44 protein-coding genes and 1 tRNA gene (1 of these 45 running past the window's edge) are annotated in these 57671 nt (G+C 51.8%); 31 read left to right on the plus strand and 14 right to left on the minus strand.

Annotation, left to right across the window (positions count from 1 at the left end; translation table 11 throughout):
* From H8K47_RS14885 to H8K47_RS14945, 13 genes are all read left to right on the plus strand, one after another.
* The coding region (locus tag H8K47_RS14885) for an EF-Tu C-terminal domain-related protein (RefSeq protein ID WP_456243333.1) at positions 1 to 121 on the plus strand (121 nt) is incomplete at its 5' end.
* Positions 122 to 189: 68 nt separating this feature from the next.
* Positions 190 to 265, plus strand: a tRNA-Trp gene (locus H8K47_RS14890).
* Positions 266 to 301: 36 nt separating this feature from the next.
* Complete coding sequence (gene secE, locus H8K47_RS14895) at positions 302 to 685, plus strand: preprotein translocase subunit SecE (protein WP_186882196.1); 384 nt, start codon at positions 302 to 304, stop codon at positions 683 to 685.
* Positions 685 to 1278, plus strand: coding sequence for a transcription termination/antitermination protein NusG (nusG, locus tag H8K47_RS14900; RefSeq protein WP_186882197.1), 594 nt, complete (start codon positions 685 to 687; stop codon positions 1276 to 1278). The genes secE and nusG overlap by 1 nt, the downstream gene beginning before the upstream one ends.
* A gap of 128 nt (positions 1279 to 1406) precedes the next feature.
* Entirely contained in the window at positions 1407 to 1838 is a 432-nt protein-coding gene (gene rplK, locus H8K47_RS14905; protein WP_162021608.1) for a 50S ribosomal protein L11, read from the plus strand.
* Positions 1838 to 2530 carry a 50S ribosomal protein L1 gene (rplA, locus tag H8K47_RS14910; protein WP_186882198.1) on the plus strand — a complete coding sequence of 231 codons (693 nt, stop codon included), beginning with the start codon at positions 1838 to 1840 and terminating at the stop codon, positions 2528 to 2530. The genes rplK and rplA overlap by 1 nt, the downstream gene beginning before the upstream one ends.
* Positions 2531 to 2821: 291 nt before the next feature.
* Positions 2822 to 3319: a 50S ribosomal protein L10 gene (gene rplJ / locus H8K47_RS14915; protein WP_186882199.1), complete on the plus strand. Its 498-nt coding sequence runs from the start codon at positions 2822 to 2824 to the stop codon at positions 3317 to 3319.
* 59 nt (positions 3320 to 3378) lie between these two features.
* The gene (rplL, locus tag H8K47_RS14920; RefSeq protein WP_186882200.1) at positions 3379 to 3750 is read left to right on the plus strand and encodes a 50S ribosomal protein L7/L12; all 372 of its coding nucleotides are present in this window, start codon (positions 3379 to 3381) and stop codon (positions 3748 to 3750) included.
* Positions 3751 to 3965: 215 nt separating this feature from the next.
* Complete coding sequence (rpoB, locus tag H8K47_RS14925; RefSeq protein WP_186882201.1) at positions 3966 to 8072, plus strand: DNA-directed RNA polymerase subunit beta; 4107 nt, start codon at positions 3966 to 3968, stop codon at positions 8070 to 8072.
* Between the two features lie 282 nt (positions 8073 to 8354).
* On the plus strand, positions 8355 to 12584 hold the full coding sequence (gene rpoC / locus H8K47_RS14930) for a DNA-directed RNA polymerase subunit beta' (RefSeq protein ID WP_186882202.1): 4230 nt from the start codon (positions 8355 to 8357) through the stop codon (positions 12582 to 12584).
* A 120-nt stretch (positions 12585 to 12704) separates the two neighbouring features.
* Positions 12705 to 13508 carry a biotin--[acetyl-CoA-carboxylase] ligase gene (locus H8K47_RS14935; RefSeq protein WP_186882203.1) on the plus strand — a complete coding sequence of 268 codons (804 nt, stop codon included), beginning with the start codon at positions 12705 to 12707 and terminating at the stop codon, positions 13506 to 13508.
* A 12-nt stretch (positions 13509 to 13520) separates the two neighbouring features.
* Positions 13521 to 14324, plus strand: a complete 804-nt coding sequence (locus H8K47_RS14940) for a type III pantothenate kinase (RefSeq protein WP_186882204.1) — start codon at positions 13521 to 13523, stop codon at positions 14322 to 14324.
* A 15-nt stretch (positions 14325 to 14339) separates the two neighbouring features.
* Entirely contained in the window at positions 14340 to 15017 is a 678-nt protein-coding gene (locus H8K47_RS14945) for an SPOR domain-containing protein (RefSeq protein WP_186882205.1), read from the plus strand.
* Between the two features lie 95 nt (positions 15018 to 15112).
* On the opposite strand, the gene H8K47_RS14950 is transcribed toward H8K47_RS14945, so the two are convergent.
* From H8K47_RS14950 to H8K47_RS14965, 4 genes are all read right to left on the minus strand, one after another.
* Positions 15113 to 17278 carry a S9 family peptidase gene (locus tag H8K47_RS14950; protein WP_186882206.1) on the minus strand — a complete coding sequence of 722 codons (2166 nt, stop codon included), beginning with the start codon at positions 17276 to 17278 and terminating at the stop codon, positions 15113 to 15115.
* Between the two features lie 83 nt (positions 17279 to 17361).
* The gene (locus H8K47_RS14955) at positions 17362 to 18333 is read right to left on the minus strand and encodes a hypothetical protein (RefSeq protein WP_186882207.1); all 972 of its coding nucleotides are present in this window, start codon (positions 18331 to 18333) and stop codon (positions 17362 to 17364) included.
* Between the two features lie 237 nt (positions 18334 to 18570).
* Positions 18571 to 21060 carry a zinc-dependent metalloprotease gene (locus H8K47_RS14960; RefSeq protein ID WP_186882208.1) on the minus strand — a complete coding sequence of 830 codons (2490 nt, stop codon included), beginning with the start codon at positions 21058 to 21060 and terminating at the stop codon, positions 18571 to 18573.
* A 196-nt stretch (positions 21061 to 21256) separates the two neighbouring features.
* A complete protein-coding gene (locus H8K47_RS14965; RefSeq protein WP_186882209.1) occupies positions 21257 to 21685 on the minus strand; it encodes a GNAT family N-acetyltransferase in 429 nt (142 codons plus the stop codon).
* A gap of 279 nt (positions 21686 to 21964) precedes the next feature.
* Here H8K47_RS14965 and H8K47_RS14970 point away from each other — a divergent pair, with 279 nt between their 5' ends.
* The 4 genes from H8K47_RS14970 (at position 21965) to H8K47_RS14985 (ending at position 28126) form a co-directional block, all read left to right on the plus strand.
* Positions 21965 to 22750 (plus strand): IclR family transcriptional regulator, encoded by a 786-nt coding sequence (locus H8K47_RS14970; RefSeq protein WP_230410221.1) that lies wholly within the window; start codon positions 21965 to 21967, stop codon positions 22748 to 22750.
* Positions 22751 to 22790: 40 nt separating this feature from the next.
* The gene (gene hutG / locus H8K47_RS14975) at positions 22791 to 23600 is read left to right on the plus strand and encodes an N-formylglutamate deformylase (RefSeq protein ID WP_186882210.1); all 810 of its coding nucleotides are present in this window, start codon (positions 22791 to 22793) and stop codon (positions 23598 to 23600) included.
* The gene (locus H8K47_RS14980) at positions 23597 to 24967 is read left to right on the plus strand and encodes a formimidoylglutamate deiminase (protein WP_329604178.1); all 1371 of its coding nucleotides are present in this window, start codon (positions 23597 to 23599) and stop codon (positions 24965 to 24967) included. Before hutG ends, H8K47_RS14980 begins: the two co-directional genes overlap by 4 nt.
* 396 nt (positions 24968 to 25363) lie before the next feature.
* Complete coding sequence (locus H8K47_RS14985) at positions 25364 to 28126, plus strand: M16 family metallopeptidase (protein ID WP_186882211.1); 2763 nt, start codon at positions 25364 to 25366, stop codon at positions 28124 to 28126.
* 80 nt (positions 28127 to 28206) lie between these two features.
* Here H8K47_RS14985 and H8K47_RS14990 read toward each other — a convergent pair whose 3' ends face one another.
* On the minus strand, positions 28207 to 29271 hold the full coding sequence (locus H8K47_RS14990; RefSeq protein WP_186882212.1) for a 3-deoxy-7-phosphoheptulonate synthase: 1065 nt from the start codon (positions 29269 to 29271) through the stop codon (positions 28207 to 28209).
* A 411-nt stretch (positions 29272 to 29682) separates the two neighbouring features.
* Between H8K47_RS14990 and H8K47_RS14995 the strand changes: the two genes are divergently transcribed.
* The 3 genes from H8K47_RS14995 to H8K47_RS15005 all read left to right on the plus strand — a co-directional run bounded on the left by H8K47_RS14995 (position 29683) and on the right by H8K47_RS15005 (position 32410).
* Positions 29683 to 30438, plus strand: a complete 756-nt coding sequence (locus H8K47_RS14995) for a phytanoyl-CoA dioxygenase family protein (RefSeq protein ID WP_186882213.1) — start codon at positions 29683 to 29685, stop codon at positions 30436 to 30438.
* A gap of 38 nt (positions 30439 to 30476) precedes the next feature.
* On the plus strand, positions 30477 to 31406 hold the full coding sequence (locus H8K47_RS15000) for an alpha/beta hydrolase family protein (protein ID WP_186882214.1): 930 nt from the start codon (positions 30477 to 30479) through the stop codon (positions 31404 to 31406).
* A 257-nt stretch (positions 31407 to 31663) separates the two neighbouring features.
* Positions 31664 to 32410 carry a substrate-binding periplasmic protein gene (locus H8K47_RS15005; protein WP_186882215.1) on the plus strand — a complete coding sequence of 249 codons (747 nt, stop codon included), beginning with the start codon at positions 31664 to 31666 and terminating at the stop codon, positions 32408 to 32410.
* A 23-nt stretch (positions 32411 to 32433) separates the two neighbouring features.
* Here H8K47_RS15005 and lysA read toward each other — a convergent pair whose 3' ends face one another.
* On the minus strand, positions 32434 to 33681 hold the full coding sequence (gene lysA / locus H8K47_RS15010) for a diaminopimelate decarboxylase (RefSeq protein ID WP_186882216.1): 1248 nt from the start codon (positions 33679 to 33681) through the stop codon (positions 32434 to 32436).
* A 127-nt stretch (positions 33682 to 33808) separates the two neighbouring features.
* Here lysA and H8K47_RS15015 point away from each other — a divergent pair, with 127 nt between their 5' ends.
* The 3 genes from H8K47_RS15015 (at position 33809) to H8K47_RS15025 (ending at position 35657) form a co-directional block, all read left to right on the plus strand.
* Positions 33809 to 34264, plus strand: coding sequence for an Lrp/AsnC family transcriptional regulator (locus H8K47_RS15015; RefSeq protein WP_186882217.1), 456 nt, complete (start codon positions 33809 to 33811; stop codon positions 34262 to 34264).
* 72 nt (positions 34265 to 34336) lie between these two features.
* Positions 34337 to 35062, plus strand: a complete 726-nt coding sequence (locus tag H8K47_RS15020; RefSeq protein WP_230410222.1) for a transporter family protein — start codon at positions 34337 to 34339, stop codon at positions 35060 to 35062.
* 73 nt (positions 35063 to 35135) lie between these two features.
* Entirely contained in the window at positions 35136 to 35657 is a 522-nt protein-coding gene (locus H8K47_RS15025) for a peroxiredoxin family protein (protein ID WP_186882218.1), read from the plus strand.
* A gap of 82 nt (positions 35658 to 35739) precedes the next feature.
* Here H8K47_RS15025 and H8K47_RS15030 read toward each other — a convergent pair whose 3' ends face one another.
* The 3 genes from H8K47_RS15030 to H8K47_RS15040 all read right to left on the minus strand — a co-directional run bounded on the left by H8K47_RS15030 (position 35740) and on the right by H8K47_RS15040 (position 40121).
* Complete coding sequence (locus tag H8K47_RS15030) at positions 35740 to 36861, minus strand: beta-ketoacyl-ACP synthase III (RefSeq protein WP_186882239.1); 1122 nt, start codon at positions 36859 to 36861, stop codon at positions 35740 to 35742.
* Between the two features lie 273 nt (positions 36862 to 37134).
* A complete protein-coding gene (locus H8K47_RS15035) occupies positions 37135 to 37764 on the minus strand; it encodes a YitT family protein (protein ID WP_186882219.1) in 630 nt (209 codons plus the stop codon).
* 155 nt (positions 37765 to 37919) lie between these two features.
* Entirely contained in the window at positions 37920 to 40121 is a 2202-nt protein-coding gene (locus H8K47_RS15040) for a site-specific recombinase (protein ID WP_186882220.1), read from the minus strand.
* Between the two features lie 338 nt (positions 40122 to 40459).
* Here H8K47_RS15040 and H8K47_RS15045 point away from each other — a divergent pair, with 338 nt between their 5' ends.
* Both H8K47_RS15045 and H8K47_RS15050 read left to right on the plus strand, forming a co-directional pair.
* Positions 40460 to 41773, plus strand: a complete 1314-nt coding sequence (locus tag H8K47_RS15045; RefSeq protein WP_186882240.1) for a hemolysin family protein — start codon at positions 40460 to 40462, stop codon at positions 41771 to 41773.
* 352 nt (positions 41774 to 42125) lie between these two features.
* Positions 42126 to 45782, plus strand: coding sequence for a bifunctional diguanylate cyclase/phosphodiesterase (locus H8K47_RS15050; protein WP_186882221.1), 3657 nt, complete (start codon positions 42126 to 42128; stop codon positions 45780 to 45782).
* A 39-nt stretch (positions 45783 to 45821) separates the two neighbouring features.
* Here the strand turns inward: H8K47_RS15050 and H8K47_RS15055 are convergent, their stop codons facing one another.
* Positions 45822 to 46931, minus strand: a complete 1110-nt coding sequence (locus H8K47_RS15055; RefSeq protein ID WP_186882222.1) for a 6-phosphofructokinase — start codon at positions 46929 to 46931, stop codon at positions 45822 to 45824.
* 39 nt (positions 46932 to 46970) lie between these two features.
* The gene (locus tag H8K47_RS15060; protein ID WP_186882223.1) at positions 46971 to 47831 is read right to left on the minus strand and encodes an MBL fold metallo-hydrolase; all 861 of its coding nucleotides are present in this window, start codon (positions 47829 to 47831) and stop codon (positions 46971 to 46973) included.
* Between the two features lie 103 nt (positions 47832 to 47934).
* Here H8K47_RS15060 and H8K47_RS15065 point away from each other — a divergent pair, with 103 nt between their 5' ends.
* Positions 47935 to 48756: a sulfite exporter TauE/SafE family protein gene (locus H8K47_RS15065; protein WP_268977684.1), complete on the plus strand. Its 822-nt coding sequence runs from the start codon at positions 47935 to 47937 to the stop codon at positions 48754 to 48756.
* 82 nt (positions 48757 to 48838) lie between these two features.
* On the opposite strand, the gene H8K47_RS15070 is transcribed toward H8K47_RS15065, so the two are convergent.
* Positions 48839 to 49111 (minus strand): hypothetical protein, encoded by a 273-nt coding sequence (locus H8K47_RS15070; protein WP_186882224.1) that lies wholly within the window; start codon positions 49109 to 49111, stop codon positions 48839 to 48841.
* A gap of 249 nt (positions 49112 to 49360) precedes the next feature.
* Between H8K47_RS15070 and H8K47_RS15075 the strand changes: the two genes are divergently transcribed.
* Genes H8K47_RS15075 through mdcG form a run of 3 tightly spaced genes read left to right on the plus strand, consistent with a single transcriptional unit; the run spans position 49361 to position 52908 of the window.
* A complete protein-coding gene (locus H8K47_RS15075) occupies positions 49361 to 50647 on the plus strand; it encodes an HD-GYP domain-containing protein (RefSeq protein ID WP_186882225.1) in 1287 nt (428 codons plus the stop codon).
* 9 nt (positions 50648 to 50656) lie between these two features.
* The gene (locus H8K47_RS15080) at positions 50657 to 52210 is read left to right on the plus strand and encodes a biotin-independent malonate decarboxylase subunit beta (protein ID WP_186882226.1); all 1554 of its coding nucleotides are present in this window, start codon (positions 50657 to 50659) and stop codon (positions 52208 to 52210) included.
* Positions 52207 to 52908 (plus strand): malonate decarboxylase holo-[acyl-carrier-protein] synthase, encoded by a 702-nt coding sequence (mdcG, locus tag H8K47_RS15085; protein WP_186882227.1) that lies wholly within the window; start codon positions 52207 to 52209, stop codon positions 52906 to 52908. The genes H8K47_RS15080 and mdcG overlap by 4 nt, the downstream gene beginning before the upstream one ends.
* A 5-nt stretch (positions 52909 to 52913) precedes the next feature.
* On the opposite strand, the gene infA is transcribed toward mdcG, so the two are convergent.
* On the minus strand, positions 52914 to 53174 hold the full coding sequence (infA, locus tag H8K47_RS15090; RefSeq protein WP_186882228.1) for a translation initiation factor IF-1: 261 nt from the start codon (positions 53172 to 53174) through the stop codon (positions 52914 to 52916).
* Between the two features lie 357 nt (positions 53175 to 53531).
* Positions 53532 to 55583, minus strand: a complete 2052-nt coding sequence (locus H8K47_RS15095; RefSeq protein ID WP_186882229.1) for a hypothetical protein — start codon at positions 55581 to 55583, stop codon at positions 53532 to 53534.
* Positions 55584 to 56096: 513 nt separating this feature from the next.
* On the opposite strand from H8K47_RS15095, the gene H8K47_RS18515 reads away from it, so the two are divergent.
* Positions 56097 to 56222 carry a hypothetical protein gene (locus tag H8K47_RS18515; protein WP_268977685.1) on the plus strand — a complete coding sequence of 42 codons (126 nt, stop codon included), beginning with the start codon at positions 56097 to 56099 and terminating at the stop codon, positions 56220 to 56222.
* Between the two features lie 670 nt (positions 56223 to 56892).
* Positions 56893 to 57671: the start of a hypothetical protein gene (locus tag H8K47_RS15100; RefSeq protein ID WP_186882230.1), read on the plus strand. The gene runs 1693 nt beyond the window's last position; only the first 779 of its 2472 coding nucleotides appear in the window; it begins with the start codon at positions 56893 to 56895; its stop codon lies beyond the right edge, outside the window.

The raw sequence follows: 57671 nt of genomic DNA on the forward strand, positions 1-57671 counted from the left end.
CAACGTATCGATCACAGTAAAACTGATCAACCCAATCGCGATGGAAGAAGGCTTGCGCTTCGCTATCCGTGAAGGTGGTCGTACAGTCGGTGCAGGCGTTGTTGCTAAAATCATCGAGTAATTTGTAGTAATGAATCAAGCGCGGCAACCTGTTCTGGTTGCCGCTCAAATTCAGCCAGTATCAAACGTAGGGGTGTAGCTCAATTGGCAGAGCGACGGTCTCCAAAACCGTAGGCTGGGGGTTCGATTCCCTCCGCCCCTGCCACCATCTAAGCCGCAGGGCACCGAAAGTAAATACAGTATGTCTAATCATTCCGTCCAGACAGTCAGTACCTCCAATGACAAATATAAAGTCATTCTGGCGGTTTTTGCTGTAGTTGCTGGAATTGCTGCATTTTATGTTCTTGCTGGTCAGTCTACCTGGGTGCGCGCCGCAGCACTGGTGGTCGGTCTGGTGATTGCTGGTGGTTTGTTGGTAGTCTCAGACTTGGGACGCAATTTTGTTGAATTTGCTAAAGAATCTGTTCGTGAAACTAAGAAAGTAGTTTGGCCTACCCGTAAGGAAGCAGGTCAGATTACCGCTGTTGTTTTTGGTTTTGTGCTGGTGATGGCAATTTTCCTTTGGGGAACAGATAAATTCCTCGAGTTTATGTTGTATGACGTAATCCTTGGATGGAAAAAATAATGAGCGATAACATTCAGGAAAACGAACAAGGTACAGCGCCAGTGGTGTCTGTGCCTAAAAGTGCTAAAAGATGGTACGCGGTGCATGCGTATTCCGGTATGGAAAAAAGTGTTCAGCGTGCTCTGGTAGAGCGTATTGAACGCGCAGAAATGCAGGATAAATTTGGTCGCATTCTGGTTCCTACGGAAGAAGTCATCGAAGTGCGTAACGGCCGTAAGGCAGTGACTGAGCGCAGGCTGTTCCCGAGCTATGTATTCGTCGAAATGGAAATGACTGACGATACTTGGCATTTGGTTAAAAATACCAGCAAAGTAACTGGCTTTATTGGTGGTAAATCGAATAAGCCTTCTCCTATCCCTCAGCATGAAGTGGATAAGATCTTGCAGCAAATGCAGGATGGTGTAGAAAAACCAAGACCAAAAGTCTTGTATGAAGTGGGTGAAGTGGTTCGTATTAAAGAAGGCCCATTCACAGACTTTAACGGCAGCGTGGAAGAAGTTAATTACGAGAAATCGAAAGTCCGCGTCACCGTGACTATTTTTGGCCGTGCGACACCAGTAGAACTGGAATTCGCTCAGGTAGAAAAAGTCTGATCAGAATAAAAGAATAAATCGTTAATCAGTACGATGAAGGCAGTAATTCAGAAACTGATGCAAGCCGAGGAGCCTGGCAGTAGCAGTATCAAGTCAGGCGCTAATACTCATTTTATTTAGGAGCCAACATGGCAAAGAAAATTATTGGTTTTATCAAGCTGCAAGTGCCAGCTGGTAAAGCAAATCCATCCCCACCTATCGGTCCAGCTCTGGGTCAACGTGGTTTGAATATCATGGAATTCTGCAAAGCATTCAATGCGCAGACCCAAGGTATGGAACCAGGCATGCCAATTCCTGTTGTGATCACCGCATTTGCTGACAAGTCTTTCACATTCGTGATGAAGACGCCTCCAGCAACATACATGATCAAAAAAGCAGCTGGCATCACTAAAGGTTCTGCTAAGCCACATACCGACAAAGTTGGTAAGATCACTCGTGCTCAAGCTGAAGAAATCGCTAAAGTTAAAGCAAAAGATCTGACAGCAGCTGATATGGACGCAGCAGTCCGTACTATCGCTGGTTCTGCCCGTTCTATGGGTATCACGGTGGAGGGTCTGTAATGGCTAAGTTATCTAAAAAAGCAAAGTTGCTCGCAACTAAAGTCGATCGTCTGAAAGTTTACTCTTTCGATAACGCAGTTGCTCTGATCAAAGAATGCGCAACAGCGAAATTCAACGAATCCATCGACGTTTCCGTACAACTGGGTGTAGATCCTAAGAAATCTGACCAGGTAGTTCGTGGCGCAGTTGTATTGCCAGCTGGTACAGGTAAAACTGTACGTGTAGCGGTATTCGCGCAAGGTGCAAAAGCTGAAGAGGCGAAAGCAGCCGGTGCTGATATCGTTGGTATGGAAGATCTGGCAGAACGTGTTAAAGCTGGCGACATGCCATTTGATATCGTGATCGCTTCCCCAGACACTATGCGTATCGTTGGTACACTGGGTCAGGTACTGGGTCCACGTGGCCTGATGCCAAATCCAAAAGTTGGTACAGTAACTCCAGACGTTGCGACTGCAGTTAAAAATGCAAAAGCAGGTCAGGTGCAGTACCGTACAGATAAAGCTGGTATCATTCACACTACTATCGGTCGTAAGTCTTTTGCAGATGCAGATCTGAAAGCCAACCTGGTAGCGCTGATCGATGCTTTGAACAAAGCAAAACCAGCTTCTTCCAAAGGTGTTTACCTGCGTAAAGTATCCATCTCTTCCACGATGGGTGCTGGCGTACGTGTTGACCACGGAAATCTGGCTTAAGTAAGTAATTAAGTCCTCATGGCTCATGCCATGGGGCGAATCTTTGGGCTGAACAGTCAGTAATGGCTGTTCAGAGTGTCAAAGACCGTTGGGCTGATGTCCGTCAGGAATCAGTTAAACACCAAAGACGCAAGTCTGAAGAACCCAACGCAGATGGTGTACCCGAACAAGTTTTGTAGTGATTACTGGTCCGCCAGTGAAACTCCTAACTTCGGACGCCGTGTTCGAAACGATACGAAGGAAGCATGTCATCCTGATGTGCCTACTGACTATCATTAATGGAGGTTGACCGTGAGTCTCAATCTGAATGACAAAAAGGCCGTCGTCGCTGAAGTCTCTGCAAAAGTAGCAACTGCACAGACTATCGTCGTGGCTGAATATCGTGGCATCCAGGTCGGTCATTTGACGCAATTGCGTGCTTCTGCACGCGCTCAAGGCGTATACATGCGCGTGTTGAAAAACACACTGGCACGTCGCGCTGTTGAGGGAACTGCATTTGCCAGCCTCGCTTCTGAAATGACTGGTCCGTTGATTTATGCAATCTCGGAAGATGCCGTTGCAGCTGCTAAAGTCGTACAAGACTTTGCAAAAACCAACGACAAACTGGTTATCAAAGCAGGTAACTATGCAGGCAAATCGCTGGATAAAGCTGGCGTTGTTGCATTGGCAAGCATTCCTAGCCGTGAAGTACTGTTGGCGCAAGTTGTGGGCATGATGCAGGCACCTGTATCTGCATTTGCACGCGCTCTGGCAGCTGTGGCAGCGAAGAAAGAAGCAGAAGCTGCTTAATTGCAGTGTTTGTTTCCGTCAAATACCGTATCAATGTAATTAATTAATTGGAGTTTCAAATGGCAATTAGCAAAGACGATATCCTGGAAGCCGTAGGCGCGATGTCCGTAATGGATCTGAACGACCTGGTAAAAGCTTTCGAAGAAAAATTCGGCGTATCCGCAGCAGCAGTTGCAGCTGGTCCTGCAGCAGCTGGTCCTGCAGCAGCAGCTGAAGAACAAACAGAATTCACTGTTGTTCTGGCTGAAGCTGGCGCAAACAAAGTTAGCGTTATTAAAGCAGTTCGCGAAATCACCGGTCTGGGCTTGAAAGAAGCTAAAGATCTGGTTGACGGCGCACCTAAAGCAGTTAAAGAAGGTGTTGCTAAAGCTGACGCTGAAGCCGCTAAGAAAAAGCTGGAAGAAGCTGGCGCGAAAGTCGAAGTTAAGTAATTTCGCATTAAGGCAAATCTTCGGATTTGCCGAAGTCAAAGGCAGGAATCCTCTTGTAAGAGAGGGTTCCTCTTTGGCTTCTTTGTCGTTCAGGGTTGTTTAGCTGTTCATTAAGACCGAGGGCTGAGACTTGAGGTTTTTTGTCGCAGAGTTACTTGAATTTTGTGCCAGGAATCCTGAATTCTCCATCCTTCCTTGTCACTCACGGAGTGTCCATGCACTACTCATTTACTGAGAAGAAGCGTATTCGTAAATCTTTTGCGAAGCGCGCCAACGTCCACAACGTTCCGTTCTTGCTGGCGACTCAAATCGAGTCGTATAAAAGTTTTTTGCAAGAAGACAGAACGCCGGTAAACCGTAAAAATGAGGGCTTGCAGTCTGCCTTCACTTCGATTTTTCCTATCGTTTCACACAACGGGTTCGCTCGTCTCGAATTCTTGTCCTATGTTTTAGGTGATCCGGCATTTGACGTCAAGGAATGTCAACTGCGTGGTCTGACCTTTGCATCGCCATTACGTGCGAAAGTGCGTCTGGTCATTCTGGATAAAGAATCCCCGACTAAGCCAGTCGTCAAGGAAATGAAGGAACAGGAAGTCTACATGGGCGAACTGCCTTTGATGACGACCACAGGTTCTTTTGTTATTAACGGTACTGAGCGTGTGATCGTGTCTCAGTTGCACCGTTCCCCGGGTGTGTTCTTTGAACATGACCGCGGTAAGACGCACTCCTCCGGTAAGTTGCTGTTCTCCGCACGTATCATTCCTTACCGTGGTTCGTGGCTGGATTTCGAATTCGATCCAAAAGATATACTGTTCTTCCGTATTGACCGTCGTCGTAAGATGCCAGTCACTATTTTGTTGCGTGCTATTGGCATGAACAACGAGCAGATCCTGGCGAATTTCTTCGTATTCGACAATTTCAATCTGCACAGCGATGGCGCAGAGATGGAATTCGTTGCAGAGCGTCTGCGCGGTGAAGTCGCACGTTTCGATATTACCGACAAATCCGGTAAAGTGATCGTTGCCAAAGACAAGCGTATCAACGCAAAGCATGTCCGTGAAATCGAAGCCGGTGGTGTTAAACACATCTCCGTGCCTGAAGATTACCTGTTAGGTCGTGTGCTGGCGAAGAACATCATTGATGCGGATACCGGCGAAGTGATCGCTAACGCCAATGATGAATTGACCGAAGAATTGCTGGGTCGTCTGCGCGATGCGCGCGTGACTGATATCCAGACGCTGTACACCAATGATCTGGATCAGGGTGCCTACATTTCCCAGACGCTGCGTACTGACGACACCGCTGACCAGATGGCAGCCCGTGTAGCGATCTACCGCATGATGCGTCCTGGCGAACCGCCAACAGAAGAGTCCGTAGAAGCACTGTTCAATGGCTTGTTCTACAGCGAAGAACGTTACGATCTGTCCGCTGTCGGTCGCATGAAGTTCAACCGCCGTATTGGCCGTGATGAACTGACTGGCGCCATGACTTTGTCTAACGAAGACATTCTGGCAGTGATTAAGATCCTGGTTGAGCTGCGCAATGGCCGTGGCGAAGTGGATGATATCGATCACTTGGGTAACCGTCGCGTACGTTGCGTTGGTGAGTTGGCTGAGAATCAGTTCCGTGCCGGTCTGGTGCGTGTAGAACGTGCAGTGAAAGAACGTCTGGGTCAGGCAGAAGCCGATAACCTGATGCCTCACGATCTGATCAACTCCAAGCCGATTTCTGCTGCGATCCGCGAATTCTTCGGTTCGTCTCAGTTGTCCCAGTTTATGGATCAGACTAACCCGCTGTCCGAAATCACGCATAAGCGTCGTATTTCCGCATTGGGACCTGGTGGTCTGACCCGTGAACGTGCCGGCTTTGAAGTCCGCGACGTGCATCCGACCCACTACGGCCGTGTATGCCCGATTGAGACTCCTGAAGGTCCGAACATTGGTCTGATCAACTCGCTGGCTCTGTATGCGCGTCTGAACGAATACGGCTTCCTGGAAACACCATACCGTAAAGTTATCGACAGCAAGATCACTAACCAGATCGATTATCTGTCTGCAATCGAAGAAGGTCGTTACATCATCGCTCAGGCGAATGCGTCCATCGACAAAGATGGCACGCTGGTCGATGAGTTGGTATCTTCCCGTCAGGCTGGCGAAACGATACTGGTTTCTCCTGAGCGCGTTCAGTACATGGACGTGGCTACCGGTCAGGTGGTTTCCGTTGCGGCTTCGCTGATTCCGTTCCTCGAACACGATGATGCGAACCGTGCGTTGATGGGTGCCAACATGCAACGTCAGGCAGTTCCTTGCTTACGTCCAGAAAAAGCATTTGTCGGTACCGGTATCGAACGTACTGTGGCAGTTGACTCCGGTACGACGGTTCAGGCACTGCGTGGCGGTAAAGTCGATTACATCGATGCGGGCCGTATCGTTATTCGTGTGAACGATGACGAAGCGCAGGCAGGCGAAGTCGGTGTTGATATTTACAACCTGATTAAATACACACGTTCCAACCAGAACACCAATATCAACCAGCGTCCTATCGTGAAGGTCGGCGACGTGGTTGCGCGCGGTGACGTTCTGGCTGACGGTGCTTCGACCGATCTGGGCGAGCTGGCACTGGGTCAGAACATGCTGGTCGCGTTTATGCCTTGGAACGGCTATAACTTCGAAGATTCGATCCTGATCTCCGAAAAAGTGGTTGCTGACGACCGTTACACCTCGATTCATATCGAAGAGTTATCGGTTGTTGCACGTGACACCAAGCTGGGTGCAGAAGAAATTACCCGCGATATCTCCAACCTGGCTGAAAATCAGCTGGCGCGTCTGGATGAATCCGGTATCGTCTACATCGGTGCTGAAGTCACTGCTGGCGACACACTGGTCGGTAAAGTGACACCAAAAGGTGAAACTCAGCTGACACCGGAAGAAAAACTGCTGCGTGCGATTTTCGGTGAAAAAGCTTCTGACGTAAAAGATACTTCCCTGCGCGTGCCTTCCGGCATGGTAGGTACGGTCATCGACGTACAGGTCTTCACCCGCGAAGGTATCCAACGCGACAAACGTGCACAACAGATTATCGATGACGAACTGAAACGCTACCGCCTCGATCTGAACGATCAGCTGCGTATCGTGGAAGGCGATGCATTCGAGCGTCTGGAACGTATGCTGGAAGGTAAGATCGCTGACGGCGGCCCGAACAAACTGGCCAAAGGCACCAAGATCACTAAAGAATACCTGGCAAGCATAGACAAATATCACTGGTTCGATATTCGTCTGGCTGCTGATGATGCTGCCAATGCGCTGGTTGCGATGAAAGATTCCATCGCTGAAAAACGTCATCAGTTCGATCTGGCATTTGAAGAAAAACGTACCAAACTGACACAGGGCGATGAATTGCCACCTGGCGTACAGAAGATGGTCAAAGTCTATCTGGCCGTTAAACGTCGCCTGCAGCCTGGTGACAAGATGGCGGGTCGTCACGGTAATAAGGGTGTGGTTTCCCGTATCGTGCCTATCGAAGATATGCCTTACATGGCTGACGGTACACCGGCAGACATCGTACTGAACCCATTGGGTGTTCCATCCCGTATGAACGTGGGTCAGGTGTTGGAAGTGCATCTGGGCTGGGCAGCAAAAGGTCTGGGCTTGCGTATCGGCGAAATGCTGAAAGCAAAAGCTAAGGTAGAAGAACTGCGTGAATTCCTGAAGAAGATTTATAACGAATCTGGTAAACAGGAAGACATCGACAGCCTGTCCGAAGTTGAGATTCTGGAATTGACGAACAACCTGAAACATGGTGTTCCGTTTGCAACGCCGGTGTTTGACGGTGCCCACGAATCTGAAATTCGTCGCATGCTGGATCTGGCTTTCCCTGACCACATCGCACAACAACTAGGTATGACACCGTCTAAAAACCAGGTCACCCTGTTTGATGGACGTACCGGTGAAGCGTTTGAGCGTAAAGTCACCCTGGGTTATATGCATGTTCTCAAGCTGCATCATCTGGTTGATGATAAAATGCATGCCCGCTCGACTGGACCTTACTCTTTGGTGACGCAACAACCGCTGGGTGGTAAAGCTCAGTTCGGTGGTCAGCGTTTCGGTGAGATGGAGGTTTGGGCACTGGAAGCATACGGCGCGTCTTACGTCTTGCAAGAGATGTTGACCGTGAAGTCCGATGACGTGAATGGCCGTACCAAAGTGTACGAAAACCTCGTTAAGGGCGATCACGTGATCGACGCCGGTATGCCAGAGTCGTTCAACGTTCTGGTTAAAGAGATCCGTTCTCTGGGTATCGATATTGACCTGGAGCGCGACTGATCGCAGTCACCAGCAGGAAGGCCTTCTTGCTGGTGATGCTCACAGAGCAAAGTTTTTGTAGTCTTAGTAGTAAAGCCACCGCCCGAACGTGTTTCGGGCGTTGGTCATTCAGCTAGCCCGCAGTTTGGAAGTGGATTTTCGTTCCCGGTATCTGATGGAACCAGTTTTTCAAGGTAAATTCTGGCTCTCCCGTCGATGCGAACAGGGTCAGCGACGAAACAACTTCTCTTGCAGCACTATTCAGCCACCAAGCGTTTGCCGCGCTTAACTGGAGTGATATACATGAAAGCCCTGCTCGATTTATTCAAGCAAGTCCAACCAAACGAACAATTCGACGCGATCAAGATTGGTCTGGCGTCACCGGATAAAATCCGTTCCTGGTCTTATGGCGAAGTTAAAAAGCCAGAAACCATTAACTACCGTACCTTCAAGCCAGAACGTGATGGTCTGTTCTGCGCCAAAATTTTCGGACCGATCAAGGATTACGAATGCCTGTGCGGTAAGTACAAGCGTCTTAAGCATCGCGGTGTGATCTGCGAAAAGTGCGGCGTTGAAGTCACACTCGCCAAAGTGCGTCGTGAGCGCATGGGCCATATCGAACTGGCTTCCCCGACTGCGCATATCTGGTTCCTGAAGTCCCTGCCATCCCGTCTGGGTATGGTACTGGACATGACTTTGCGTGATATCGAGCGCGTACTGTATTTTGAAGCATACGTTGTGACCGATCCAGGCATGACTCCGCTGAAAAAATGCCAGATCATGTCGGAAGACGACTACGCTGCCAAATACGAAGAATACGGTGATGAATTCACCGCGTTCATGGGTGCCGAAGGTATCCGCGAATTGCTGCGTTCTATCGACATCGATCGTGATGCAGAAACCCTGCGCACTGAACTCAAAGAATCCAAATCTGAAGCCAAGATCAAGAAGTACGCTAAGCGTCTGAAAGTATTGGAAGCGTTCCAACGTTCCGGCATTAAGCCAGAATGGATGATCATGGAAGTGTTGCCGGTGCTGCCGCCTGAGCTGCGTCCTTTGGTACCGCTGGATGGTGGCCGTTTTGCGACTTCCGATCTGAACGATCTGTACCGCCGTGTGATTAACCGTAATAACCGTTTGAAGCGCCTGATGGAATTGCGCGCTCCGGAAATCATCACACGCAACGAAAAACGTATGCTCCAGGAAGCGGTTGACTCCCTGCTGGATAACGGTCGTCGCGGTAAAGCCATGACAGGCGCGAACAAGCGTCCGCTCAAGTCTCTGGCTGAAATGATCAAAGGTAAAGGCGGTCGTTTCCGTCAGAACTTGCTGGGTAAACGTGTTGACTACTCCGGTCGTTCCGTTATCGTGGTGGGTCCACAGCTGAAACTGCATCAGTGCGGTTTGCCTAAGCTGATGGCGCTGGAACTGTTCAAACCTTTCATCTTCAATAAACTGGAATTGATGGGTCTGGCAACCACCATCAAGGCAGCGAAGAAACTGGTTGAGATTCAGGAACCGGTCGTATGGGATATTCTGGAAGAAGTCATCCGCGAACATCCTATCATGCTGAACCGTGCGCCTACGCTGCACCGTCTGGGTATTCAGGCGTTTGAGCCGGTACTGATCGAAGGTAAAGCGATCCAGCTGCATCCTCTGGTCTGCGCGGCATTCAATGCTGACTTTGACGGTGACCAGATGGCGGTTCACGTTCCTCTGTCTATCGAAGCACAGATGGAAGCGCGCACACTGATGCTGGCATCCAATAACATTCTGTTCCCATCCAATGGTGAACCATCCATCGTTCCTTCCCAGGATATCGTTTTGGGTCTGTATTACGCAACGCGTGAAAAGATCAACGGTAAAGGCGAAGGCATGATGTTCCCTGACGTCTCCGAAGCTATCCGCGCCTGGGACAACAAGGAAGTGGAACTGACCACACGTATCACCGTCCGTATCACGGAATATCCAAAAGATGTGGCAACGGGTGAATTCGTTAAGACCATCAAGCGTTATGAAACGACAGTTGGCCGTGCCATCCTGTCTGAAATTCTGCCTAAAGGTCTGCCATTCAGCGTACTGAACCGTCCGCTGAAGAAGAAAGAAATTTCCAAACTGATCGATACCTCTTTCCGTAAGTGCGGTCTGCGCGCAACGGTCGTATTTGCCGATCAGCTGATGCAATCCGGTTTCCGCCTGGCGACCCGTGCAGGTATCTCTATCTGTATCGACGACATGCTGGTACCACCACAAAAAGTCACCCTGGTTGCGCAGGCTGAGCACGAAGTCAAACAGATCGAACAGCAATATGCATCCGGTCTGGTGACAGCTGGCGAACGCTACAATAAAGTGGTGGATATCTGGGGTAAAACCGGTGATGAAGTCGGTAAGGCGATGATGGAACAGCTCAAAGTTGAACCTGTCACCCGTCGCGATGGCACTGTCGGTACGCAAGAGTCCTTCAACGCGATTTACATGATGGCCGACTCCGGTGCGCGTGGTTCTGCTGCACAGATCCGTCAGCTGGCCGGTATGCGTGGTCTGATGGCGAAACCTGACGGCTCCATTATTGAAACGCCGATTACTGCGAACTTCCGTGAAGGTCTGAACGTTTTGCAGTACTTCATTTCCACTCACGGTGCGCGTAAAGGTCTGGCCGATACCGCGTTGAAGACAGCGAACTCCGGTTACCTGACACGTCGTCTGGTCGACGTTACCCAGGATCTGGTAGTGGTCGAAGACGATTGCGGAACAACCAACGGTTCTTCTATGAAGGCCCTGGTTGAAGGTGGTGAAGTGAACGTACCGCTGCGCGATCTGATTTTGGGTCGTGTTGCTGCCAACGATATCGTCAATCCTGAAACTCAGGAAACCCTGTACGCTGCCGGCTCTTTGCTGGATGAAGTATCGGTAGAACGTATCGAAGCCCTGGGCATTGATGAAGTCAAAGTCCGTACACCACTGACTTGCGACACCCGTTATGGTCTGTGCGCGATGTGCTACGGTCGTGATCTGGGTCGCGGTAATCTGGTCAACTCTGGTGAAGCAGTTGGTGTTATCGCTGCGCAGTCCATTGGTGAACCGGGTACACAGTTGACGATGCGTACCTTCCACATCGGTGGTGCAGCGTCGCGTGCCGCAGTGGCATCTTCGGTTGAAGCGAAATCCAACGGTACCATCCGTTTCACAGCAACCATGCGTTATGTGACTAACGGTAAAGGCGATCAGATCGTGATTTCCCGTTCCGGTGAAGTCCTGATCACTGACGATCATGGCCGTGAACGTGAACGTCATAAAGTACCTTACGGTGCGACCCTGATCGTGAAAGACGGTCTGGTGATCAAAGCTGGTACAGCACTGGCAACATGGGATCCGCTGACCCGTCCTATCATTACCGAATACACCGGTACGGTGAAATTCGAAAACGTTGAAGAAGGCGTGACTGTTGCAAAACAGGTAGATGAAGTGACTGGTCTGTCCACCCTGGTGGCGATCGATCCTAAGCGTCGTGGCGCAGCAGGCAAATCGGTACGTCCACAGGTTAAGCTGCTCAATGAAAATGGCGACGAAGTCAAAATCGCCGGTACTGAGCATGCAGTGACGATCGGCTTCCAGGTTGGCGCGCTGATTACCGTGAAAGACGGTCAGCAAGTTACCGTTGGTGAAGTTCTGGCGCGTATTCCTACCGAATCCCAGAAAACCCGTGATATTACCGGTGGTCTCCCACGTGTTGCTGAGCTGTTTGAAGCACGTTCACCAAAAGATGCAGGTATGCTGGCCGAAGTGACCGGTACCGTTGCGTTTGGTAAGGAAACCAAAGGTAAGCAACGTCTGGAAATCACCGACATGGACGGTCAGAAACATGAGTTCCTGATCACCAAGGACAAGCAGGTTCTGGTCCATGACGGCCAGGTCGTCAACAAAGGTGAGATGATCGTGGACGGCCCGGCTGATCCGCAAGACATCCTGCGTTTGCTGGGTATCGAAGCGCTGGCACGCTACATCGTGGATGAAGTGCAGGACGTGTACCGTTTGCAGGGCGTTAAGATCAATGACAAGCACATTGAAGTGATCGTACGTCAGATGCTGCGTCGTGTTGTTGTGGTCAATCCAGGCGACACCAACTACATCGTGGGTGAACAGGTAGAACGTTCCGAGCTGCTCGATGAAAACGATCGTGTCACGAAGGAAAACGGCATTCCTGCAACATATGAAAATATTTTGCTGGGTATTACCAAAGCTTCCTTGTCGACCGACTCCTTCATCTCTGCGGCGTCCTTCCAGGAAACCACACGCGTTCTGACAGAAGCGGCGATCATGGGCAAGAAAGATGGTCTGCGCGGTCTGAAAGAAAACGTCATCGTGGGTCGTCTGATACCTGCCGGTACCGGTCTGGCATTCCACCGTGCACGCAAGCTCAAAGAGACTTGGGAAGCCGACGAACGTCAGGCTATGCTGGAAGCAGAAAAAGCAGTATTTGCACCAGCACCTGAAGTCGCAGCAAGTGATGTGACAGAAGGCGGCGAAGCTTAAGCTAAGCTGAAGTAAAATAGAAACGGCACCGTAGTCAGACTACGGTGCCGTTTTTTATTGGCGCAGGCAGAGCATGCCTGGCCACCAGGCCAGCAGGCCGATATCTGGAATACCCAACTTATGACTAATGATCTTGCCCATTACGATGCGGCCAGCATACTGGCACAGCGCGATGCTTTCGGCATGCTGGCCGATGTGGAAGTGCTGGCTGAAACCGGATCGACCAATGCGGACCTGATGGCGCGGCTGGGGCAGTTGCAGCGCCCGGTGATGCTGGTGGCCGAGCGCCAGACCGCAGGCCGTGGCCGTGCAGGCCGTAGCTGGCATTCTGTGCCTGGCGGCGTACTGACTTTCTCACTGGCCTGGCATTTTCCAGCCGCTGCCCACACCTTGTCAGGCTTACCGCTGGCAATCGGGGTTGCGGTGGCGGAGCTGCTGCAGGCACTGGACTTGCCGGTGCAGCTAAAATGGCCGAATGACATTTTGCGCGATGATAAAAAACTCGCTGGCATACTGGTTGAGAGCGCAGCCGATAAGCAGGGTGGCAGCTGGGTTGTGGCCGGAATAGGGTTGAATTTACAGATTCCAGCCGAACTGGAAACCCAGATAGGACGCGAAGTCGCAGATGCGCCCTGGCTGGCCAGGATGGACAAAAACCTGTTGTTGGCACGCTTACTCAATGCACTCGCGCGCTGTCTGGATCAGTTTGGCCGCGATAGCTTCGCCGCTTTCGCAGAGCGCTGGAATGCAATGCATGCGTATGCAAATCAGCCGGTACAGATCATGGAGGCAGAGCAGATCCTACAGCAAGGTATTGCGCTGGGTGTGGATACTCAGGGTTGTCTGTTATTGCAAACCCAGGCCGGCATCAGGACTATCGTTGCGGGTGATGTCTCTTTGCGGCAGGCTGGCAGTCACGTCTAAAGAAGGATGAATATGTTGTTATTGATCGATGCGGGCAATACCCGCGTCAAATGGGCCATGCACCCTCGTCAGCCAGCCCTTGCAAGGCAGACTGCACCACAATGGAGTCAACTGGCTTCCGTTGCGCATGCAGATATCGCACAACTCAGCGCTGACTGGCAAAGTACAGCTTTGCACAAGCAGGTCAGCGCGATCTGGATTTCGAATGTCGCAGGTGTCGCCATGCGTGAACACTTACTGACCCAGCTGCAGAGCTTGTTCGCCGATGTCACTGTACACTGGTTTCAGTCGCAAGCCCGTTGTGCCGGCGTGATCAATCAGTATAGGCAGCCGACCCAATTAGGCTGTGATCGCTTTGCCTCCGCGATAGGCGCGCATTTTTTGTATCCCGACAGCGGTAAGCTGGTCGCTACCTGTGGTACGGCGACCACGGTAGATGCCGTGACAAAAGCGGGTGAATTTGCCGGTGGCATGATCTTGCCGGGGTTGAAGCTGATGGCAGAATCGCTGGCCAGAAATACCGCGCAATTACCTCAGGTAGCAGAAAGCATAGGCGTGAGTCAGCCCTTTGCTGATAATACGGATCAGGCCATCGTCAGTGGTTGCATACATGCACAAGCCGGAGCGATACGCATGGCGTATGAAGCCTTGCAGGCACGTGACAAGGCTTCAACTGATATGCAGTCTGCACCGGTTTGTCTGATTTCCGGTGGCGCCGCCCCTTATCTGACGCCCCATCTGGGATTTTCTGCTCTGCATGTACCGAATCTGGTCTTGACGGGGCTGCTTGTCGTGGCACAATCAAGCCCACATTGAAAAAGAGATTTGATCATGTTGCGATTTGTATTCTGGACCCTGTTCATCAGTAATCTGGCACTGGCTGGCTATCAGTTTGGACTGGCCGGAAAATGGCCTTTGGAAACGCGCGAACCTGAACGTCTGAAGCAGCAGGTGCGTACCGACCAGCTGGTGCAGATTTCAGCCAGCGCGGCACAGACCAGCAGCGAGCCGGTTGCTGCTGAACCTGAAAAAAAACCTGAAGTTATCGCCTGTCTGGAATTGGGTAACTTTCTGCAAAGCGACGCTGCCAAAATTGAAGACAAACTGAAAACCCTGGCCTTGGGCGACCGTCAGTCACGCATCAATATTTCAGAAACCGCTTCTCATATGGTATTCATTCCATCCCAGGGAAGTAAGGAAGGCGCGGATAAAAAAATCAGCGAGCTGAAACGTATCGGCGTCAGTGATTATTTCGTCATTCAGGATCAGAGTAATCTGCGCTGGGGTATTTCTTTGGGCATATTCAAGACCGAAGAAGCAGCTAAACAGCATCTGAGCAACCTAAATAACAAAGGCGTACGCACCGCCCGCATCATGCCGCGCGCGCTGACCACTAATAAGTTTGCCTACCAGCTTCATCAGGTAAATGGCGACGAAAAAAGCAAGCTGGATGCGCTGATTAAGGACTTGCCTGCGCATGAGGAGCGTAGCTGTCAGAAAACTTCCTAGATAAAAATTTATACTAACAAATCCCGCCAAGGTAGTGGAGTTAAAAAAGCCCGCGATATAAAGCGGGCTTTCGGCTTACTGAACCTAGCGCCTGATTACTCTTTAATCCCCCACTGTCCCAACATCCAGGCGAGTTCGAAACTGTATTCTTTCAAGGCATCATAACGTCCTGAGGCGCCGCCGTGGCCAGCTGCCATATTGACTTTTAATAGCAGCGGATTCTGGTCGGTTTTATGGGCGCGCAGTTTGGCCACATATTTTGCCGGCTCCCAGTACATCACCTGACTGTCATTGAGCCCGGTGGTGACCAGGATGGACGGGTAGGCTTTCTTTTCTATATTGTCGTAAGGTGAATAACTGCGCATGTAATCATAAGCCGTCTTTTGATTCGGATTTCCCCATTCCAGATATTCGCCGGTCGTTAATGGCAGACTGGCATCCATCATCGTATTCATCACATCCACAAACGGCACGGCGGCGTGCACGGCTTTGAACAGCTCTGGACGCATATTGGTGACTGCACCCATGAGCAGGCCACCGGCACTGCCGCCCTGGATAATCAGTTTTTCCGGACTGGTCCATTTTTCCTGTATCAGGTATTCGGTGCTGGCGATGAAATCAGTGAAGGTATTTTTCTTCTTCATCAGCATGCCATCTTCATGCCAGTGCTCACCCATGTCGCTGCCGCCTCGTATGTGGGCTTCCGCATAGATCACACCGCGATCGAGCAAGCTGAGCCGCTCGGCGGAAAACGTCGCTTCGCTGGAAATACCGTAACTGCCATAGGAGGACAGTAAGGCTGGCGCACTGCCATCCAGCGGAACGCCTTTTTTGTATACGACCCACAAAGGTATTTTTACCCCGTCTTTCGCGCTGGCCCACAGACGGCTGGTTTCGTACTGGCTGGCGTCATAGCCGCCAATGATTTCCTGTTGTTTAAGGATCTTACGCTCGCCACTGGCCATATCCACATCCATGATCATCGGCGGGGTGATGGGAGATTGATACGATATACGCAGCTGGCTGGATTTGTATTCCGGTGTTCCCTCGCTCACCGCCAGATAGACCGGATCATTGAAGCTGATGGCTTTCCACTGTTTGGTCTGGAAGTCATAAATCCGCATGCGGTTCAGGGCCTGACTGGATTCAGACAGCACCAGATAGTCGCTGAAAACTTCGATATGCTGCAATAAGACATTCTTGTCATGTGCAAGCAGTTCGGTCCAGTTTTTCTGTAAAGGGCGGGCCAGTGGCGTTGTCAGTAGCCGGAAATTTTTAGCGTTCTTATTGCTGAGTATGTAGAGCTGTCCATGACGGTGTTCCAGTTGATAGCGGTGTCCTTGCTGACGACCTAGCAAACTGCGTAACTTGGTTTGTGGCTGGCTGGCCGGGATGAACCAGGATTCGCTCGTATCTGTTGCTTCGGATTTCAATTCAATGAATTGCTCATCATGGGTGGTACTGACTTGCAGTGAAAATTGTTCGACTTTTTCATGATAGACGGGGACTGCTTTTCCACCCAGTGACAACCTGAACAGCCGGTTCGAACGCTTAGTTTTTGCGTCTTCCTGTACAAAAAACAGCGTCTTGTTATCTGCAGCCCAGGCCAGGCTGGTCACACGTTCCGCGCGGTCACTCAGTATTTCTCCTGTTTTCAAATCTTTGATTTGCAACGTGAACTGACGGTATCCGGTGGTATCGGTCAGGTAAGCAAGATAGCGGTCATCCGGACTGATCAGGCTTTGTCCGATGTCGAAAAAGGTAAGTCCTTGCGCGAGCAGATTTTCGTCCAGCAGGATTTCTTCGCTGGCTTTATCGTCATAGTTGCCCTGTGCATCGGCCAGACGACGACAGTAGATGGGATATTGCTTACCTGCCTCAGTGCGGTTGTAGTAATAGTATTTCCCTTTACGTACCGGTACTGATAAATCGGTTTCCCTCATACGTGCTTTAGTTTCCTGAAACAGCTTTTCCGCAAGCGGCTGAATGTCAGCCGTCATCGCCGTCGTATAGGCATTTTCTGCATTCAGATAAGCGATCACATTCGGATCCTCTTTCTTTTGCAGCCAGCGATAATCATCGGTGACGATTTCGCCATGACGTTTTTCTTTCCAGGGGATTTTGGCTGCGACTGGTGCGGTGATGTTTTGTTTTTTGAGCCAAGGCATAGGTGAATCAACGATATCGGCCTGCGCTGCAGGTAATGTGATGATGGCGAGTAATGTACTGAGGGTGGCGGTGGTGATCTGTTTGAACAGCATAGTATCTATCCTTTTCTGCCTGTTTCCATCCGTATTGGCAGCTTTGTTATTCCTGTCATGATTGTCGATTTCACTGTCTTTCCTCAAGGGGGAGGGACAGCACCGGTTGGCAGTCGATGCGGTGCGCGACTGGGGCTGCCGGTGAGCTGGATCCAGCCGCTGCGCACACCTTGATAAGGATCCTGTGTGACCAGGCGGTCGCTGTCTTCGTTCACCGATATAAATAGCCAATGCTGAGCTTGTCTGTATTCGCCACCCAGTATGCGGTAACGCGCTCCAGGCTGATAGCGGCGTACGATATTGCCATACACTGCATGTTGCATCATGCTGCTGAGGCCCAGGTCGTAACGGTCTTGCCGGCTGGGTGAGGAACGCAGTATCAAGGTTTGATGCGCAGTCACGGTACTTTTCTGGTTCAGCGTATGCTCAGGCAGGATGGTGGCGGTATGCAGTTTAACGCGAGTGAATTGTCTGAGGTTGTCACTGTTGCCGATGAAATATGCTTCCGCCAACGCACCGCAACAGGAATCTGCCACACTGCTGAGCTGGCTGCCATCGGCAGAAATACGCAGTAGCTGTTCGCGAAAAATGCCGTCCTGTTTTATTGTGTAGCCTTGGGCATTGCCGAACCAGATCAGCGTGGCATTGCCTTCTGCGCATAGTGCGTTACCGGTATAGATCACATCTTCATGGCCATCCTGATTGATATCCAGTGTATAGAAATGACCATCATGTAAATCATGCTGGAAAGCGCGCTCAGACCAGGAACAGTCAGGACCTTCCAGCACATTAGGGCTTGTGCTTAATTGCCGGTAAGCGGCGAGCAAGGCAGGTTGTCGCTCCGCCAAAGCGGCACCACTTAGTGTGCGTTGTGCAGAAACGGTACGCCAGTCTCGCGTTTCAGGGAACAGACGCAGGCTTTTTTCCGCCGCTGTGAGGGGTGTGGATGCCGCTGCTGCCTGTAACACCGGTACACAGGCAAGCAAGCCTATACAAAGACTAAATTTCAAGCAGAGATGCAGAATAGAAGCAGGACTCGTGAATCGGATAGACATAGGGCTCTCCCTCAGGTTATCAGAAACATTGCGCATTGACGGTCATTCATGCAGCTCACAGCATCATGCAAATGCAGCATTTAGTTCATGTCAATTCACGCTGAGCAGTACAAATTAGCGTGCCCGGACATCGGCCTGAATGACATGTGACCGCTTAAAAAAAGCGTTGCAGATGCAACGCTTGATAGGGCTATTTACATGGCGGCACCCCGCGAGGGTGCCACCGCAGAATACAGCTCAATGCTCAGGCCAGCACACTTCCGTTTCTGTACCAAGAGCACGCGGCAAGAGCAAGGCCGGTGTCGCTGCAGGTGCTTGCACAGCATGCGGGTCCAGCGCACGGCTGGCCAGATCAGCCAACTCGTCCCAGTGTGCTTTTTGGGCGCCGGCAGCTTTACCAGCAAATACCGATTTCAGCGTCTTGATTTCAGCACGTACATAAGCTTTGCTGTCGTCATTGCCGCTGGCGTTCAGCCTGTCGGTGAGCGCGTTCAGGTAATTCCTTTGCAGGGTGCGGCGCGCCTGAGTCGTCGCGTCGCCATACACTGATCCGCGTAGGTCAGATAATAGTTCGGCCAATGTGTAGGCCTTATCACCTGCTGCTGCCTCTTGCTGAATCAGACGGTTACTGCGGCTGCGGCTGATCAGATTATTCAGTACTGCTTGCTGTGCCGCTGCCAGCCTTGCTGCCGGCTCGGAAGGACGCAGGCGCTGAGTGATCGCGGGTTCGAACAACCAGGTTGGTGTCTGGAATACTTGTTCGCCAAGGAATTTCACCGCTTGCTTTTGACGCTCTTTCGGTAAGGCAGAGAAAATCGCACCGGTCTGATCACCATGCTTATTCTGACTGTCGTAACCACCGACTACACTGACGACGTGACCGATTTCGCGCTGCCATTGACTCCAGGTCGCACCATATAATTCTTCCAATGTGCGGTCATCGCGGTCTGCTTTGATCGCCATTGCAGGCAACTGTTTCACGATGCGTTGCAGATTTTTGATACCGAGTGAAGTGGCATAGACCGGATCGGCATCGCCAACGGCTTCAGTCAGTTCACCAAAGTCATCCTCTTTTTTGACTGCAGAGAAACGCAGCCAGGGTTTGCTATCCTGCTCGCGTATCCAGGTACGCAGGATGGGTAATTCTTCTTCTGGTGTTTTGGCACTTGGAATCGGTGCGTAACCCCAGTGGGTGGCAAAGACATCGTAAGGGCCGATTTTTGGAATTAACAGCTGAGGGTCGATCTTGTCTTCCGGTTGCACCAGATAATTGATACGGCTGTAATCCATCAGTGTGGCAACATGGCCCATTTCTTTCAGCCATTTCGGGTCACGCAGTTTGTTTGCCGGATACAGCGAACTGGATTTCATATTATGCGGGAAGCCCAAAGAGTGACCCACTTCATGCGTCACCACATAAGCCACCAGGTCGCCCATCAAATCATCCGGCAGTGGCAACTTTTGGGCGCGAGGATCAACGGCACCCGCCTGTGTCACATACCAGTCGCGCTGCAATTGCATGATGTTGTGGTACATCACGATATTCGCATTCAGAATTTCGCCTGAGCGCGGATCGGATAAATGCGGACCGTAAGCATTCGGGATCTTGGAGGGCACCCAGCGGATCACGCTGTAGCGCACATCTTCCGGATCGAACTCAGGATCTTCTTCTTTGGTCGGGAAAGGGCGTGCCTGAATCGCGTCTTTGAAACCAGCGCCTTCAAAGGCGACATTCCAGGCTTCCACGCCTTTTTTGACATAGGGAACCAGCCAGGCTGGGGTGGATTTATCGATATACCAGACGACAGGTTTGACCGGTTTCGATATCGCGGCATCCGGGTCTGCTTTTTCCAGACGCCAGCGTGCAATCAGGCGCTCCGTTTTTACACCATGTTCAGTGGTGCCGAAATCGACCTGGCTTAGGCCGAAAAAGCCAACGCGATCATCTGCGAGGCGCGGTTTCATCGGCTGTTCTGGCAATTGCACGATGTTATAGGCGACATCCACGGTTGCGCTGCGTATCGGCGGGGTTGGCAAAGGCGGCAGGCCAGGAATGGTAGGCACCGGCGTCGGCATCAGGCCATAAGTCTGCACGGCATCTACCCGCACGCTGCTGGCAAAGGCTTTGCTGCGGTCGATATAGCTGCGGCTGCTGTCCATGGCGGCCGCGCGCAGAGTAGAGCGTGCACTGAAGTCACCGACTTCTGAGGTGAACAGGCGGCTGACTTCAAATACCGGTGCGCCATCTTTGGCATAAGCCTCGACCGGGAACACCGCCAAAATGGCATCACGCTGAGAGTCTTTCACGGCTGGTGTGATGCTGCTGTCCGGCGCGCTGACATACGAGTGGGAGACGATCTGCAGATAGACGCGATTCGACTTGACGGTGAAACGCACCACATCTTCATTGAGCGATTTACCGACATGGTCGACATTGGCCGGCACGGCGGTTGCGTTGGCGACCATCAGCAAAGGTTTATTGATCAGTGCTTTTGGAAATTCGAAATACAATTTGCCTTTGATGGTGTGCAGCTTGATCAGACCTGCCTGGGTTTTGGCATCGGCCGTCACGACTTTGTCGTAAGGCTTGATATCCGAAGGGGCTTCGGCAGCGGGTTTGACGGCGGCAGTGCTGGCTGCGGTGGCATCCGCATTGACCGCAGGTGGTTTAGCCGGGGTTGTCGGTGTCGGTGGCGTATCTGCAAAAGCCAGAGCGTGTACAGCCATGGCTAAACCAAGTGCGCATTGTTTTTTTGTAAGTCGCATGGATCGGTCTTTTCAGTATGTGATGGTGGCGTCAGAAAGCGCTGACGACGCGTGCAACTCTGACCATGTGGCGAATAAAGAGTTCTGGTATTTTAATTTTTTATTTGAACAGCGGATTTGGCGATAGCAGGCTGGATACGTCCCGACGATAGCGGGCTTAGCTGATTTTTTTATTCAGGTATTTCGGTGATTCGGCGTAGCCTTGTCGTGCATAGAAGCGATGGGCTTCAGTGCGTCTTTCATGGCAATGTACCTCGATGCGGTCGCAGCCATAATCGGAGGCCAGTTGCACCGCCCGCTGCTCCAGCAAGGTGCCTATGCCACGGTTGCGTGCGCCGTCGGCGACACAAAAGTAACTGATGCGGCAAAAGTCTCCCGCCAGCGCTAGCTGGGGAATGAAATGCAGCGAGATGCAGCCCAATACCGTTTGCTCGTCCACAGCCAGTATCAAAGTCGCATCCGGATGCGACAGTAATTGCTTAATACGGCTCTCGATAAAGGCATGCGAGCCCGGGTAGTCGAGTTCAGCAAGCAGGTCGGCAACAGCCTGTGCATCCTGGGGGCGGGCGGGTCTCAGACTGATCATGATAAGGCGCTGAAGAAGGGTACAAGTAAAGCAAAAATGCTTCTTGCAAACAGGGTAGTAAAAAATACAATGTTTGGCAATAAATACATGTTATTTTTTTGCTTACATGTAAAAATAAAGTGCTTACGCCGCTTTTTGTTGTGTATAAATTAATGTTTATGTGTTTTTTTAAAGAAATAGCAGCTTGTTCCGCATGACGCTGAGTATTTTTATGTTGATATTCTTAATCAGTGGGAATGTTGAACTCAGATTTTCTCAATCTGGTGTTAGCATGGTCTGATGTCTTCCACTAAATCGAATTCACAGCCTTTTGACAGAGAGTCCGTCATCATGGCTGCCAGCGAGCGTGTTCTACAGGTGCTGACCTGTATCGCGCGCCAAGGGCGGCCGGTGCCGGTACGCGAACTGGTGAGCTTAACTGGATTGCCACAAAGCACGCTTTACCGTCATTTACAGGTGTTGAAAAAATGGGGCTGGGTACAGGAGCATGCCAAAAGCGGCCTGTATGAGCCCGGGCCATTGGCGGTACAGCTGGCACACGGCTTTGATCAGCATTCCTGGCTGATGCAGGCAGCCAGCCACGAGATTGGACAATTGGTTCAACGTTCTGGTGAAAGTGTAGGCTTGCTATGTTATCTGCATGGGCAGGTAGTTTGCCTGGATATGCAAGAAAGTCAGCAGGCTTTACGCTGTTCATTTGCAAAAGGCCGTGCCCACGGTACGGTGCGTGGTGCATCGGCCAAAGCCTTGCTCGCATTTTCTTCAGCAGAATTACGTCAGAGTTTGCTTGAACAAAATTCTCTCGAACACTCAGCGAGCGGCGAACAGCGCGAGATCTTTGAACTGGAGCTGGCAGCAATACAGCGGCAGGGCTATGCCACCAGTGAAAACGAAGTCGATCAGGGCGTGTGGGGTGTGAGTGCACCCGTATTTGCGGGGCAAACGCAATTGATTGCGACCCTGACCCTGATGGCACCATCACAGCGCAGTATCTTAAAACAGCAGGAATTTATCAGCATGACACGCGCGGCGGCGGACCGTATCAGTCGCATTTTGCAATTCTGAACTCGCATATTTCATCTATCTATACAGGCAGGAATACACCATGACAGCTGCTTTTCATTTTCAGGCTGGGACAGTCCCTCTATTAATCTCTATGCCGCACGTCGGAACTAGCATTGCACCGGAAGTAGCGGCACAGATGCTGCCGGTTGCTGCTGAAAAAGCAGATACCGACTGGCATTTGCCACTGCTCTACAACATGGCGCAGGGCTTAGGCGCATCGCTACTGGTCGCGGAATATTCGCGCTATGTGATCGATCTGAACCGCGCGCCGGATAATGCCAACCTGTATCCGGGACAAGATACAACCGGTTTATGCCCGGTCGATACCTTCCACAAACAGGCATTGTATGCGCCTGACCAACTGCCTGATCAGGCCGAAGTGCAGCGCCGTATTCAACACTACTGGCAGCCCTACCATCAGCAATTGCAGCGTGAACTGGAACGCCTGCTGGCACTGCATGGACGCGTCGTCTTATGGGATGCACATTCTATTGCATCTGTCGTGCCGCGCTTTTTTGAGGGGCGGTTGCCGGATTTGAATTTTGGTACTGCCGATCAACAATCCTGTGACCCGGCGCTGCAACAGGCACTCGCAGATTGCCTGCACAGCACGCCGGCTGCGGCTGCCTACAGCCATGTGTTTAATGGACGCTTTAAAGGTGGCTATATCACCCGCCATTATGGTCAGCCTGAACGTGATATCCATGCAGTTCAGTTGGAAATGAGTCAGTGCGTTTATATGAATGAGGCGGCTCCCTATGCGTACCGGCCTGACCTGGCGCAGCAGGTACAGCCAGTGCTGCAAGCCTTACTGTCCCGCTGCATCGCATTCGCACAAGGAGAGCAATGATGTCCACGAAAAGTGTATTTGCACGGCAGGCGCTGTTACCTCAAGGCTGGACGCAACAGGTACGCCTGCACTGGGATGTCAGCGGTAGCCTGACACTGATCGAGACCGGCGTATCCGCTACCGCGACAGAACAACAGGTGACATGGCTGCTGCCGGGTATGAGTAATCTGCATTCGCATGCCTTTCAGCGTGCGATGGCAGGTATGACCGAAATGGCTGGTGATACGCAGGACAGTTTCTGGACCTGGCGTGACCTGATGTACCGCTATGCGCTGCATATCAGTCCGGAACAAAGTCAGGCCATCGCCGCCCAGTTGTATGCGGAATGTCTGCGCCAGGGCTACACCGGGGTATGTGAATTTCATTACCTGCACCGTGATCCACAGGGTGAGATGTATGCACGACCAGCGGAAATGGCGCAGCGCCTGATTGCTGCCGCACGCCAGACGGGTATAGGGATCACGATGCTGCCGGTGTTGTACAGCTATGCTGATTTCCGTGAGCAGCCTTTGCGTGAGGATCAGCGTCGTTTTGCCACCCGTGTCGACGACATCCTCGGACTGGTGCAGGCGCTGGAACCTGAGCGTGATGCGCAGACGGAAATCGGGGTGGCGCCGCACTCCCTGCGCGCAGCCAGCATGACGCAAATTCGCGAACTGGTGAACGCTTTGCCAGCTCAGCGTCCTGTGCATATCCATATTGCGGAACAGATGAAGGAAGTGCAGGCTAGTCTGGCGGCAACCGGGCGGCGTCCGGTCGAGTATTTGCTCGACAGTGGACTGTTGGACAGCCGCTGGTGTCTGGTGCACGCGACGCATATGACTCCGCAGGAAGTCAGTGCCGTGGCCGCCAGCGGCGCCGTGGTGGGTATTTGTACCAGCACCGAGGGTAATCTGGGCGATGGATTTTTTGATCTGCCTGGATATCTGGCTGCGGGTGGTCGCTTTGGCGTGGGCAGTGACAGCCATGTATCCCAGAGCCCGGTCGAAGAATTACGCTGGCTGGAATATGGTCAGCGTTTGCGGCTGCAGGGGCGCAATATCGCCAGCACGGCGACCCAAAAGCGGGTTGGCGATTTCTTGTGGCAGTCGGCTTTGCAAGGCGGCGCGCAGGCCAGCGCGCGGCCGGTCGGGCAGTTCAGCGTCGGCTACCGCGCTGATATGCTGGTGCTGGATGACGCCCATCCGAATCTGGCTGGCTTGCAGAGCGAGCACGTGCTCAATAGCTGGCTGTTTGCCGGAAATGACAATCTGGTGCGTGATGTGTATGTCGGTGGACGCCAGGTGGTTCAAAACGGACGCCACTTTGCCCAGGATGAGATTGCCGCAGACTATACCCGCTGTATGCAGGAATTACGCCAACTTTGATTGATACCCGGTTCTGAATCCCCGCCTTAAATGAAGGCACTGCGCAGTTCCGCTCAGTGCCTGTCAGCCGCAAGCCGTCAATACTTCCACGCTTTTAGCCGCGCTTTCCACAATTTCATTCAGAAAAAGACCCGGTTCGTCGCAGGAATACGGGTTTTGGTCATCATCCCGACATTTTCTTGTCGATTTTGTTATGCTGCATCCACGTTTTGCGCTTCAACCGGACTGAAGAAAAATTGTCATAGCGGCGGCGAGTTGGTGTTGTTGCCTCTGCGTTTGCTGCCATCGCGACGCCTGGACGGCATGATGTTGCATCAGTCTTCATCAAAACGAAAAATGCAGAAATGCATCAGAAATTTGCAGTGAATTTAACCGTTTATATGAAATGGAATCAGAATGAAACTCAAACCTATCTGTTTTGCTGTTGCTCTGGCTGTTAGCAGTGTCGCTGCGCTGCCTGCACTGGCTGCCGCGCCGAAAACCGTCGCCGCCGCTACTGCTTACACGTCTGTCGAAGGGATTACGGAGTACCGGCTCGCGAATGGCTTACGCGTCTTGCTGGCGCCGGATGCGTCCAAGCCAACGACCACCGTCAATGTCACGTATCTGGTGGGGTCGCGCCACGAAAGCTATGGTGAAACGGGTATGGCCCACTTGCTTGAGCACATGGTATTCAAGGGAACGAAAACCAGCGGCAATATCATGCAGGAATTGAGTAAGCGCGGTATGCAGTTCAACGGTACGACTTTCTATGACCGTACCAATTATTTTGAAACCTTCCCAGCCAGCGAAGACAATCTGCAATGGGCGCTGACTATGGAAGCGGATCGCATGGTCAACTCCAAAATTGCACGCGTTGATCTCGATACCGAATTCTCCGTCGTTCGTAATGAAATGGAAATGGGTGAAAACAATCCCTTCTCCGTTCTGTGGAAGCAGCTCAGCGCCGTTACCTTTGACTGGCATAACTACGGTCACAGCACCATCGGCGCACGCTCTGACGTGGAAGGTGTGAAGATCGATAATTTGCAAGCCTTTTATCGTAAATACTATCAGCCGGACAATGCGGTGCTGATGGTAGCAGGCAAATTCGATGCGCAGAAAACCCTGGCGCTGATAGAAAAAACTTTCGGTGCTGTTGCTAAGCCAAAACGTGAACTTAGCAATACCTGGACCCGTGAAGCACCACGTGATGGTGTACGTGAAGTCACTGTACGTCGTGTCAGCGATCAGCAATTGGCTGCAGTGTTATACCCGACTGCACCTGGCAGCCATGTTGATGCAGCTGCCGTCTCTGCGCTGTCTGAAATTATCGGCTCCTCACCAAATGGCCGTCTGCATAAACAATTGGTAGAAACCAAGCAAGCAGTGGGTGTCGATAATATCGCTTTCCAATTGGCGGAACCTGGGTATGCGGTATTCCTGGCCAGCCTGTCCAAAGATCAGAATATAGAACAGGCTAAGAAGACACTGATCGAGACCGTAGAAGGCGTGGTGAAACAACCCGTGACCGAAGCAGAACTGAAATTTGCTAAAACCAATCTGCTCAATCAGCTGGAAAAAACCATTAACGACCCACAAAAATTGTGTGTCGCGATGTCTGAATCCATCGCACTCGGTGACTGGCGTTTGTTCTTTATCGAACGCGACCGTATCGAAGCACTCACAATTGCCGATATACAGCGCGTAGCGCAAAACTACCTGAAGCCAGACAACCGCAGCTTTGGTCAGTTCCTGCCCATAGCACAGCCAGACCGCGCAGAAATTCCGGCCGCACCGGATGTAGCGAAACTGGTGGATGGCTATAAAGGCCGTGCCACGGTCGCTGCCGGTGAAACCTTCGACGCCAGCCCGGCTAACATCGACAAACGCACTGAGCGTCTGACGCTGGTGAATGGCGCGAAAGTCGCGCTGTTAGCCAAGAAAACCCGCGGCGAAACCGTCAACGGCCGCATGGTGTTCCACTTTGGCGATGAAAACACGCTGTTTGGTCAGTCTGTACCCGCTGATCTGACCGCAGACATGTTATTGCGTGGTGCGGGTAAATTGAGCCGTACTGAGATCGAAACCAAACTCAGTGAGCTCAAAGCCAAGCTCGATATCAAAGGCTCGGGTCAAAATCTGACCGTCAGCTTCGATACTGTGCGTGCCAATTTGCCTGCGCTGATGGATCTGATTCGCGATGTATTACGTGCGCCAACTTTCCCGCAATCTGAATTTGACTTGCTGGTGAAAGAAAATGCCGCCGCGATCGAAGCGCAAAAAAATGAGCCTCAGGCAGTTGCCAGCCGTGCGTTAAATGCTTTGCGCAATGCGCCGTATAAGAAAGGCGATATTCGCTATACGGCAGATCTGGAAGACGCACTGGCCGCCTACAATGCCGCCAAACTGGATAGCGTGACCAGCTTCTACAAAAACTTCTACGGTGCCAGCGCAGCAGAAATCAGTCTGGTTGGTGATTTTGACGCTGCCGCAGTTAAGGCCAAACTGGCGACAGTAGTCGGTGACTGGAAAAGCCCATCGAAGTTCACCCGCGCACCGGAGCTGAATGTGGATGCGGCAGGTCAGGCTAAATTGCTGGAAACACCGGACAAGGCAAATGCTTTCTACCTCGCAGCTTTGCCATTCCAGATGAATGATCAGGCCGCTGATTATCCGGCGCTGCGTCTGGCGAATTCGATTTTGGGTGGCGGTATCAAATCGCGACTGTTCAACCGCCTGCGTCAAAAAGAAGGTATCAGCTATGGCGCTGGCAGTGGCTTGACCGTGCCTGCACTGGATAACAATGCGAGTGTTGCTTTGTATGCGATCTATGCGCCACAAAACCTGCAGAAATTGCAGAATGGCGTGAAAGAAGAACTCGCCTTGCTGATCAAGGATGGCGTGACGGCAGAGGAACTGGCCGATGCAAAAAAATCCATCGCTCAGGAAACCAATGTGCGCCGTGCTCAGGACCCTGCATTGGCGGGCGCGCTGCGTGGACAGTTGTATCTGAACCGCACAATGGCGTTTGATGCAGAGATGGATGCCAAGCTGGCCGCAGTGACTTTGGAACAGGTGAATGCAGCGATCCGCAAATACCTGAAACCGGACAGCTTCGCCCACTTCTATGCGGGTGACTTTGCCGGTGCTGCAAAAAAAGCGGCAGCAGCGAAGTAAATTGTTCAAGACCGCCGTGGCGGGCGGTCTGCGCAAAAAAAGGCACCGGGGTTGAAGTGACCCCATTTAGTTGCGGCGACTTATTCAGCCTGCTTCTGACGCAAACGTTCGGCAGCAGCGCGTAACATGCTGACCGTGGTATCCCAATCGACGCAGCCATCTGTCACCGAACAGCCGTACTTGAGTTCGCTCAGATCGGTAGGAATAGCCTGATTACCGGCGACCAGATTCGACTCTATCATTACCCCCACAATAGATTGGTTGCCATTCGCGATCTGGTTCACCACGTCAGCCATGACCAGGGGTTGTAATTCCGGTTTCTTATAGCTGTTGGCATGCGAGCAGTCGACCACGATATTCGGTGCCAGTTTGGCTTTCACCAATGCCTGCTGCGCCATCGCGACCGATACCGTATCGTAATTAGGACGGTCGCCGCCGCCACGCAATACCACGTGACCATACGGATTGCCGCTGGTACGCACGATCGCTACCCGGCCCTGACCATTCAATCCCAGGAAGGAATGCGGATGAGAGGCCGACAGAATCGCATTGATCGCGATGCTGATGTCGCCATCAGTGCCATTTTTGAAGCCTACCGGTGTCGACAAGCCGGATGACATTTCTCTATGCGTTTGCGATTCCGTGGTGCGGGCACCAATCGCAGTCCAGGCGATCAGGTCGCCCAGATATTGCGGAGAAATCGGATCGAGCGCTTCGGTTGCCGTCGGCAAGCCCAGTTCGCACACATCGAGCAGAAAGCGGCGCGCTTTTTCCATGCCTTCATCGACGCGGAAGGAATCATCCATGTAAGGGTCGTTGATATAGCCTTTCCAGCCTGTGGTGGTACGTGGTTTTTCAAAATATACCCGCATCACCAGCAACATCACATCGCTGAGTTCTTCCTGTAAGGCTTTCAGGCGTCGTGCATAATCCAGACCTGCCACCGGGTCATGGATAGAGCAGGGACCGACCACTACGAACAGGCGCGGGTCTTTGCGATCTAGGATAGCACGCAGGGTTTCCCGGCTTTTTTCCACGACATCGCCAGCCAGTTCGCTCAAAGGCAGGCGGGCATGCAGTTCTTCCGGTGTCGGCATGGTGTCGAATGCGCTGACATTGATGTTTTCTAAAGCGGCTTGAGTCATTGTTATTTCTTTAATGTAGGTGAGTGTTAGGCTTATTCATTGCGCCGTGCGGGGCATCGCAACAGACTGACGCATGTCTGGACGGACGACATGGGTGATGTCGTTGGGCAGTTGTTGGTCCGGATAGGACGCAGTGCCGGTCTCGCATCAGATATCGTGCCCGATATCAAAGCAACGCATGGTGCCAGCTGAATAAATCGCTGATTATTATGACGCAAAATCCTGTTGCGCTGCAAAAACCACTGTTTTAGTGGTATTAACTATCCTGTTGTTGATCTGCGTAAGATGATCTGTTCCGGTATGCCGCTGCGGTACGTGGCACAATGGCACTCTTTTGGATCGTCAGCACGGCCAGGTTTGCCAGACCCTGTACTGCGTCTGTCCCCGGTATTTTTCAAAGCGATAGTCACTATGTTGAGCAGTTTACAAATTCAGACATTTCAGGAACAGGGGTATTTGATTTTGCCCGGGCTGGCGGGTTCCGATTTTTGTGAGCAGGTATTGGTTTATGCACAGCAAGCGGTACAGCAACAAAGCCAGCCGATTGAGTATGAGGCCGATACCCGTTATCCGGGTGCACCGGCTTCACGCGATGCAGAAGGCGGGCTGACTTCGCGTCGCTTGCTGCAGGCGTATGCGCGCGATCCTTTGTTGGCAGGATGGGCGACGGGTGCTGTGCTGAGTCAGCCCTTATTGCAGTTATTAGGGGATGGCGCATTGCTGTCGCAGGCTCACCATAACTGCATTATGACTAAGCAGCCCCAGTATTCAACCGCAACCGGCTGGCATCGTGACAGCCGCTATTGGGGCTTTGCACGTGCAGAACTGGTATCTGCCTGGCTGGCTTTGCGCAATGAGACGATACAGAACGGCTGTTTGCTGGTGATACCTGCTTCGCACCGCTGGCAGGTACAGCCTGAGCAGCTTGATGCAGCCCAGTTTCTGCGCAGTGATGTGGAACAGAATCAGTCCTTGCTGGCGCAGGCAATCCCCGTCCCCTTGCAACAAGGCGATGTCTTGCTGTTCCATAGTAATTTGTTCCATGCAGCAGGTAAAAATCATACCGCGCAGACGAAGTTTTCTATGGTCTTCACTTACCGCGCGGCTGATAATTTGCCACAAGCCGGTAGCCGTTCTGCCAGCCTGCCTGAGATTGTTCTGGTCTGAGTTAGCTCAATTGCATACGCGATTCAACAGGGGAGTGCATGTCTGAATACAGTGTGAGGCGCTTTGCCAGACGACGCACTGCCGTCATCTTCCCACTTCTTGCCAGCTTGCCATTAATGATGGCGAGCAGTCAGGTTTCTGCACAAACGCAGCCTTGGCAGACCTTCACTGCTTGCGGTGGTTTGCAGTTTGATTTTTTGCCAGCCGCGGCCAACGGCGCGCAAGCAGAGGCGGGGCCGTCCCCTGCGCCACTGGTGTTGGTGGTGCATGGTGGGGGCTGGAGTAGTGGCTCGCGGTCTGATTATCACGGCTTGCAGATGTGGCTGAGACAGCAGGGACTGGCCTCACTGAGTATTGATTACCGGCTGGCGCCAGCCGCAAAGTTTCCTGCACAGGCAGAGGATACGCGTTGTGCTCTGCAGTGGGTGCAGCAGCAAGCGCAAGCCTTGGGAATACAGCCTGAACGCCTGGCTGGATTTGGCATTTCCGCTGGAGCGCATTTGCTGGCGCTGACTGCGCTTGCGGCTCCGGCAGCACAGCGCCTGCCGGTAAAGCAAGCCGCCTTACGCTGCGTGGTTTTACATGGGGCACCTACTGACTTGATCGCCTGGTGGCGCAGTTCACCCGACGATCTGAGCGGGCCCATGTCTCAGCGCCGGATGTTGATGCAGTTGTTTGGGCAAGGGGCCGATCAGGCCGAAGCAGCTTACCGTGTTGCCAGTCCGCTTTATCACATCAATAAGCTCAGCTCACATGCTGCTGGGACACGCTGGCTGTTATTACATGGCGAACAGGATGTGACCGTGCCAGTGCAGCAGGCACAACAATTTGCCGAAGCGCTACGGGCAGCCGGTGTTGACGCCGATTTGATGCGTTTACCAGACGCCGGTCATGTCGGTTTCGGCAGCGTTGAGCGTCAGGTGGCCACTCGCATTAGTCATTTTTATCAGAAATGTCTGAAAAAATAGGAAAAAAAAGCGACATTTCCTTTTTTTGTTTCTGAAAAAAAATTATCGTTTAAAAATGTTTCTGTGTCAGAATCGGGCAAATATATTAGTACTTATTGACATGTAAATGGCATAAGCAGCCTTTTCTTGTCGCTAAAGCCTAATGTCGCAGGCGAGCAGCTGGTACGTCTGCATCCGACTAACCCAGCTTGTGATCCAGAATGCACCCCGCTTCTTTTTTTCGTTTGTTGAATCAAGTGGTATTGCCATGCAGTGCGATGCTGATTTTATCAGCCTGGCATCGTGACGTTGCAGCGCAAGCGGCGACTCGTCCGCCCATTCCTGTTTTTATGCAGGAAATGATGCATGCAAAAGGGCAGATTGCGAAAATGACGCGCATAGAAAATTTTCTGGATTTTGTGGCAATCAGTGAAAATTTACAATTGCAGCCCGTATTTTATCCATGGCGCCGTGCGATCAATAAAGCAGAAAATGGCGAGGGGCTGATTTTTGGGATAGCGCGCAATAAGCAGAACGAAAAAAATTTCCATTTTTCTTTACCGGTACATAGCCGCTACATATTCCTCGTGACCCGCGCTGACATGCAATTCCCGTTTCATGACTGGAATGACCTGAAGGGAAAGAGCATCGGTGTTCCACGTGGCGCTCAATTTAACGAGGCTTTTGAAGCGCATCAGGACAAGTTGTTTCGTCTGGAGCAGGACAGCCCTGAACCTTTGTCGCGGATTTACAAACTACTGTTTAAGCGCATGGATGCGGCCGTATTTGCCAGTCCGGTAAAGAATCCCAAAATGCTGGAAAACCGCTTGCAGATCTTACGCGAAGAGAATAAAGCCGGGTTGCCACAAATTGATGATGTGGAGCTCGCCGTGCTACCCAACCCTATAATGACGGTAAATCTGCATTTTGCGATCCGTTCGGACAAGGATGATGGCGTGATCGAGCAATTGAACAACGCGATATTACGAGCCCGCAAAGCGGGTATCCTGGAAGATATCCGCTAAGCTGGCACCTGTTGAGATCGCTATTAAAGTTCCAGCGCGATCAGTTCCTGAACCGTCTGGCGCCGGCGGATCTGGCGTATCTGCGTCCCATCAACTAATACTTCCGGGATCAGTGGCCGCGAATTATAGTTCGATGACATAGAGGCGCCATACGCACCGGTGTCATGAAACACGAATAAGTCGCCAATCTCGCTGGCTGGTAAATTCTGGCTGGTCACGACACCGCCATCTTCCTGCGTAAATACGTCACCTGACTCGCATAAAGGTCCGGCAACAACGGTAGGACGCAGTTCACCCGTACGTGCTTCGCCTTCTGCTGTCAGCACGCTGATCTGATGATAGCTGCCATACATGGCCGGACGCGCCAAATCGTTGAAACCGGCATCCACCAGTGCAAAGAAATTATTGCCTACCTGTTTTTGTGCGCGTAATTCCGCGATCAGTAAGCCAGATTGCGCGACCAGGAAGCGGCCAGGTTCAATTTCCATGCTGATGCGATGACCCAGATGGGCCTCTATCTGTAATCTGGCCTGATTCCAAAGCTGGAAATAGTGATCGGTGTCGACGATGGCTTCCCCGGCGCGATACGGGATCGACAATCCTCCACCTACCGAGATCGCCTGGATATCGCAATCGAGTAATTTGACTTGTGCAATCATTGCATCACATACGCTTTGCAAGTGGCTGTAATCCACACCGGAACCGATATGCATGTGCAAGCCGACCAGTTGCAAACCATATTGCCTGATCAGGCTCAGCGCAGCCGGTAATTCTTCAAACCAGATGCCATGCTTACTTTGCTCACCACCGGTATTGGTTTTGCGGCTGTGACCATGACCAAAGCCGGGGTTAATTCTTAACCAGACCGGATGTCCCGGATGGGCTTGTCCCAGTTGCTCCAGCATCTGAGGCGAGCCACAGTTGACCGGGATATTCAATTCCACTACACGACCCAGGGCCTGACGATCCAGCAGATCGGCGGTAAAGACGATAGGTGCGTGTCCGGTACCATCAGCAGCCAGCGGTGCATAACCAGCTGCCAGCGCACGTTCCACTTCACCCAGCGACACAGAGTCGACCAGCACACCTTCTTCGCGCATCAGGCGTAACAGATGGATATTGCTGGAGGCTTTCTGGGCAAAACGGATTACGTCAAACTGTTTCAGGCGTGCGATCTGTGAACGGATGACGCTGGCATCGTAGGCCCAGCATGGCGTCTGGTAGGTGTGGGCGATTTCTGCAATCTGACTTGGTGTGATGTGGTGGCGCATAGCTGCTTCCTGGGCTGAACTTAGTGTAAGCTCTACTTTAACAAGTGCACCTGCGACTCTGAAGAGGAATCCATCCGTAAAATGACTGATTCCCAGCGCAATCAATGGAAATTTCACGAAAATGCTTATGAATTCCAAGATCGATCAGTTTGATCATAAAATTTTACTTTTATTGCAACAAGATGCACGTATTTCCCATGCAGAAATTGGTCGGCAGGTGCATTTAAGTCAGCCAGCGGTCTCTGAGCGCATCAAGCGGCTGGAGGCGTCTGGTGTGATACGTGGCTATAAGGCGGATATCAACCCGCGGGCACTGGGCTACCAGATCACCGCGATGATACGAGTCTCCACGCAGCAGGGACGACCATATGCGCAATATGTAGCAGACTGTCCGGAAATCATCGATTGCTATACCGTGACTGGCGAAGATGGTTGTGTGATGCGTGTGCTGGCCAGCGATGTCGAGCATTTGCAACGTATTATCAATGAATTAAACGCGTTTGGTTCCACCTCAACGGCGATCGTATTGACCACCCATGTTGCAGGAAAAACCATCACGCCACCTCACATCAGCAGTCATTGAAAGCCAACTATGCGTATCAGAAATTTTCACATATCAGTCCACGCCCTGAAGCTTAGTTTGAGCACGGTTCTGATGTTGACAGCGATGCATACCGCCAGCGCTGCCGAGGGCGAACCGATTTCACCGTATCGGCCTTCCGTCTCGAATTCTGCCCAGTTGCCTGCAGTGGGACAGCTGGAGCTGGAGCTGGGCATGCTGACTGCCAGCAGTGACAGCAGACGCCAAAGTTTGCCATATCTGATGAAGCTGGCCTGGTCGGAACAATGGGGCGTATTGCTCGGCGGGGAAGCCAGGGTACGCAATACACAAGCCGGGGTAGTCGAGCAGGGGGTAGGTGATACCAGCCTGGTGCTTAAGCGCGCCTTCATCCTGGATCAGGAGACCGCTTACGGCCTGGAGCTCAGCGTAAAATTACCGACTGCCGGTTCTGTGCTGGGTTCAGGCAAGCGTGATATCGGCCTCAATAGTATTTACAGCAAAGATATCGGCGAGTGGCATGTCGATCATAATCTGAACCTCACCCAACTCGGCACCTGCGAAGAAGGAAGCTCCTGCTGGCAGAGTGGCTTATCCAGCGCCTGGACTTATAATCTCAGTGACAAGGCTGAAATCATCGGCGAGTGGTCAGGTACGCAGCGGCGCGGCACTAAGCCCCAGTCACAAATCCTGCTAGCCTTCACCTATAGTCCGACGCCACGCCTGTGTTTCGATATCGGTGTGACTAAGGGGATGAGCCAGAATGCGAATAACTGGACCTGGTTCGCCGGTGTGGTTATGCCCTTGGGTAAACTGTTCTGAGTCAAGCTGACGATCTGCGCAACTCGTATAATAGTCTGCCTTGTAACCGTTTTATTCATACTCCGGATGCCCTATGTTGGAACCTTCTTCTCCGCGCAAATTGAAAATTTTCATTGTGATTGCAGTAATTGCGCTGGCTGTGCTGGGGATAGTGCTGGTGAAATCGGGTTCCGCCAAGGCGGTGATGCCCGAGCTGAGCTTCACCAATCTCAAAGGTGAAAAAATCAGCACACAAAGCTTGCGTGGCAAAGTGGTGATGGTGAATTTCTGGGCGACTTCCTGTACTACCTGTATTGCTGAAATGCCGGAGATGGTGAAGACTTATCAGCGTTTTCATACGCAGGGTCTGGAGTATATAGGCGTGGCGATGAGCTATGACCCGCCGAATTATGTGATCAATTATGCGGAAACGCGTCAGTTGCCGTTTCATATCGCGCTCGATACCAATGGTGGTATTGCGCGCGCTTTCAATGATGTGAAACTGACGCCAACCACCTATGTGATCGGCAAGGATGGCGTGATCCTCAAGCGTTATGTGGGACAGCCTTCTTTCGAGGAGTTGCATCAGTTGCTGGAGCAGGCGTTAAAGGTCTGAGTCATATTGCCAACGCCGCTGAGCGCTCGAAAAAAATGCCGCGATGTTGTTCGCGGCATTTTTTTTGCTATCGGTATGGCGATCAGCGTTTTTTGACGACGACGCAGCCTATGGAATAGCCAGCGCCGAAAGAGCAGATCACACCAAGCTGACCAGGCTCCAGATTTTCCTGGTGTTTGTGGAAAGCGATGATAGAGCCAGCCGACGAAGTGTTGGCATAGGTATCGAGGATGGTCGGCGATTCTTCAGCAGTCGCGTCGCGGCCCAGGATCAGACGTGCGATCAGCAGGTTCATGTTCAGATTCGCCTGATGTAGCCAGAAGCGTTTCACATCCGTGATCGCCAGGCCGGATTGCTGCACGGTGCTGGTAATCATTTCTGCGGCCATAGGACAAACATCTTTGAATACTTTACGGCCTTGCTGGCGGAACAGTTTATCTGTCTTGCCTATGCCGGATTCATCGGCACGGTTTAAGAAGCCGAAGTTATTTCGTATGTTATTGGAGAACGAAGTCTTGAGCTTCAGACCAACGATTTCAAATTGATTGTCCGAGCTGGCCAGATCAGCGCGTTCGAGCAGGATTGCGGTGCAGGCATCGCCGAAAATAAAGTGGCTGTCGCGATCACGCCAGTTCAGATGACCACTGGTGATTTCCGGATTCACGACCAGCACGGCGCGCGCCTGACCGGACTGAATCGCAGTAACCGCCGCCTGGATACCAAAGGTCGCTGAAGAACAGGCCACATTCACGTCATAGCCGTAACCATCAATTCCAAGTGCACTCTGGATTTCGACTGCCATAGCTGGATAGGCGCGCTGCATATTCGATGCCGCACAAATCACTGCATCAACATCAGCCGCAGTGCGGCCCGCACGTTGCAAAGCCTGGATAGCGGCGGCGACGGCCATCTCGCACATGATGGACGGCTCTTCATCACTGCGCTCAGGAATAACAGGTACCATGCGCCTGACGTCCAGTACACCGGATTTATTCATCACATAACGGGATTTAATGCCGGACGCCTTTTCGATAAAGGCAACGCTGGATTCTTCCAGCGCTGTCACGTCACCAGCTGCGATCGCTTCTGCGTTATCGGTATTGAATTGATTGACATAGGCATTGAAGCAGGCGATCAGTTCTTCATTGGAGATGGATTCGGAAGGGGTGTACAGGCCGGTGCCGCTGATGACGACTGGGTGCATCGCTGGATTCATCGTGTTCTTTCTGTGTCCGGACACCTGAGTCGTCGCTGTTGGCCGTTGTGGCAGGCGCAGACTGACTGGCTGATGTGCCCTTGAGTTGTACGGAGGTCGCATAAAATGCGCGACGTTGTCGCTCAATTCTACACAGAAACCCTTAGTGTTTTACTGTCATTTTCCAGAAATAGAGTGCTTGTTCCAGAAAATCCTGAATCTGATTTTTGTTGCAATGCATGATACAGATGCTGATTCGCAGTACAAATTTACATTGCGAATTTACATCGCCATATAGCGGCCCGGCCTGTGATTCAGACTGATCGCGAGATTCAAGGCAAAAGCACCCAGCACCGATGCCAGCAAGGCGATTGGCGTCACTACGCTCAGCGAGGCGAGTACGATGCAAATATCTACGCCCATCTGTAATTTCCCCGCCCGTATGCCGCGGCTTTGTTGCAGATACAACGCCAGGATGTTGATGCCGCCCAGGCTGGCCTGATGGCGAAACAGCACGATAAACCCTACCCCCATCAGCAATCCACCCATCAGTGCCACGTAAAATGGCGTGAGCAGATGGCTGTCGAGCAGATGCAATAAGCGCGGATGCAGTCCAGACAACAGAGACACCAGCGCGACCGAGCAAAAGGTTTTTAAGGTGAATTTCCAGCCCATGCGTTTCCAGGCCAGATAGTAGAAAGGCAGGTTAATGACAAAAAATACCGTACCAAAACTGAGCCCGGTGCGGTAATGCACCAGAAACGCCAACCCTGCTGTACCGCCAGTCAGCAGACCAGCCTGATTGAAGAGTGCCACGCCGAGTGAAACAAACAGGGTGCCAGTCAGTATGGCCAGTATGTCTTCGAACACGGTGTGCGGTACGAAACGGCGGGATAAAGGGGGTGTCGACATAAGAAGGCGGGCAAAGCGAATGGGCGCTAGGGAGCCGCTATTGTAGGTGGCGCAGCAGTTGCCAGCTTGTTCAGAGGACGCAGGATTGCGCTGCATCAAGTGCGTTGTCGTAAAACAGGCGTCTGACCATCAGGCAGGTGGTCAGACGCCTGTTTTTACAGTAGTGATTGTTGCCGTGTTGCTGAGGAGGATGCGGTTGTGGTTCCCTTGTTGGCTGGCTCGTCTTCACCGGTCACGAACAAGCCAGTGGCTTGGTTGCCAGCTTCAGGTAGAAGGTTGAAACTTGGTTCGGCGCGATCCGTCGTTCCGGTAACAGGGGGAGATGCCAACGCATCGCAGTCGTCTGCTGCAGGCTGTACGGTTTCTGCTGCTTGTGACGCTTTTTCTGGCAGAAAGAAGTCGCGCGCACCAGTCCGGAAACGACGCCACAGTAAGCCCAGTAAATGACTGCCTTTACCAAAGCTGACACGGCGCGAGCGCAAGGCTACCAGCAGGGCCAGACTGAAGCTCACACCCAGATTCACCAGGCCAATCAGCAATATGCCTGTCAAGGTGTACAGCACCAGGTGCCAGTCCATCTGATGTTCCAGCCCGACCAGTGCAAACGCGAAGTTGGCGCTGGAAAAAGTGATATGGCGTATATCAACCGGCAGACCAAAGAACTGACCGAACTGGCCGATCGAACCCAGCATAATGCCGAAGAAAAAATTCCCGGCCAGTGCGCCCAGATTATTACCTATGTATTCGGTGACGCGCTGCAATCTGGCTTCGCCTAACACGGCGCGTAGCCAGCTTAGCTGGCGCAGGCGGGCCGGGATGTGTGCATAACTGGCCTTGTTGTCGTAGTAGCCGGAAATCAGTCCGGATAAAAATAGGCATACCCCGGCTATTGCTGCATGCGGTAATGCCAGACTATGCAGCGGGTCCAGATCGTGTAGTAAGTGCTGTGCCTTTTCCGGGCTGACCAGATGGTTGCCGCTGATTCCATACCAGAGCCAGGCAATGATATATGCGGTTGGCATTGCCAGTCCTATATTGCCAACGATCGCGATCAACTGGGAGCGGAATACTTTGACGATCAGTTCAACCAGTTCATCCAGTTTTTGTTTGCCCTCGTCGATGGCACGCGCGATCAGCGCCGCCGTCATGGCAGGCTGTTTGGTTGCAATCGTATAGTGCAGCACATGCACCAGCATAAAGCCGGACGAGTAGTTCAGGCTGTACAGCAAGGCATAGCCAAATGGCGCCATACTCAACGCGCCGAACAGTATTTTGATCAGTGCCATGAAGCCGACGATAAAGCCCGCCCCCAGTGCTGAATGCAGCATGCCCAGCCATTCGGCACGGGTATTGGTCACATAATGCTCACCGCTCTTTCCAGCCCTTTCTGTGACTTGCAGAGACAATAGCTCAGTATTGCTTTGCATGAGCTCGCGCAGACTGTGCTGCTTATTATCGGCGCACACTAATTCTTTAAACAGCGGAATACTGATGTCGATGGTTTGCGTCGTATCCTGGCTATCAAGTATGGCCAGCAAGGTGCGCAGACGATCCATACTTTGCGTCAGGCGCAGCAGGAGCCTGGTCAGACTGATGGAGACACCGGTGACAGCAGCGGTTTTACGGATACGTAGCACGATGTCTACGCATTGCGTGAGCAGCACTTCTATCTGACGGCAATCATCGCGTTGCTGAGTGCGGTTCATTAGCCAGCCGCGATAAGCCAGTACATAGTCATTGATCTCATCGTTCTGGCGCAGGAAAGGGGATTCAAATTTTTCTATCGCCGGATAATTGCGCACCAGCTCGGCCTCCAGCCCGATGGTCGTGATACGGTAGGACAGGACCTGCACCGCGTTCAGGACTTCATTGGTCAGTGCCGTATGCGTGGCACGTGGCGCGCGCGCGCGTAAGCCGGTACTGAGTATCAGATCATGCCAGACCGAATCGGCTATCCCATTCACCCACACATAATCTTTCGGATGGCAGAATATCTGACCGAAGATGTCTTTCACGTAATCATCATTGATTAATGGCGGTAACATGCGGTTTACGATGCGCGTCGCTGCAGCACCCCAGAAGCCATTGTTGAGCGTGATACCCGTATCGGTCAGTAAATGTACCAGCTTGCGTTGACCGATCAGATTGATCAGATACTGACGTAAAGCAAGGCGCCAGGTCCTGTGCTGGCGCAGCACGAAGCAAAGTGCGCGCACATTATCGGTGGCCCGCTGTACATCAGTAATGCGCTCCGGGCGCAGCACGGAGATCAGCGCACGCGCATGGCCTAATTCTTTGCACTGCGCATCCTGTTGCAGTGCCTGTTCTATCTCTGTCAGTATGATGTCAAAAGACATAGCGACTCCTTCTCAGATGGTAGAGGGTGTTTCTGATGCACTCGGTGCGGCAGCATTCGCCTCACCTGTCGTATTCATCCGTGCAGAATACGTTGCAGCAAAGAATTGTCTGTTGAGTAAGCAAGGTTGTAACGTATTTTGCAGGCTTTGTCATGCAGGTTTGCCGGATTTGAGTGTCCGGCGGCGGGCAGGGCCGTATCGAAATGCAGTAACTCTCTGGAGTTCAGACCGGCATCTTGTAAGAAAAGTTCCTATTTACACAGAAAACCGGCTTATGCGTATGCAAATTCTGTCAATTTAGTCTACAGTAGCGTGGTGTTCATTCTGAGAGTATGGCGTTGAATAATTTATTGCTGGTCATTGCTGCGTTTTTTCTGGTTCTGTTAAATGGTTTTTTTGTTGCCGCAGAATTTGGGCTGGTCAAGCTGCGGCAAACAAGGGTGCGCAGTATTGCGAGAAGCGCGGGATTTCGCGGCCGCTTATTGGCAACCGTCCACCAACATCTGGATACCTACCTGTCCGCTTGCCAACTAGGGATCACGCTGGCCTCATTGGGCTTGGGATGGATTGGTGAACCGGCATTTGCACGCCTGCTTGAACCACTCTTTGCACTGGCCGGTGTCACTTCTCAGGAACTGATACACGGCGTCTCGTTTTTCTTCGCCTTCTTTGTCATTTCCTTTCTGCATATCGTGGTTGGCGAGCTCGCACCAAAATCAATGGCGATCCGTATGCCGGAAAAAGTCTCGTTATGGACTGCGCCTGCTTTGTACGCGTTTTACTGGATCATGTTTCCGGCCATCTGGACGTTGAATAAAAGCGCAAATAAAGTTTTAAGCTGGCTGGGGCTGGATGCTGCGCATGGTGGCGATGCGCATTATTCCCCGGAAGAACTGAAACTGATCCTACGCGGCGGGCATGACGGTGATAAAGAAACCCGTGATGAATGGAGCATCATGGCGCAGGTATTGGATTTTGGCGGATTGGAAATTTCTGACCTGATGCGTCCGATTAATGAAGTGGCTGCTATGTATAAATCTGCCACGCTGGAAGAAAACATGGCGACTGCCATGCGCAATCGCTTTAGCCGTTATCCGTATTTTGATGAGGATGAAAAAACCGTGCTGGGCATGTTGCACATGAAAGATCTGTTTTTGGCACAGCAGGCGGGCAAACCTTTGGATGATCTGAGCAAACACCTGCGTCAGGTTGAATATGTGCCGCCAACTATGCCCGCGCTGGAATTATTCCGTCGTTTTCGTAAAGGCGCGCCGCATTTCGCGATTGTCGGTCACAAAGGCAGCAAGCCGGTTGGGTTTTTGACGCTGGATAACCTGCTGGGTGCGCTGGTCGGGCAAATCCGTGACGAATTCCGTCAAAATGAAAATGACTGGACTTTACTGGACGACGGTACCCTGATCGGTAAAGGCAGCCTGCCTTTATACACGCTGGGTATGGCACTGGGATTTGATCTCGATAACGATGAGGTAGAGTCTATCGGCGGCCTGATCATGCAACAATTAGGTGATTTACCAACTGAAGGACAAAAAATCACCTTTGAGCGTTTTGATGCCGTCGTCAAAAAAATGAATGGTCCACGAATTGTGCTGGTTCGCATCCACCCCAAACTGGAACCGGATAACGAGGGCTAAATCGCTGTCTACAGGCTGGATGAATAAAGCATGACGTCCAGCCTGATCGACGCACTGACCTTGTCTCTTCGCTATTTTCTCACCGCCCGCAGCTGACACTGTCTGCTTGCTTCAGTGCCCCGGCCTCGCCTGTCTGCCCACCAAGCGCATTATTAATGAAAACAATTGTTTCCTTAGGGGATGAATTGCGCTTTGTGCGGCTGAGTCTTGTTGTCTAAGTCTGACACTTGTTTGACAATGGGTAATAAGTCTTCGGTATTTACTAAAAGTATTTGTTACGCGAACTAACATAGTAGTTGGAGAGAGTTCGTGCACCCTTCACGCCTTACATTGCGAACCTGAGGATAGTGGAATGATTGCTGATCAGAGTTTATCTGTCTTTACTCGCAGCTTTTGGCTGACGCTGGTGTCATTTGCGCTGTTCGCACTGGCTTTTGTGTTCTATTTTCAGTCGGAAAAACAAATTGATCGTATCAACGAAAACCGGGTTTTGTCGCACGATTTATCGGAAGAGTTGTTACAGACCTCAGATGATCTGACTCGCATGGTACGTAGTTACGTCGTCACCGGTGATCTGACTTACAAAAATTACTATTTTTACATATTGGATGTGAGGGAGGGAAAGCAACCCCGTCCAGCGAATGGTCGCCATAGCTTTTGGGATCTGACGCCCGGTGAAGGCGGACAGCCGCGTACCGAGGGTAGCCGGGGCATCCCTTTGATGCAACTGATGCAAAAGGCTGGCCTCAATGAACAGGAGTTCACCCAGCTGGAGTTAGCAAAAACCAATTCAGATATCCTGACTAAGATAGAGCGTGAAGCGATGTATCTGGTTGAAAATCCAGGTCCTAACGTAGACCTCAGCCGTGACCGCGCGATCCGGATGTTACATGATGAGGCTTATCGTGCTGCCAAGTTTTCTATCATACGTCCGATCGAAGAAGCGCACGAGCTGATGGAGCGCCGGCTGCAACAGGCATTGGCAGACGCTGAAAAACATACAGATCAATTGCGTTTGCTATTCATGCTGATCGGCTTTATCACGGTAGGTTTGCTATGGCATGCCTATCGCTCGTTATCGCGGGTCCTGGGTGCGAATGTCAGCGCCCTGCATGCCAGTCTGGTGAGTCTCGGCAAAGGAGAATTTGATCAGCCAGCACCGGTAACAGATTATCACGGTGACAGTGTCATGGGCTGGATTCAGGTCACACAGGGCAGACTGGCGCAGATACAGCAGCAGAAGTATGCTGAGGAACAAAAAAATCAGCGTATTAATCAATTGTATCTGGCACTCGCACAATGCAATCAGTCGATATTGCGCATCACGGAGCAGCAAGATCTGTTTCCGCGAATTTGTCGTGATGCAGTCATTCTGGCTGGGCTGAAGATGGCTTGGGTCGCAATTTATGACAAAAGACAGAACCGTTTCTTCGCACCTGCCTGGTTCGGCGTTGGTGTGGATGAGCTGGAGTACAACCAGTTTTTTCAAAGTGAAGAGTCGGGGCAAAGTCATTTATTGCAAACACAGGCCTTACTCGCGAATCAGGCAATATGGTGCCAGGATTTGACTGACCCGACATTGCCTTTAGAAATGCGTATGATGGCGCAGCGCCATGGCTGGGGCTCTGCTGCTGTGCTTCCCTTGTCTACCCATCAGCAAGTAGTCGGTACTTTCAATCTCTATGCCGAATCCCAGGGGGCATTTGATGAAGTGGTGCAGACTTTGTTATCGGAGTTTGTCATTGATGTCGGTCATGTGTTAAATCGCTTCGAACTCGAGGAAGAAAAACAGCATGCCTTGCACATGGAAGAGCTGCGCAGCTTTATGCTGGAAAAGGTGACTGCTGCAATTGGCCTGCAAGAACTGTTGCACGAAGTGGTCCTTAAAGTGGAGTCGATGTTTCCCGATTGTATATGTTCGATACTGTTGCTCGATAGTGATGGCGTCAGTATCAAAACAGGTGCGACGCCAAGCTTGCCGGATTTTTACAGCAACGCGATTCATGGCGTGCATGTCGGTCCCGGTGTCGGATCCTGTGGCAATACCATTGCGACTGGTAAGCGCACTATTGTGTCGGATCTATCTGCCCACCCCTATTGGAAAGACTATTGGCCACTGGCTGAAAAAGCCGGATTGCGTGCATGCTGGTCGGAGCCAATATTCTCTTCTGCGGCTCAACCGATTGGTGCGTTTGCGATATATCACGAAGAAGTACGGGAACCTTCGGAGTTCTTTTTACATTTGTTAGAGATGGCTGCCGGTCTGATTGCGATAGGCATAGAGCGTAAGCAATCTGGCGATACCCTGCGCAAACTCTCACAAGCGGTTGCGCAAAGCTCAAACGCTATCATCATCGTCGATCAGCGAATACAAATTGAGTATGCGAATAGCTGCTATCTGCAAAATGTAGGTATGACGCTGGAGCAGGTCAAAGGCAAAAAACCTAGTCTCTTACGTTCAGGTAAAACACCGGCAGCGACCTATATAGAAATGTGGGATAGTCTGAATCAGGGGGAGAGCTGGAAAGGTGAGTTAATCAATCGCTATGCCGATGGCATAGAACACGTAGATCTGACACATATTTCACCCATCCGCGATGAGCATGGCGTGGTGACCCATTTTCTGGCGATACAGGAAGACATCACCGATAAGAAGAAAAACGATGAGCGTATCCGTCACCTGGCCCATTATGATGCGCTGACCGGCTTGCCTAACCGAACGCTACTCGAAGAAAAAACCCGTGCTGCACTGAGGATTGCAGAGAAAAATCAGGAAAAAATTGCTTTGATGTTTCTTGATCTGGATCACTTTAAGGATGTGAACGATACCCTGGGGCATAGCACAGGCGATGCCATGCTGATCGACCTGGCTGGGCGCTTGACCGGTAATTTGCGGGAAGACGATGTGGTGTCGCGGTTGGGAGGGGATGAGTTCATTATTTTGCTCACGAACATCAATGAGCACAAAGTAGAGAAAGTGGTGCAAAAGATGATCGATGTCGTCAGTGCACCGTTCACGATCAATGGCTTTGAACTCAATGTCACGCCATCGATAGGCATAGCGATGTATCCTTGCGATGGGAGTGATTTAGAAACCTTATCACGCAATGCTGATGCCGCGATGTATATGGCGAAGCACTCTGGCAGAAACACGTTCCGTTTCTTCACACAAGAAATGCAGGAGCGCTCATTACGCCACCTGGAATTAGTGAATGCCTTACGCCATGCTTTGAATTTGAACCAGTTTGAATTGCATTATCAGCCGCAAATATCCTTGCTCGACGATCGCGTGATAGGTGCAGAAGCCTTGCTGCGCTGGCGTCACCCTGTATTAGGAATGGTCTCACCCGCTGAGTTTATTCCGGTTGCCGAAGAAAGCGGCATGATATTAGAAATCGGAGAATGGGTCATGCATACTGCAGTCAATCAGTTGCGAGACTGGCGTGCTGCCGGTATGCCGGAGTTGCTGATGGCGGTGAACTTGTCGGCGGTACAGTTTCGCCATAAAGACTTGCCTGAAATGGTGGCCAGAATTTTGCGCGAAGCTGCCGTGCCGCCATCTTGTCTGGAGCTGGAGCTGACAGAGAGCGTGGCCATGCATGAACCGCTGACAGCCATTACGATTATGAATCAGTTACATGAACAGGGCGTACGTATGTCGATTGACGATTTTGGCACGGGTTATTCGTCGCTCAGCTATTTAAAGCAATTCAAAGTATATAAGTTAAAAATAGACCAGTCCTTTGTGCGTGACATTACCAGCGATCCGGAAGATAAAGCGATAGTCAGTGCCGTCATCAGCATGGCGCGCAACCTAGGGCTGATGACCATCGCCGAGGGAGTAGAAACACCGGAGCAGCTTGCTTTCCTGCGACAGCATGCCTGTGATGAAGTGCAGGGGTATTTATTTTCCAGACCACTGCCGGCGTCGCAATTTGCAGAATTTTTGCAGCAGAGTTTTAAGCCTGAACCGGCGCTTTCCCAAGCTCAGCTCAAAGGCTGGCACTGAGTGCGGGATGGCGCCGCTGCGTCATCCTTGGTCATTGGCTTAGTCACCAAGGCAGATGCCCAAATCGCGCGCAGTCTGCAAGGTGTCGCTGTCTGCCGGTACAGCTTTCATACGACCAGCCACTTCTGCCAGCGGTACATAATTCACGTTGGGAAAGGCTAAAGCTACCATGACTCCCGACATGTCCTGTTCCAGTGCACGTACCGCAGCAGCACCGAAGCGCAACGCGGACACGCGGTCAAATGCGGTTGGGCTGCCGCCACGCAGCAAGTGCCCGAGTACCACGGCACGGGCTTCCTTACCAGTGCTGGCCTGCAGGCGGTGTGCCAGTTGTTCACCTATGCCACCCAGACGCTCGACATAGCCAGTGCCGGCTGCCTGCAGCACTTCACGTTGCCCTTGTATCGTGGTCGCGCCTTCGGCGGCCAGTACGATGGAATAGTGATGACCCGCTTGCTCTCTGGCGATCAGAAAGTTGCTGAGCTTAGCGTGGTCATATGGAATTTCTGGCAGCAATATCGCATGGGCATGGCTGGCCAGCCCGCTGTGTAAAGCAATCCAGCCCGCGTAACGTCCCATCACTTCTACCACCATAATGCGCTGATGGGCAGAAGCTGTGCTGTGCAGACGATCCACACATTCTGTGGCGAAGGCGACTGCGGTATCAAAGCCAAAGGTGGTGAAGGTTTTATCCAAATCATTGTCTATGGTCTTGGGAACGCCAATCACACGCAGCCCCTGTTCATGTAAGGCATTCGCAATTGTCAGCGTACCATCTCTACCGATGCAGACCAGCGCGTCAATCTGGTGTGCTTGCAGGGCACGGTGTATGTCAGGCGTGCGATCACATTCTTGTACGCTGCCGTCGGGCAGGGTGGTTGGATAGCGCAGTGGATTTCCATGGTTGGTGGTGCCTAGTATGGTTCCCCCCAAATGGGAAATCTGTTCCACCATTTGTATGCTGAGCGGGACGATGCCGTCTTGCGGGTAGCGGTCAGGCCGCAATATGCCGTTGAAACCTTCGCGGATACCAAAGCATTCCCATTGTCGTTGATGAGCTGCTTTAACGATCGCATGGATCACCGCGTTTAAACCTGGCGCGTCACCGCCACCGGTACTGATTGCAATGCGACGGATGGCAGTATTCATGGGGATTTCCTTTGTCGTCCGAATAGGGTCAAAACGGTCTCAAAATCGATTGAGCGGTATTTTTAAATAATGCACTCCGTCCGATTCCGCCGGCGGGAAGGTACCGGCACGGATATTCACCTGTACCGACGGCAGCAACAGGGCCGGCATGTCGAGCTGTGCATCGCGTTGCTGTCGCATCTGCACAAAGCCAGTTTCACTGATGCCATCCCTGACATGAATGTTATGTGCTTTTTGTTCAGCTACCGTCGTTTCCATGCTGACCGGCCTGCCAGTGGGCGGATAATCATGGCACAGGAACAGGCGCGTCTCTGGTGGATAGCTCAGCAGCTTTTGGATAGACTGATACAGCTGGTGTGCATCGCCCCCCGGAAAATCACAGCGTGCCGTACCTACGTCGGGCATAAACAAGGTATCACCGACAAAGATCGCGTCACCTATCTGATACGCCATATCCGCCGGTGTGTGCCCCGGCACTGCCAGCGCACGGCAGCTCAGGCTGCCTATCTGAAAAACGGACTGATCTTCAAACAGTACGTCAAACTGACTGCCATCGATGGCAAATTCCGGTTCCAGATGAAAGATGGTTTTGAAGCTTTGCTGAACCAGACCGATGTGCGCGCCGATCGCGATTTGCCCCCCAGCCTGCGTACGCAGATACGCTGCGGCGGACAAGTGATCGGCATGGGCATGGGTTTCCAGTATCCAGCGTAGTTGCAGACGATGTTCATGCAGAAAGCTGAGCAGCAGATCCGCATTGGTCGTGTTTGTCCGTCCTGCTTTGGCATCATAATCGAGCACCGGGTCGATAATAGCGGCTGTGCCACCTTCCTCATCAAACACGAGATGGGTTGCGGTCCCTGTCTGTTTATCGTAAAAGCTGTGTATGTGCGCAGCCATAGCGAGGTTTGCCTGAAAATAAGAATGTCAACTATCATAACAAAGTTGTGCTGTTTGCCAATTGTTTTGTGCGCAGGCAAGCACTCTGTTCTAAGGAGACCATTTGTTGCTATTTGCTGAATTCACCGCCCGGATCATCGTTGCCTGTATCGGGCTGATCATCGGTCTTGTCATGGGTCTGACTGGCGCCGGTGGCGGAATCCTGGCGGTTCCTGCTCTGGTCTACAGCCAGGGATGGAGTATGCAGCAGGCGATGCCTGTGGCTTTGCTGGCGGTGACTTCCGGTGCGATGATCGGGAGTCTTGAGGGCTTTAGCAAAGGCCTGGTCCGTTATCGCGCCGCAATCGTGATGGCGCTGGCAGGCGCAGTGCCAACCTGGCTGGGGGTGCAGCTGGCACATCGCTTGTCGCAAACCTGGCTGATGGGAATGTTCGCACTGGTTTTGTTGCTGGCCGCAGCGCGTCTGGCGGTGCAACTGAAGCAGGATGAAACATGCGAGGATAATAAAACTGCACTGGCGCGTATCAATCAGCAAACCGGGCGTTTTGACTGGACCCCACGCACGGGCGCGCTGATTGCATCGATAGGCAGTGTGGCGGGGCTGATGACAGGCTTACTAGGGGTAGGTGGTGGCTTTATCATTGTGCCCATGTTGCGTCAATTTACGAATCTGAGCATGCATGGCGCAGTCGCGACTTCACTGTTTTTCATTACTCTGGTCGGCAGTATGGGTGTCGGATCGGCGCTGCTGCACGGAGTACGATTGCCCTTGGTTTTATCCGCAGTTTTTGTGGCTGCGACCATAGCTGGCATGTTAGCCGCGCGCAGGCTGATCAGTCATTTACCGCCGCGTATCGTGCAGCAGGCTTTTATTGCACTCCTGTGTTGTGTTGCCTTTAGCCTGCTCTGGCGTGCTACGCACTGACAGCACCCGTCAGCCTGTAGGGTAACTGGCTGCTCTATGCAGCCTTCATGCAATTCATGCAAGCTTTCGCATAGGATGCAACTTAGCCTTTGACTGAAATACCAAGTAACACAGTGCCATTGCTCATATGGTCATTGGCACGACGCCCCAGGCTCTTACGTCTTCCTTGCGCTTTACGGGTATTGAGCAGGATTGCGCTTTGTGCACCACGCCTGTCCTGTTGTCTGCGGTTGTTCTGGCGTCTTTCTGTCTGTGGCCAGTCGCTCTGTTGTTGGTGAACATGCGGACCTTTATTTATATGGTTCGCAGGCACGTCAGGCGTATGTTGCTCCAGTGTATGCTTTATGGGTGGCATGGGTTTGAGCGGAATCATCGTGTTCTCACAGAAGTACGTCTACGGTGATGCTGCTAACGTTAGACTTCGCTAAAACTTGAGTGAATAGTGTAAAACATGGTTAATTTGTGTAAGTATCTCGACATATATTCATGTTTGCTTAAGCTAATATCAAATTATTGCTAAATTGCAACCAAAGAAGGAAGCATGTAGCGAAGCTGTTATCCAGTTTTATAATCCAGTGTCTTTTCTTTTTTTACTTAAAACTACATGTGCGCGGCACCTATTACTGTCAATGTTCCGGTTGAGCAATTATGCATAGGCTTATATGTGCATATAGATTTGCCATGGCTGGAGCACTCATTTGCGCTCAATAGTTTTAAGATCAAAACGGAAGCCGAGCTACAGGCATTACGTCAGCTGGGATTGAAAACCCTGCGTGTGAATCCGGCCCGCTCAGATTGCCGGCCACTGGCTCCGGCTGCGGTGGTCGCGCAGGAAGCGCCTGCTGCGATTGCGCAGCCAACGCCTGAGGAGCTGGAAAAAATCCGTGAAAAGAAAGCCAGGATAGACCGCCTGATCCGGGAGCGCGAAGCGATCGCTGCGTGCGAAAAACAATTGCTCAAAGCGGCGGGGACACTGAAAAATATTACCCGCAATCTGTTCGCGCGACCGCAAGAGTCGGTGCGCCAGGCGGATGAGTTGATACAGCAAATGCTGGAGTCTTTGCTGGTCGATAAAGATATCGCGATTCATCTCATGAATGACAAAATCGTGGGCGAAGAGGCGTATTTTCATTCGTTGAATGTGACTGTCCTGACCATGATGCTGGCCAAGGAACTCGCGTTTTCCGAGCAGGATATCAAGCTGCTGGGCATAGGGTGTTTATTTCATGATATAGGCAAAATAGAAATTCCTGACCGGATTGCCAATAAAGCCGGTGAGTTGAGCCGCGCAGAGCAAAACCTGTTGCAACAGCATGTGATGTATGGCCTGCAGATCGCCGATAAACTGGCTTTGCCTAAGCCCGTCAAAGATATCATCGCTCAGCATCATGAATACGCCGATGGCGCCGGCTACCCCAATTATCTGCGCGGCGATAAAATCAGCCCGCTAGCCAGGATCGTAGCGATCACCAATACCTACGATAATTTATGTAACCGGCCGGATCCGGCTGACTCCATGAGTCCCTACGAGGCCATGGCGCATATGTTCGGACATATGCGCAAGCAATTTGATACCGCTGCATTGAATCTGTTTATCCGCAGTATGGGCATCTACCCGCCAGGTACCATCGTCAAGTTATCCGACGGCACGCTGGGGATGGTGGTGGCGGTCAATTCTGCTAAACCTTTACGTCCCAGTGTGTTGATCTACGATCCGTCAGTTCCTAAAAGCGAAGCCATCATTCTCGATCTGGAGCATGAAATCTCGGTGGAAATCATAGCCAGTCTGAAACCCGGCCAGCTGGCGCCGGAGGTCTATGACTATCTGAGCCCACGCAAGCGCATGACTTACTTTTTCGATACGCAACGCCAGGCTGTTAATCCCCATTGATCGGCACGTATGATCTCCGCTGCATCCAGTCCGACTCCAAACTTTGTCTATGCCACTCCGCGTGAGCGTTTGTCAGGCCTGGTCGATCAGTTTTGCGAACTCCTGCCACCTTCTGCACATCAGTATAGCCATCAGCTACAGGCACTGGGATTGCCGGTAGCTGCAGATGACGGTGTGGTGATCGGCAGCGGCTATCTGAACGGCCAGTTGATCTATCTGGCGGCACAGGATGGGCGTTTCATGGGCGGCTCGGTGGGTGAGATACATGGCGCTAAAATGCTGGGACTATGTCGCCTCGCTTTACAGGAAAGACCGGCTGCCTTAGTGCTGTTGGGGGATTCTGGCGGTGTACGTTTGCAGGAAGCGAATGCTGGATTACTTGCCATCGCCGAATTACTGCGTGCCGTGCTGGAAGTCCGTGCCGCCGGTATTCCTGTCCTGATGCTGATCGGCGGACAACGTGGTTGCTTCGGTGGTATGGGCTTAGTCGCTCATTGTGCTAATGCGATTGTCATGTCGCCCAACGCCAGACTAGGTATGTCTGGCCCCGAAGTCATCGCCAGTGCCTGTGGCCGCGCTGAGTATGATCCGGCAGATCAGGCGCAGATCATGGCAACCACGGGTGCGCAACACCGTCTAGAACAGGGCGATGTTCTGCAACTGGTATCAGGTCAGATCGAGGATTTTCGCGCCGTCCTGCCTGAATTCATACAGCGTTATTCATCCGGCGCAGCGCTCACGCTGATTACTTGCTTGGATGAGCATCAACTGTTGCGGCAACGTTTGCAAAGCGCATTGTTGTCTGAGCAGTTAGCCGCGACGCCTGTTACTGCGCACACTCTGCAAGATGATCCTTTACTGCAGGTTTTACTGAATTTCAAGGCATACGACTGGCAGTTACGGGGCGATGCGCAACTGGTGCATGGTGAATTGTCGATAGCCGCAAAGCGCTGGACTTTGATTGCGTTGCGCCAGCATGCTGTGATAGGTGTGGAACTGGCGTGGCAAATGGCTAATCTGGTGCTTGCTGCAATACAGCGACAACCACATCATCCGTTGCTTTTGCTGATCGATACTGCCGGCCAGCGTTTGCGGCGTCAGGAAGAAATGCTGGGTTTGCCACGTTTTATGGCTCATCTGGCCAAGTGTCTGCAACTGGCGCGTTTGGCTGACATACCGCTGCTGGCCTTAATTTACGATCAAGCCTTATCCGGCGCCATTGTTGCGACCGGAATGATGGCTGATCAATGCTACGCGCTGGAAGCTGCGCAGATACACGTGATGGCAGCGCCCGCGGTGGCCAGTATCACGGGGATGAGCGTAGACCGGGTGCGTACGTTGAATGGGCATGATCCTGGCTTTGCACCGGGTGTGACGCATTACTGGGCGATGGGGGGAATAGATGCCATCTGGTCCCAGCCGACGGCCGAACTTTTGTTGCAGGCGTTGTTACGGCGCTCGAATGCGGATTGCCGCACTTGGCTCGGTCTGCAGCGCGGCGGAAGAAGTTTGGCGCAACATATTGCAGATGCCGTATTATCCTCAGCAAAACGCAATGAATGAGCACATACGTGGAACAGGTAGAACAATTTCAGCGACATGATCTGGTCTGGCTCTCGCACCAGGCGTGGGAAATGCTGGCGATGGCACAATCTCCCGTTTGGCTGCACGCAGTAAGGGATTGGCAGCAGCAGGAATGGCCGGCAGTCGTTCGCAGACGCGACAGTGATGCCGCAGAGAGTGAGCTATGCATAGGGCTGGAGTTGCCGCCCCAGGATGGTCAACGCCGTCGTCTGGCGACCAGGGTGTCCGTTGAACACGTCATAGAACATCAATCCGGCTTGGCACTCAACACCGTTTTACCATTGGCTTTGCCAGAATGGCAAAATGATTTGCGTGCTTTACAGCAGGATGCTGCTGCCCATGGGCTGCGCTTTCGCGTCTATGGTGCACTGTCCTGGCAGTTTTTGACTGGTCAGCCGCATCTGCAAAATGTATCCCCGATTGATTTGCTGTTTCGTCCAGCCAGTCAGCGGCAGTTGCAGCTGATCTTGCAGTTACTGAGCTGCTTTCAGCAGCGCTTGCCACTGGATGGTGAAATTTTGTTCCCGCAAGGACAAGCTGTGTCCTGGCGTGCCTGGAATCTGGCTGATAGCGCCGGGGATGTGCAGCAGGAGCAAAAAGTACTGGTCAAAGATCAGATGGGTGCCCGCTTGTGCAGTCAGCGCGACATGCTGGCGCTGCTCGCACAGTCAGCCTGAATGGATCAGTAACGGCGACGTGCCTGTCCACCACCACCGGTGTGTTTTTCAATGTGGCGGAAGGTGATCCTGCCTTTGCTCAGATCATAGGGCGACATTTCCAGCGTGACTTTATCACCGGCCAGAATGCGGATGTGATGCTGGCGCATTTTGCCTGAGGTGTAGGCGATCAGCTGGTGGCCATTTTCCAAATTGACGCGGAAACGTGAATCGGGCAGGACTTCTTCAACGACGCCTTGCATTTCCAATAATTCTTCTTTTGCCATGTTGGCTCTTTCTAAGGATGACGTACGCCAGCAGCTGGCTGGTGTCACGCCGGTACGCATCAGACTGCGCACAAATAATCGGGATGAGACGCACGTATGCGTTTCGCTGGTGAGGAATAAGGGCTGAGCTTGTGCTGCGTGAGACGCTGCAAGACAAAAACAGGACTTGCTGGCAGAGCGTTCATCTGAACCTGGACTCTGCAGTAAGCGACCGGATCAGACCAGATAGAGGTCTGGCAAACATGCGGAAACTTGCTGAACCGTGCATTATACCCTGACTTGAGAGATACAAAAAAGAAAAAAGCGCCTCCATGGTGGGAGACGCTTTGTTGCCTCGTAGGTTGACTGTAAAGGCGATCAGCGATCTGAGGAGGGTTGCGTGCCTGTATAGTATTTGACTGTACTGCCTTTCAGTGATCCATCAGCTTGTGGTATGCCTGTGACTTCTATCCTTACGCCGGATGTGGCAAGTGCAGTTTGTAATGCGCTGAGGCCTGCGCTGCTCGTTATGTCTTGCGGCGTAATGCTCACCACGTCTTTGGTGCGGTCCACCTGATACACCAGCGTGGCAGAGCCGCTGGCTGTACTGACATAGACTGTTACCGGTTTAGTACCGCCTTTCGCGCTGATACCGAAACTGTATTGATTGCTGCCCGTACCTGCAACCAGAGCGCTCGATACCGATGTACGTGGAATGGTGATCGGTGTTAAAACTGCATACGGTGCTGACCAGCCATTTTTATTCGCCGCATCACCCCATACCGCGTAGGTCTGACCTTGTGCATAATAGGCCGTTGCAGCGGTACCAAAACTGATTGCTGCATTGTTGGCGCCACCGGTGGTTGCCACAAAAGCCTTGATCGCATCTGTTCCAGCGTTGGTGTAGGTGATTAAAGTCGGGAAACCATAGTTCCAGAATTTAAATCCTGATATCGCAACACTGGGATTTAAAGGATCAAAGCCATTGGCGGTCGCGCTGCTGATATACGTCAAGGGGGAGCTGTAGTTATCGTCAGAGGTATTAAACTGATAGCCGAGATTAAATCCGCTAGTGCTGACATTACCGATGCGGCCATTGAAAGGTGCGGCTTCTATGTCGACTGTACTGGCATGCAGCGGGTTTGCGCTGGCGTCGGCCGGTGTCACTTTGACTTTAAAGCCGCGCAGCAGGTTTCTGGCACTGACAAAAGCGCTGCCACTGCCTATCGGCGTCGCGTCTGAAGCGGCATTCGGATTGCGGAAAAAGAATTTGGTTGTCGGGTCGATCAGAATTTTTGCGGGCTTTCCATCTGCCTGATCCATCCAGAAACTAGTGCCCGCATTGCTGTCGACATGGATGATATGGCCTTCAGGGCTGATGAATACTTTGCTGAAGGATTTGGAGGCATAAATGCGGGTCAGTATCAAGCTGCCATTTTGCTGATAGCGGCAAGCGATGCGCACATAAACGCCGGGTTGTTGCAAGGCAGTGACGATGGCGCTGTTGCTGAAGTCTTTAATCGTTGCATTATTAGCCGGCGTATCCAGATCATAGAACAGCGTACCATTGCTGCTATCCAGGCTGGCTGTGAGAGATTTCCCGGTGTCCGTGGCGCTATAGTTGCCATTGCTGAGTGTCGCTTTATTGAGTTCGAATACCACCGTGTTGATACTTGGTGAAACGCTGGTAACGGTTGCATATTGATGATTCAGTATCAGGCGCGTCAAATCGTTGACTGGCTTGTGTCTGACTGGGCCATTGAAGTTGACTGACCAGATATTCGCCGCACCGGCGGCCGGCACGTGGCCAACAATGAAGGCTGGATGGTCGAGATCAAATTCGATATTAATCGCGCCCGAATTGCTGGTTGGCGTCGGATTCGTGGCGGAGCTGGCTTGTGGTGCAGTGAAAGGCTGAGCCAGTTTAACCGGCACTGTGACGGTCAGTGCGCCAGTCGTACCCTGTGCCCCTTGTATCTGAATCCGGCTGGCTGGGATAACGGCATTGGCAGCTTCCGGGAAACCTGGTTCAGGGTCACTCGCAACGACTAAAGACACGTCGCCGGGATTGGCGCTAATCGTTAGCGTGGCTCCGGTATAGGTGCTGCCTGACACTAGCGTGGCCGCCTGCAAACTGGAAGCAATGTTATCTAATTGTTCCAGATTTCCTGACCACGGTGTACTCAATAAATTGGCAGTTTGTTTGCCATTGGTGTCCGTCAGCGTCAGTGAAACTAGGGTGACATTGATTGCGGCCCAATTTTCCGATGAAGCGTCACTCACGACAATAGGTACGGAAACCGGTGCCGCGGTTGCGGCACTTGGCGGTGTTTGCGGGTTATCCGTTGCTGTCGTTGAGCCGCCGCCACCGCCACAGGCGCTCAAGGCTGCGAGTAAAGAAGTGGCCAATACATATTTACCTTGCTTCATCGTCGTATCTCCGGCTGAGTGAATGTACTTTCAGCTTATGCCTGAGTGACTGTTGCTGTGTATCAAAGTTTTGCAAGCTTGTTTGTATGTGGGGTCATGAGATTTTGTCTGAGTTTCATTCAAATATTGCAAAAATGAGGGAAACTTATCACAGCCAGGCTGAGCATGCAGAGTGGCAGCATCCCGCTAGAAAGGCCAAGCTTCTGAATTGATCTGGTTATACAGGTTTTGGCAAAAACATATTTTCGTAATAAAAAATAACAAGCAGTTGTAACTCGCTGTTACTTCTTGTTTTTGTAGTCGTGACATGACAGGCTCGAAAAGCCACAGAAAAATATAAAAATGAAAATCCACGTATCCTTGTTGCCTGCGCTACACAAGGTGACTTTGTCCGCCTCAAGGTGAATGGAGCATTCATTGGCGAACAGGAGGATGCTATTCAACATTCGCTCAGCGACATTTTTCAAAAATAAGAGGCATGTGCCTGATCTGGCATATGCGCCGCAGTTTGCTATGACCGCCCAGTCAGGTGCTGACGTTAGCGACAGTGGTACGGATGCGCCGATTACCCAGCGTCCACAACTTGGCTGCATCGCGATTTTTCTTATCCCGCTTCCGGATAGCCCCCATGACTTTTAGTAGTCTGCCAGCGAACTCACAATCTCAGCTGGTCGTCGCCATTTCATCGCTGAATATGGGTGTAGTCAACCTGATCGTTTCGACAGTCTGTGGTTTGAATAGCTGTGAATCGATTTCAGTACCAACAGCGTCCCTTTTCTAACTTACACATATAAAAAGGCCGGCATGTACTAGGGTACATGCCGGCCTTTGAATGACGACGGTAGGAATCAGTGAGACCAGATTTGCTGGCGTGATGTCCCAGATTTAGCGCGCAATCGAAGGCTTGATTACTCTGTTAAAAATTAATATTAAGTGAGAAAAAGTGCTTTTAAATCGAATTAAATATTAAAAGTTAATGAGAAAAAAGTTAGTAATTATCGAGAATTATTTTTCGTTGGAAATCAACTTAATTGAAGTCCGAAAAGTAATCTCTCGAGGGCCAGCGAGTTTTTAGTTAACTATTGATGAATCGCATCTATTTGATTTAGTTAAATATGGGTTATTTTAAAATTATTCGCAGCAATTGCAGTGTGATTACTTTGAGGGGCTTTGCACCGAGCCGAACAATGCAGTTGACGCGTTATTGACATAATCGATATTATCATAAAGATATTCAGCCCAAGTCGTGCGAGCTCTCCATTAAACTTGTCGAATGCTTAGACCTTTGTGAAGCGGACTCCAGAACATAATGTACAACCTATTCGAATCCCAACACGTAGTTGCGGAACAGCTAACATCAAGCTCGGAAAAATTTAATTTTCTCAGTTCGGTTCTTCGTTCGTTATTTCAAGTAGCGGCAGTGACGGCACTAGAGATCATCCGCGAACAGACACCCGATGCTGTTGACAACGCTGCGTTTGGTACTTTTGCCAAGCGCTTCAATCAGCCCTCGGATGGTCTGCCCGTTGAAATCCTCGACATCGCGACGACGGTGATTCGGAGCTATGTCTCTCGAACGTACCACGTAGGTTGGTTCGAATGCGACCCAGTTTATGGTAACACCCTCGCGGCTGAAGTGTTAGCATGGGTAACATTCAGAAACAGAAAGCCTGCCCACGGGGTTCTGAGCAATGCTGATGCCGAAGAATGGGCACCGAAACTCTCAGCGTTGATACGCCGCAGCTTAGCGTGCTTTCGCGACACCTTGCCGTGTGTTGCTGAAGTCAACATCTTGAAAACCAACATCGCATCGTCTGAGTTGACGTTGAAGACACCCATGCTTCACGCAGGATTACCTGTGGTCATATTAGGCGTTGATAACCGCAAAGGAGTTTGGAAGCTAAGGGGACAGCCGCTCAGTTGGGACAAGTCGGATGAGTTCGTGGTCGATTTACCTAAAGGCTCAGTCTTTGAGGAATTGGGGGGTAACTTTCCAAATAAGTTCAACATCATTGAGTTGGAGTTCGAAGGCACTAGGCATTCGGTGTTTAGTAATGTGCCGGTGCGGCAAACCAGCACTTTCGAGGG

It is taken from the genome of Cognatundibacterium rugosum (assembly GCF_014284365.1).
Lineage (GTDB): Bacteria > Pseudomonadota > Gammaproteobacteria > Burkholderiales > Burkholderiaceae_D > Undibacterium > Undibacterium rugosum.

Bases quoted from the DNA above. Each gene is read 5' to 3' on its own strand.
- secE (WP_186882196.1), top strand. From the start codon at position 302: ATGTCTAATCATTCCGTCCAGACAGTCAGTACCTCCAATGACAAATAT.
- nusG (WP_186882197.1), top strand. From the start codon at position 685: ATGAGCGATAACATTCAGGAAAACGAACAAGGTACAGCGCCAGTGGTG.
- rplK (WP_162021608.1), top strand. From the start codon at position 1,407: ATGGCAAAGAAAATTATTGGTTTTATCAAGCTGCAAGTGCCAGCTGGT.
- rplA (WP_186882198.1), top strand. From the start codon at position 1,838: ATGGCTAAGTTATCTAAAAAAGCAAAGTTGCTCGCAACTAAAGTCGAT.
- rplL (WP_186882200.1), top strand. From the start codon at position 3,379: ATGGCAATTAGCAAAGACGATATCCTGGAAGCCGTAGGCGCGATGTCC.
- rpoB (WP_186882201.1), top strand. From the start codon at position 3,966: ATGCACTACTCATTTACTGAGAAGAAGCGTATTCGTAAATCTTTTGCG.
- rpoC (WP_186882202.1), top strand. From the start codon at position 8,355: ATGAAAGCCCTGCTCGATTTATTCAAGCAAGTCCAACCAAACGAACAA.
- H8K47_RS14935 (WP_186882203.1), top strand. From the start codon at position 12,705: ATGACTAATGATCTTGCCCATTACGATGCGGCCAGCATACTGGCACAG.
- H8K47_RS14940 (WP_186882204.1), top strand. From the start codon at position 13,521: ATGTTGTTATTGATCGATGCGGGCAATACCCGCGTCAAATGGGCCATG.
- H8K47_RS14945 (WP_186882205.1), top strand. From the start codon at position 14,340: ATGTTGCGATTTGTATTCTGGACCCTGTTCATCAGTAATCTGGCACTG.
- H8K47_RS14950 (WP_186882206.1), bottom strand. From the start codon at position 17,278: ATGCTGTTCAAACAGATCACCACCGCCACCCTCAGTACATTACTCGCC.
- H8K47_RS14955 (WP_186882207.1), bottom strand. From the start codon at position 18,333: ATGTCTATCCGATTCACGAGTCCTGCTTCTATTCTGCATCTCTGCTTG.
- H8K47_RS14960 (WP_186882208.1), bottom strand. From the start codon at position 21,060: ATGGCTGTACACGCTCTGGCTTTTGCAGATACGCCACCGACACCGACA.
- H8K47_RS14965 (WP_186882209.1), bottom strand. From the start codon at position 21,685: ATGATCAGTCTGAGACCCGCCCGCCCCCAGGATGCACAGGCTGTTGCC.
- H8K47_RS14970 (WP_230410221.1), top strand. From the start codon at position 21,965: ATGTCTTCCACTAAATCGAATTCACAGCCTTTTGACAGAGAGTCCGTC.
- hutG (WP_186882210.1), top strand. From the start codon at position 22,791: ATGACAGCTGCTTTTCATTTTCAGGCTGGGACAGTCCCTCTATTAATC.
- H8K47_RS14980 (WP_329604178.1), top strand. From the start codon at position 23,597: ATGATGTCCACGAAAAGTGTATTTGCACGGCAGGCGCTGTTACCTCAA.
- H8K47_RS14985 (WP_186882211.1), top strand. From the start codon at position 25,364: ATGAAACTCAAACCTATCTGTTTTGCTGTTGCTCTGGCTGTTAGCAGT.
- H8K47_RS14990 (WP_186882212.1), bottom strand. From the start codon at position 29,271: ATGACTCAAGCCGCTTTAGAAAACATCAATGTCAGCGCATTCGACACC.
- H8K47_RS14995 (WP_186882213.1), top strand. From the start codon at position 29,683: ATGTTGAGCAGTTTACAAATTCAGACATTTCAGGAACAGGGGTATTTG.
- H8K47_RS15000 (WP_186882214.1), top strand. From the start codon at position 30,477: ATGTCTGAATACAGTGTGAGGCGCTTTGCCAGACGACGCACTGCCGTC.
- H8K47_RS15005 (WP_186882215.1), top strand. From the start codon at position 31,664: ATGCTGATTTTATCAGCCTGGCATCGTGACGTTGCAGCGCAAGCGGCG.
- lysA (WP_186882216.1), bottom strand. From the start codon at position 33,681: ATGCGCCACCACATCACACCAAGTCAGATTGCAGAAATCGCCCACACC.
- H8K47_RS15015 (WP_186882217.1), top strand. From the start codon at position 33,809: ATGAATTCCAAGATCGATCAGTTTGATCATAAAATTTTACTTTTATTG.
- H8K47_RS15020 (WP_230410222.1), top strand. From the start codon at position 34,337: ATGTTGACAGCGATGCATACCGCCAGCGCTGCCGAGGGCGAACCGATT.
- H8K47_RS15025 (WP_186882218.1), top strand. From the start codon at position 35,136: ATGTTGGAACCTTCTTCTCCGCGCAAATTGAAAATTTTCATTGTGATT.
- H8K47_RS15030 (WP_186882239.1), bottom strand. From the start codon at position 36,861: ATGCACCCAGTCGTCATCAGCGGCACCGGCCTGTACACCCCTTCCGAA.
- H8K47_RS15035 (WP_186882219.1), bottom strand. From the start codon at position 37,764: ATGTCGACACCCCCTTTATCCCGCCGTTTCGTACCGCACACCGTGTTC.
- H8K47_RS15040 (WP_186882220.1), bottom strand. From the start codon at position 40,121: ATGTCTTTTGACATCATACTGACAGAGATAGAACAGGCACTGCAACAG.
- H8K47_RS15050 (WP_186882221.1), top strand. From the start codon at position 42,126: ATGATTGCTGATCAGAGTTTATCTGTCTTTACTCGCAGCTTTTGGCTG.
- H8K47_RS15055 (WP_186882222.1), bottom strand. From the start codon at position 46,931: ATGAATACTGCCATCCGTCGCATTGCAATCAGTACCGGTGGCGGTGAC.
- H8K47_RS15060 (WP_186882223.1), bottom strand. From the start codon at position 47,831: ATGGCTGCGCACATACACAGCTTTTACGATAAACAGACAGGGACCGCA.
- H8K47_RS15070 (WP_186882224.1), bottom strand. From the start codon at position 49,111: ATGCCACCCATAAAGCATACACTGGAGCAACATACGCCTGACGTGCCT.
- H8K47_RS15075 (WP_186882225.1), top strand. From the start codon at position 49,361: ATGTGCGCGGCACCTATTACTGTCAATGTTCCGGTTGAGCAATTATGC.
- H8K47_RS15080 (WP_186882226.1), top strand. From the start codon at position 50,657: ATGATCTCCGCTGCATCCAGTCCGACTCCAAACTTTGTCTATGCCACT.
- mdcG (WP_186882227.1), top strand. From the start codon at position 52,207: ATGAGCACATACGTGGAACAGGTAGAACAATTTCAGCGACATGATCTG.
- infA (WP_186882228.1), bottom strand. From the start codon at position 53,174: ATGGCAAAAGAAGAATTATTGGAAATGCAAGGCGTCGTTGAAGAAGTC.
- H8K47_RS15095 (WP_186882229.1), bottom strand. From the start codon at position 55,583: ATGAAGCAAGGTAAATATGTATTGGCCACTTCTTTACTCGCAGCCTTG.
- H8K47_RS18515 (WP_268977685.1), top strand. From the start codon at position 56,097: ATGACCGCCCAGTCAGGTGCTGACGTTAGCGACAGTGGTACGGATGCG.